At 35.2% G+C, this 57,671-nt stretch carries 51 protein-coding genes, 1 tRNA gene and 1 pseudogene (2 of these 53 cut by a window edge); 32 read left to right on the forward strand and 21 right to left on the reverse strand.

The genetic code is table 11. The features are described from left to right. The 3 genes in view from GS03_RS11550 to GS03_RS11560 are tightly spaced (at most 22 nt apart) and all read right to left on the reverse strand, a layout consistent with a single transcriptional unit that may run on beyond the window. Positions 1-818, reverse strand: partial view of a protein-disulfide reductase DsbD family protein gene (locus GS03_RS11550; protein WP_136152699.1) — the 5' portion only. Its footprint begins 1,183 nt before the window's first position; the window shows 818 of its 2,001 coding nt (coding positions 1-818); it begins with the start codon at positions 816-818; its stop codon lies beyond the left edge, outside the window. Continuing rightward, on the reverse strand, positions 818-2,125 hold the full coding sequence (gene tilS / locus GS03_RS11555; protein WP_136152700.1) for a tRNA lysidine(34) synthetase TilS: 1,308 nt from the start codon (positions 2,123-2,125) through the stop codon (positions 818-820). The genes GS03_RS11550 and tilS overlap by 1 nt, the downstream gene beginning before the upstream one ends. A 22-nt stretch (positions 2,126-2,147) precedes the next feature. Next, positions 2,148-3,431 (reverse strand): anthranilate synthase component I family protein, encoded by a 1,284-nt coding sequence (locus tag GS03_RS11560; RefSeq protein WP_394346375.1) that lies wholly within the window; start codon positions 3,429-3,431, stop codon positions 2,148-2,150. A gap of 202 nt (positions 3,432-3,633) precedes the next feature. Between GS03_RS11560 and GS03_RS11565 the strand changes: the two genes are divergently transcribed. Together GS03_RS11565 and GS03_RS11570 are read left to right on the forward strand one after the other, a co-directional pair. Continuing rightward, the gene (locus GS03_RS11565) at positions 3,634-4,527 is read left to right on the forward strand and encodes a DUF4349 domain-containing protein (protein ID WP_136152701.1); all 894 of its coding nucleotides are present in this window, start codon (positions 3,634-3,636) and stop codon (positions 4,525-4,527) included. A 95-nt stretch (positions 4,528-4,622) separates the two neighbouring features. Beyond that, positions 4,623-4,997: a DoxX family protein gene (locus GS03_RS11570; RefSeq protein WP_136152702.1), complete on the forward strand. Its 375-nt coding sequence runs from the start codon at positions 4,623-4,625 to the stop codon at positions 4,995-4,997. Positions 4,998-5,050: 53 nt separating this feature from the next. Here the strand turns inward: GS03_RS11570 and katG are convergent, their stop codons facing one another. Further along, positions 5,051-7,240: a catalase/peroxidase HPI gene (katG, locus tag GS03_RS11575; protein ID WP_136152703.1), complete on the reverse strand. Its 2,190-nt coding sequence runs from the start codon at positions 7,238-7,240 to the stop codon at positions 5,051-5,053. A gap of 179 nt (positions 7,241-7,419) precedes the next feature. Here katG and GS03_RS11580 point away from each other — a divergent pair, with 179 nt between their 5' ends. Next, a complete protein-coding gene (locus tag GS03_RS11580) occupies positions 7,420-9,093 on the forward strand; it encodes an amino acid permease (RefSeq protein ID WP_136152704.1) in 1,674 nt (557 codons plus the stop codon). Positions 9,094-9,154: 61 nt separating this feature from the next. On the opposite strand, the gene GS03_RS11585 is transcribed toward GS03_RS11580, so the two are convergent. Next, complete coding sequence (locus tag GS03_RS11585; protein ID WP_136152705.1) at positions 9,155-9,676, reverse strand: hypothetical protein; 522 nt, start codon at positions 9,674-9,676, stop codon at positions 9,155-9,157. An 833-nt stretch (positions 9,677-10,509) separates the two neighbouring features. Here GS03_RS11585 and lpdA point away from each other — a divergent pair. Next, entirely contained in the window at positions 10,510-11,913 is a 1,404-nt protein-coding gene (gene lpdA / locus GS03_RS11590) for a dihydrolipoyl dehydrogenase (RefSeq protein WP_136152706.1), read from the forward strand. 48 nt (positions 11,914-11,961) lie between these two features. Here lpdA and GS03_RS11595 read toward each other — a convergent pair whose 3' ends face one another. The 5 genes from GS03_RS11595 to GS03_RS11615 all read right to left on the reverse strand — a co-directional run bounded on the left by GS03_RS11595 (position 11,962) and on the right by GS03_RS11615 (position 15,765). Then, positions 11,962-13,683: a tetratricopeptide repeat protein gene (locus GS03_RS11595; RefSeq protein WP_136152707.1), complete on the reverse strand. Its 1,722-nt coding sequence runs from the start codon at positions 13,681-13,683 to the stop codon at positions 11,962-11,964. 95 nt (positions 13,684-13,778) lie between these two features. Next, complete coding sequence (locus GS03_RS11600; protein ID WP_136152708.1) at positions 13,779-14,201, reverse strand: arsenate reductase ArsC; 423 nt, start codon at positions 14,199-14,201, stop codon at positions 13,779-13,781. Next, complete coding sequence (locus tag GS03_RS11605; RefSeq protein ID WP_136152709.1) at positions 14,198-14,818, reverse strand: class I SAM-dependent methyltransferase; 621 nt, start codon at positions 14,816-14,818, stop codon at positions 14,198-14,200. The genes GS03_RS11600 and GS03_RS11605 overlap by 4 nt, the downstream gene beginning before the upstream one ends. 131 nt (positions 14,819-14,949) lie before the next feature. After that, entirely contained in the window at positions 14,950-15,423 is a 474-nt protein-coding gene (locus GS03_RS11610) for a DUF6428 family protein (RefSeq protein ID WP_136152710.1), read from the reverse strand. 18 nt (positions 15,424-15,441) lie between these two features. Then, complete coding sequence (locus GS03_RS11615; protein ID WP_136152711.1) at positions 15,442-15,765, reverse strand: ArsR/SmtB family transcription factor; 324 nt, start codon at positions 15,763-15,765, stop codon at positions 15,442-15,444. A 146-nt stretch (positions 15,766-15,911) separates the two neighbouring features. On the opposite strand from GS03_RS11615, the gene tpx reads away from it, so the two are divergent. Genes tpx through GS03_RS11635 form a run of 4 tightly spaced genes read left to right on the forward strand, consistent with a single transcriptional unit; the run spans position 15,912 to position 19,934 of the window. Further along, positions 15,912-16,409 carry a thiol peroxidase gene (gene tpx, locus GS03_RS11620; protein ID WP_136152712.1) on the forward strand — a complete coding sequence of 166 codons (498 nt, stop codon included), beginning with the start codon at positions 15,912-15,914 and terminating at the stop codon, positions 16,407-16,409. Positions 16,410-16,419: 10 nt separating this feature from the next. Continuing rightward, entirely contained in the window at positions 16,420-16,794 is a 375-nt protein-coding gene (locus GS03_RS11625) for a diacylglycerol kinase family protein (protein ID WP_136152713.1), read from the forward strand. Between the two features lie 43 nt (positions 16,795-16,837). After that, the gene (locus tag GS03_RS11630) at positions 16,838-19,291 is read left to right on the forward strand and encodes a DNA translocase FtsK (RefSeq protein WP_136152714.1); all 2,454 of its coding nucleotides are present in this window, start codon (positions 16,838-16,840) and stop codon (positions 19,289-19,291) included. 1 nt (position 19,292) lies between these two features. Beyond that, positions 19,293-19,934 carry a LolA family protein gene (locus GS03_RS11635; RefSeq protein WP_136152715.1) on the forward strand — a complete coding sequence of 214 codons (642 nt, stop codon included), beginning with the start codon at positions 19,293-19,295 and terminating at the stop codon, positions 19,932-19,934. Here GS03_RS11635 and GS03_RS13410 read toward each other — a convergent pair. Then, entirely contained in the window at positions 19,931-20,080 is a 150-nt protein-coding gene (locus GS03_RS13410) for a hypothetical protein (RefSeq protein WP_246034213.1), read from the reverse strand. The two genes, GS03_RS11635 and GS03_RS13410, sit on opposite strands and share 4 nt — an antisense overlap. Between GS03_RS13410 and GS03_RS11640 the strand changes: the two are divergent. The 10 genes and pseudogenes from GS03_RS11640 to argH all read left to right on the forward strand — a co-directional run. Beyond that, positions 20,016-21,365: pseudogene (locus GS03_RS11640) on the forward strand (LptF/LptG family permease); the annotation flags it as partial. The gene GS03_RS13410 and the pseudogene GS03_RS11640 sit on opposite strands and share 65 nt — an antisense overlap. A 563-nt stretch (positions 21,366-21,928) precedes the next feature. Beyond that, positions 21,929-23,062: a 3,4-dihydroxy-2-butanone-4-phosphate synthase gene (gene ribB, locus GS03_RS11645; RefSeq protein WP_136152717.1), complete on the forward strand. Its 1,134-nt coding sequence runs from the start codon at positions 21,929-21,931 to the stop codon at positions 23,060-23,062. Between the two features lie 217 nt (positions 23,063-23,279). After that, the gene (locus GS03_RS11650; protein ID WP_136152718.1) at positions 23,280-23,858 is read left to right on the forward strand and encodes a GNAT family N-acetyltransferase; all 579 of its coding nucleotides are present in this window, start codon (positions 23,280-23,282) and stop codon (positions 23,856-23,858) included. After that, complete coding sequence (locus tag GS03_RS11655; protein ID WP_136152719.1) at positions 23,833-25,032, forward strand: argininosuccinate synthase; 1,200 nt, start codon at positions 23,833-23,835, stop codon at positions 25,030-25,032. The genes GS03_RS11650 and GS03_RS11655 overlap by 26 nt, the downstream gene beginning before the upstream one ends. 2 nt (positions 25,033-25,034) lie before the next feature. Beyond that, positions 25,035-26,009: an N-acetyl-gamma-glutamyl-phosphate reductase gene (gene argC, locus GS03_RS11660; RefSeq protein ID WP_136152720.1), complete on the forward strand. Its 975-nt coding sequence runs from the start codon at positions 25,035-25,037 to the stop codon at positions 26,007-26,009. A 10-nt stretch (positions 26,010-26,019) separates the two neighbouring features. After that, positions 26,020-27,165 carry an aspartate aminotransferase family protein gene (locus GS03_RS11665; protein WP_136152721.1) on the forward strand — a complete coding sequence of 382 codons (1,146 nt, stop codon included), beginning with the start codon at positions 26,020-26,022 and terminating at the stop codon, positions 27,163-27,165. After that, positions 27,162-28,121, forward strand: a complete 960-nt coding sequence (locus GS03_RS11670) for an N-acetylornithine carbamoyltransferase (protein ID WP_136152722.1) — start codon at positions 27,162-27,164, stop codon at positions 28,119-28,121. Before GS03_RS11665 ends, GS03_RS11670 begins: the two co-directional genes overlap by 4 nt. After that, positions 28,108-28,899 carry an acetylglutamate kinase gene (gene argB / locus GS03_RS11675; RefSeq protein WP_136152723.1) on the forward strand — a complete coding sequence of 264 codons (792 nt, stop codon included), beginning with the start codon at positions 28,108-28,110 and terminating at the stop codon, positions 28,897-28,899. The genes GS03_RS11670 and argB overlap by 14 nt, the downstream gene beginning before the upstream one ends. Beyond that, entirely contained in the window at positions 28,877-29,959 is a 1,083-nt protein-coding gene (locus tag GS03_RS11680) for a M20 family metallo-hydrolase (RefSeq protein WP_136152724.1), read from the forward strand. Before argB ends, GS03_RS11680 begins: the two co-directional genes overlap by 23 nt. Before the next feature lie 2 nt (positions 29,960-29,961). Then, a complete protein-coding gene (gene argH, locus GS03_RS11685) occupies positions 29,962-31,284 on the forward strand; it encodes an argininosuccinate lyase (protein ID WP_136152725.1) in 1,323 nt (440 codons plus the stop codon). On the opposite strand, the gene GS03_RS11690 is transcribed toward argH, so the two are convergent. The 9 genes from GS03_RS11690 to hsdR all read right to left on the reverse strand — a co-directional run bounded on the left by GS03_RS11690 (position 31,277) and on the right by hsdR (position 41,970). Next, complete coding sequence (locus GS03_RS11690; protein ID WP_136152726.1) at positions 31,277-31,750, reverse strand: Lrp/AsnC family transcriptional regulator; 474 nt, start codon at positions 31,748-31,750, stop codon at positions 31,277-31,279. The two genes, argH and GS03_RS11690, sit on opposite strands and share 8 nt — an antisense overlap. Before the next feature lie 244 nt (positions 31,751-31,994). After that, positions 31,995-33,080: an AbiH family protein gene (locus GS03_RS11695; protein WP_136152727.1), complete on the reverse strand. Its 1,086-nt coding sequence runs from the start codon at positions 33,078-33,080 to the stop codon at positions 31,995-31,997. 3 nt (positions 33,081-33,083) lie between these two features. After that, positions 33,084-33,512 (reverse strand): cytidine/deoxycytidylate deaminase family protein, encoded by a 429-nt coding sequence (locus GS03_RS11700; RefSeq protein WP_136152728.1) that lies wholly within the window; start codon positions 33,510-33,512, stop codon positions 33,084-33,086. 98 nt (positions 33,513-33,610) lie between these two features. Continuing rightward, positions 33,611-34,951: a cytidine/deoxycytidylate deaminase family protein gene (locus GS03_RS11705; RefSeq protein ID WP_136152729.1), complete on the reverse strand. Its 1,341-nt coding sequence runs from the start codon at positions 34,949-34,951 to the stop codon at positions 33,611-33,613. 105 nt (positions 34,952-35,056) lie between these two features. Then, complete coding sequence (locus GS03_RS11710; RefSeq protein WP_210726614.1) at positions 35,057-35,551, reverse strand: hypothetical protein; 495 nt, start codon at positions 35,549-35,551, stop codon at positions 35,057-35,059. 1 nt (position 35,552) lies between these two features. Beyond that, positions 35,553-37,502, reverse strand: a complete 1,950-nt coding sequence (locus tag GS03_RS11715) for a restriction endonuclease subunit S (protein ID WP_136152730.1) — start codon at positions 37,500-37,502, stop codon at positions 35,553-35,555. Further along, positions 37,502-38,938, reverse strand: coding sequence for a class I SAM-dependent DNA methyltransferase (locus GS03_RS11720; protein WP_136152731.1), 1,437 nt, complete (start codon positions 38,936-38,938; stop codon positions 37,502-37,504). The genes GS03_RS11715 and GS03_RS11720 overlap by 1 nt, the downstream gene beginning before the upstream one ends. Further along, entirely contained in the window at positions 38,931-39,584 is a 654-nt protein-coding gene (locus GS03_RS11725) for a hypothetical protein (protein ID WP_136152732.1), read from the reverse strand. The genes GS03_RS11720 and GS03_RS11725 overlap by 8 nt, the downstream gene beginning before the upstream one ends. Position 39,585: 1 nt before the next feature. After that, positions 39,586-41,970, reverse strand: a complete 2,385-nt coding sequence (hsdR, locus tag GS03_RS11730) for an EcoAI/FtnUII family type I restriction enzme subunit R (protein WP_210726632.1) — start codon at positions 41,968-41,970, stop codon at positions 39,586-39,588. Between the two features lie 185 nt (positions 41,971-42,155). On the opposite strand from hsdR, the gene GS03_RS11735 reads away from it, so the two are divergent. From GS03_RS11735 to GS03_RS11795, 14 genes are all read left to right on the forward strand, one after another. Further along, positions 42,156-42,791, forward strand: a complete 636-nt coding sequence (locus tag GS03_RS11735; protein ID WP_136152734.1) for a hypothetical protein — start codon at positions 42,156-42,158, stop codon at positions 42,789-42,791. A gap of 117 nt (positions 42,792-42,908) precedes the next feature. Beyond that, positions 42,909-43,325: a hypothetical protein gene (locus GS03_RS11740; protein ID WP_136152735.1), complete on the forward strand. Its 417-nt coding sequence runs from the start codon at positions 42,909-42,911 to the stop codon at positions 43,323-43,325. A 511-nt stretch (positions 43,326-43,836) separates the two neighbouring features. Then, positions 43,837-44,127, forward strand: a complete 291-nt coding sequence (locus GS03_RS11745; RefSeq protein ID WP_136152736.1) for a GIY-YIG nuclease family protein — start codon at positions 43,837-43,839, stop codon at positions 44,125-44,127. A gap of 557 nt (positions 44,128-44,684) precedes the next feature. After that, a tRNA-Ser gene (locus GS03_RS11750) sits at positions 44,685-44,769 on the forward strand. A gap of 259 nt (positions 44,770-45,028) precedes the next feature. After that, complete coding sequence (locus GS03_RS11755; protein WP_136152737.1) at positions 45,029-46,246, forward strand: site-specific integrase; 1,218 nt, start codon at positions 45,029-45,031, stop codon at positions 46,244-46,246. A 122-nt stretch (positions 46,247-46,368) separates the two neighbouring features. After that, the gene (locus GS03_RS11760; RefSeq protein ID WP_136152738.1) at positions 46,369-47,295 is read left to right on the forward strand and encodes a hypothetical protein; all 927 of its coding nucleotides are present in this window, start codon (positions 46,369-46,371) and stop codon (positions 47,293-47,295) included. Positions 47,296-47,403: 108 nt separating this feature from the next. Continuing rightward, positions 47,404-47,703 carry a helix-turn-helix domain-containing protein gene (locus tag GS03_RS11765; RefSeq protein ID WP_136152739.1) on the forward strand — a complete coding sequence of 100 codons (300 nt, stop codon included), beginning with the start codon at positions 47,404-47,406 and terminating at the stop codon, positions 47,701-47,703. Next, entirely contained in the window at positions 47,700-48,068 is a 369-nt protein-coding gene (locus GS03_RS11770; protein WP_136152740.1) for a hypothetical protein, read from the forward strand. The genes GS03_RS11765 and GS03_RS11770 overlap by 4 nt, the downstream gene beginning before the upstream one ends. Next, on the forward strand, positions 48,055-48,228 hold the full coding sequence (locus GS03_RS13365; protein WP_168710302.1) for a hypothetical protein: 174 nt from the start codon (positions 48,055-48,057) through the stop codon (positions 48,226-48,228). The genes GS03_RS11770 and GS03_RS13365 overlap by 14 nt, the downstream gene beginning before the upstream one ends. A gap of 460 nt (positions 48,229-48,688) precedes the next feature. Further along, the gene (locus tag GS03_RS11775) at positions 48,689-49,267 is read left to right on the forward strand and encodes a calcium-binding EGF-like domain-containing protein (RefSeq protein WP_136152741.1); all 579 of its coding nucleotides are present in this window, start codon (positions 48,689-48,691) and stop codon (positions 49,265-49,267) included. A gap of 43 nt (positions 49,268-49,310) precedes the next feature. Then, positions 49,311-49,724 (forward strand): hypothetical protein, encoded by a 414-nt coding sequence (locus tag GS03_RS11780; RefSeq protein ID WP_136152742.1) that lies wholly within the window; start codon positions 49,311-49,313, stop codon positions 49,722-49,724. Between the two features lie 111 nt (positions 49,725-49,835). Next, entirely contained in the window at positions 49,836-53,192 is a 3,357-nt protein-coding gene (locus tag GS03_RS11785; RefSeq protein WP_136152743.1) for a TM0106 family RecB-like putative nuclease, read from the forward strand. A gap of 726 nt (positions 53,193-53,918) precedes the next feature. Next, positions 53,919-54,140: a helix-turn-helix domain-containing protein gene (locus tag GS03_RS13460; protein ID WP_136152744.1), complete on the forward strand. Its 222-nt coding sequence runs from the start codon at positions 53,919-53,921 to the stop codon at positions 54,138-54,140. A gap of 31 nt (positions 54,141-54,171) precedes the next feature. Continuing rightward, positions 54,172-55,404: a phospholipase D-like domain-containing protein gene (locus GS03_RS11795; protein WP_136152745.1), complete on the forward strand. Its 1,233-nt coding sequence runs from the start codon at positions 54,172-54,174 to the stop codon at positions 55,402-55,404. On the opposite strand, the gene GS03_RS11800 is transcribed toward GS03_RS11795, so the two are convergent. Beyond that, positions 55,351-57,671, reverse strand: partial view of an Eco57I restriction-modification methylase domain-containing protein gene (locus GS03_RS11800; protein ID WP_136152746.1) — the 3' portion only. 154 nt of this gene lie beyond the right edge of the window; only the last 2,321 of its 2,475 coding nucleotides appear in the window; the start codon falls outside the window, past its right edge — the gene reads right to left on this strand; it ends in the stop codon at positions 55,351-55,353. The two genes, GS03_RS11795 and GS03_RS11800, sit on opposite strands and share 54 nt — an antisense overlap.

The raw sequence follows: 57,671 nt of genomic DNA on the forward strand, positions 1-57,671 counted from the left end.
AAGGCATTAAGAGCATCAGCACCAAAAATTCCAGTGATTGCTAATCCTAAAACCACGTAAATTGCAATGATTGAAATTCCGTAAAGAATAGCATTTCGTTTTCCCTGCCCGGGATTTTTACTTTGTTTGGTAAAAAAGCTTACCGTCATTGGAATCATTGGAAAAACACAAGGTGTAAGCAAGGCCGCAAAACCTCCAAGAAAAGCCAGGAAGAAGATTGTCCACAAACCTCTTTGTGCTTCTTTTTTCGGAGCTTCAACAACTGTTTTTGCTTCTGGTTTTGTAGGTTCACTAACCGTAAATTGTGATGAACTCGCTGTATCTGTTTCTGAAATGTTAGTTGCTATTTCTTCGGGAAGTTGGTCTGTTGTATTTGGCAACTGAAACGTAAAACTCATATTATCATTGATACAAGCAGTTTTGCAAACCTGGTAATCAATTTTGGCTTTTATAGAAGTCAGCTTCGCGTTAATGATTTTTACTTTTTGCGTAAAGGTTACATTCTTTTCAAAGTAATATTCGTCTACACCAAAAACATCATTAAACTGTTTTTTATATGGGCTTTCTTTAACTTTTCCAACCAATTCATAGTTTCCTTTTGCCTCTTTAAAATCAAATTCGGCTGGCAATGGTCCATCGGCTGGCGTGAATTGAGAATATACATGCCAATCGTTGTCAATCTTTCCTTCCATCACCAAATTGAATTCGGAATCAGAAATTTTTTCAACTTTGGAAGTCCATTTTACCGGCTTTACAATTTGCGCATTTAAGTTGGCTAAAGCCAAAAAACTAAAAAGAAAAAATAGTACTTTCTTCATTAGGCTGTATAATTTATTTTTAAAATTTTTATTGTCGTTTCAACAACTTTAAATCGCTCGTCCTGTCTTTTTCCAATAACCCAAACAATTTGATTTTCAGAACATAAAAGCCAGGTACTTGATTTGTCCAGTAAAGAAAATTTCTCGTCTTTAAAAAACTTACTGAGCTTCTTTTTCCCATTCATTCCGTGAGGATAAAACCAATCGCCTTCCTGCCATTTTCTGATCTCCAACGGAAATTGGAGTTTATCTTCGTCGACAAAGATAGTATTAGTTGCCTGAACCGAAATGTCCTCTACGCTACAAAACGCCATTTTTAAGGGAAATTTAACTTCTTTCTGCTCTTTTTTTATCCAAAAATGAATCGGTTCACTATCATTTTGTTTCGGAAATAAAATCAAATGATTTCTGTCTTTCAATAGAATATGCGTTTCCGAAAACACTTGTTTCCCTGATTGTGCCTCAATTAAATCATAAACGGCATCCCAATCGGTAAAACCATATTCGGATAACCATTGGTATAAATAGGCTTTGTGATTCTGGAATTTCAATAATTTAGAAATATCAATTTTGATGGTGTCTTCTTCCGAAACTACTTGTTTGTAAACCATTTGGGAAGCATCACTGACAAGTGATTTTGCCTGTTGCAAACTGGAAACCGTATTTTCAAAAGAATCTAACAAACTTGGATTGAGTTCTTTCAAAATCGGAATGACATCGTGACGCAGTTTGTTTCGCAAATATTTATCCGAGGCATTGCTGCTGTCTTCGCGCCATTCAACATTGTTTTCTTTGGCGAAAGTCTCAATTTCATTTCTGGAAAAAGGCAATAACGGACGAACAATATTTCCGTTTTGCTGCGGAATTCCGGTCAAACCGTCCAATCCGGAACCACGGGTAAAATTGATTAAAAACGTTTCTAAGCTGTCATCCAAATGATGCGCTGTCAGTATATAATCGTAATCATTATTTATCAAAAGTGAGTTAAACCATTCGTAACGAAGGTTTCGGGCAACAACCTGAATCGATAACTTCTGCTTTTCTGCAAATTTTTTGGTATCAAAACGATTTACAAACAATAAAACATCTATCATTTCACATTGGTATTTTACAAATTTTTCATCTTCATCACTTTCATCACCGCGCAGCTGAAAATTGCAATGAGCAACCCTAACATCTAACTTTAACTGATGACACAAATGCAACAAAACCATGCTATCAATGCCTCCGCTTATTGCCAAAAGGAGTTTCTTTCCTTTTAGGAAAGGAAGATTCTGGTTGATATGATTTTGGAATTTTGTGAGCATATTCAAAAGTAGTTATTTTAATTTAACTCAAAACTTCAAACATGGCTTTGGCTTTCAGCAGGCATTCTTCATATTCCTGTTCGGGATTGGATTGCGAAGTGATTGCGCTTCCAACCGAAAACGAAACGTAATTTGCTGCGGCATTATATAAGATACTTCGAATAACTACATTAAAATCGAAATCATTGTGCGGCGTAAAATAACCCACAGCACCGCTATACAAGCCGCGTTTTGATTCTTCCAGTTCTTCGATAATTTTCATTGCCGAAATCTTTGGCGCGCCTGTCATGCTTCCCATTGGGAAAGTCGTTTTTAGAATTTCTACCGGCGAAGTTGTGTTTTCCACGTTCGAAACAACAGTCGAAATCATTTGATGAACCTGCTCAAACGTGTAAATGCCGCACAGTTCTTCTACGGCAACAGTTCCTTTTATTGCTGTATGCGATAAATCATTGCGAACCAAATCAACAATCATGATGTTTTCGGAACGTTCTTTTGGGTTTTGCTCTAAAGCGCTTTTTGAATTATTGTCCAACGTTTCATCCGAAAAGCGTTTGGCTGTTCCCTTTATGGGTTGCGAAATGATTTTGTTTGCTTCTTTTCTCAAATAACGTTCCGGCGAAGCACAAAGTAAATACTGCTGATTGTTCTTGAAGAATATGGCAAATGGCGGTTTGGAAATGGCATTTAGTTTTTGATAAATTTCAACAGGTTCAAGAGTGGCATTTTCAGCATAAAATTCCATGCAGAAATTAGCTTCATAAATATCGCCACGATGAATGTGTTCAAGCATCTTATTGACTTTTGAAAAATACTCATCTTTTGAAATTCTTTGCTTAATATCAATTTCCGAGTGCTCAACATTGAATACTGAACACTGATTTATCTCATCAAAATCAGATTCTATTTCATCATCGCATAATCGCAAATACTGAACTTCTAATTGATTTCCTTTTAACAGAAACAATTTCTTTGGCTGAAAGAAAAATAAATCGGGAAAATGCAAGCCGTCAAAGTTGTTGGAATGCAATTCTTCTACGTCATTTTTTACATCATAAGACAAATAGCCAAACAGCCAATCTTTGGTTTGCTGTTGGTATTGTTTTAAATCTTCAAAACAGTTATGATAATCCGTTTTTATCGAAGTAAAAGCATCCACAGCCAGAACACAATCAAAGCTGGATTGTTTTTGATGATAATTGTTTGAATCTAAAAAAACCACTTCCGCAAACTGCTGTGACCAATGCAATAATTGGTTTTTGAATCCTTCAGGATTGTCAATTTTTTTCGAAAATATAGTTCTCAATGACATGGTTTTTATGGCACTCAAAATTACAATAAAATAATTGGCTGTTGGAAAGGAAGCAAATGAAAATTTTGGCACACTTTTTAGTAGGAACAAAATAACATTTAACAAGAAATTCATTTTAAAATTATTGATAGAAAACTACACTCGCTTTTTGAAATTGAAATTGTAACTATTAATAACTATTTAAAATGAATGTAAAATGAAAAACAGAACAAAACTTGGTTTGGCATTGCTCTTATTTGGACTTGCCTTTGCGTGTAAACAAGCGGATTCGCTTGACAATGCTACTGAAGCTGCAGCTGACACTACAGCTGTAGCATCAACAATATCTTCCAATGCAGCGGTGGAGAAAAAAGAAAGTCATCGGAAATTTGTACGAACCGCCGATTTAAAATTCAAAGTAAAAAATGTTGCCAAATCAACCTACGCTATTGAAAATATAGTCTCAAAAAACGGTGGCTTTGTAACCTTCACCGATTTGAAAAGCAACATCAACGAAAAATCAGAAACTAAAATCAGCCAGGACAGTACACTCGAAACTACCCGATATACCGTTGACAATACCATCACCCTTCGTGTCCCAAACACCCAATTAGATACCGTTTTAAAATCAATGGTAAAGGAAGTTGCCTTTCTCGACAGCCGTTTGATAAAAGCCGATGATGTAGCCTTGCAATTATTATCTAATAAAATGGCACAAAAAAGATTGGCATCTCACCAAAAAAGATTGGAAAAAGGCATTGATACCAAAGGCAAAAAACTAACTCAAATCACTAATGCCGAAGATAAATTGCTAGGCAGACAAACTGAAAGCGATGAAACGGTACTGCAGAATCTTAGCTTAGAAGATCAGGTAAATTACAGCACCGTGACTTTGTATTTGTACCAAAGAGAAAGTGTTCTACAGGAAATTGTGGCCAATGAAAAAAGCATTAATGCGTATCGACCACATATCGGACTGCAAATTTGGGATAGTTTGAAAACGGGTTGGTTTATGTTTGAAGCGATTATTGCATTTGTTGTACAACTTTGGGCACTGCTCTTACTGGCAGTTTTAGGTGTTTTTGCGTATAGAAAATTTGCAAAGAAATAAAGTTAGTAACTTGACTGTAAAATAGATACCATTGGCGCAAACCTTTGGTATTTTTTATTTAACTTTGATAGACAAACCAACAAAACTTCAACTTTATGAAAATCACCACTATCGTTATTCGAGTATTGATAGGACTTTTTCTCCTATTTGCATCGGTTAGTTATTTTTTGCACTTAACACCTGAACCTGTTACTACAGGAGATTTTAAAGCTTTTCAATTGGGCTTAGTGGCTTCAACTTATTTAATGCCTTTGGCTAAAGGAGTAGAACTGCTAGCTGGTTTATCTTACGTCACCGGTAAATATGTAACTTTAGCTAACATTGTTATCCTTCCTGTTACCTTAAATATTTTATTGATTAATTATTTCCTGGCACCGGAAACATTGCCTATTGCTATTGCCTTATTTTTAGCAAACTTGTTTTTAATTTATCGCTATTGGGATAATTATAAATCTGTATTTACTCCATAAAAAAATGCCTCTCGAAAATGAGAGGCATTTTTATTTTATTTAATCTGTATGAATTAAGCTAAGTCAAATCGATCAAGATTCATTACTTTGTTCCAGGCTGTTACAAAGTCTTTTACAAACTTATCTTTAGAGTCTTCACATCCGTAAACCTCAGCCAAAGCACGAAGTTCTGAATTCGAACCAAAAATAAGATCTGCGCGTGTACCAACCCATTTTACTGAACCCGATTTGCGATCCCGACCTTCGAATACATCTTGTGTCTCAGAAGTTGCTTTCCATGTAGTACTTAGATTTAGCAGATTCACAAAGAAATCATTAGTAAGTGTTTCAGGACGACTTGTAAAAACGCCGTGTCTTGAATTATCATAATTAGTATTTAATACACGCATACCGCCAACAAGAACCGTCAATTCGGGTGCTGTTAGTGTTAGCAATTGGGCCTTATCTAAAAGAAGCTCTTCTGCTTTAGCTGTTTGTTTACTACTTACATAATTTCTAAAACCATCCGCTTTTGGCTCAAGTGCGGCAAATGAAGCAACATCGGTTTGTTCCTGAGATGCATCGGTACGACCTGGTGTAAAAGGAACTTTTACATTATGACCGGCATTTTTTGCGGCCTGTTCAATAGCTGCGCAGCCACCTAATACAATTAAATCTGCAATAGAAACTGGTTTGCCAAATTCTTTTTGAATTGCTTCAAGTGTATCTAAAACTTTCGACAATTGAGTCGGATTGTTTACTTCCCAATCTTTTTGTGGTGCCAAGCGAATACGTCCGCCATTAGCGCCACCGCGTTTGTCTGAACCACGGAATGTTGAGGCCGACGCCCATGCTGTAGAAACCAATTGAGAAACGGTTAATCCTGAAGCAAGTATTTTAGTTTTAAGTGCAGCAATATCATTTTCATCAATTAGTTTGTGTGAAACAGCAGGAACCGGATCCTGCCAAATCAATACTTCTGACGGAACTTCTGAACCAAGATATAGATTGCGTGGTCCCATATCACGATGTGTCAATTTGAACCATGCACGTGCAAAAGCATCTGCAAACTCATCCTGATTTTCATGAAAATGTTTAGAAATTGGAGCGTATATCGGGTCCATCTTTAACGCCATATCAGCCGTAGTCATCATAAGCGCCTGTGTCTTAGAGGCGTCTCCCGCTGCTGGTGCTTTTTGAGCATTTGAAGCCGCAGTTGGTGTCCATTGATTGGCTCCGGCCGGGCTTTTTGTCAATTCCCAATCATAACCCAATAACACGTTAAAATAATCGTTATCCCATTTGGTTGGATTTGGTGTCCATGCGCCTTCTATTCCACTTGTAATTGTATCATCTCCGTGACCGCTTCCAAAAGTGTTTCTCCAACCCTGACTTTGCTCTTCAATACTTGCACCCGCTGGTTCTCTTCCAACATATTTCCCCGGATCGGCAGCACCGTGAGCTTTCCCAAAAGTGTGTCCTCCGGCAACCAATGCTACTGTTTCATAATCATTCATTGCCATACGTCCAAAAGTCTCGCGTATGTCTATTGCCGATTTAAGTGGATCCGGATTTCCGTTTGGTCCTTCCGGGTTTACATAAATCAATCCCATTTGTACTGCTCCAAGTGGATTTTCCAATTCACGATCTCCGGTATAACGTTTGTCACCTAGCCATTCTGTTTCTGAACCCCAATAAATATCTTGTTCCGGTTCCCAAACATCTTCACGTCCGCCTCCAAAACCAAAGGTCTTAAAGCCCATCGATTCCAAAGCACAATTTCCGGCTAGTATCATCAAATCAGCCCAGGAAAGTTGTTTTCCGTATTTTTGCTTGATAGGCCAAAGCAGCAAGCGTGCCTTATCTAAGTTGCCATTATCCGGCCAACTGTTAAGCGGTGCAAAGCGTTGTGTTCCTGAACCTGCTCCACCACGACCATCCTGAATTCGATAGGTTCCTGCACTATGCCATGCCATTCTTATAAAGAATGGTCCGTAATGACCATAGTCAGCCGGCCACCAATCCTGCGAATCAGTCATAAGGTCGTACAAATCTTTCTTAACTTGCTTTAGGTCTAATTTTTTAAACTCTTCAGCATAGTTAAAATCTTCACCCATAGGATTGGACTTTGCCGAATTTTGATGCAAGATGTTTAAGTTCAACATATTTGGCCACCAATCTCTATTTGCTGTTCCTCTTCCAGCACTTTGTTTTAGGGTTCCGCTTGTAAACGGACACTTTCCCTGAGAATCATTGTTTCCCATATTGTATGATTTATATTGGTATAAAATTACATTTTTTAAAAACCAAATCTAATGATAACTGTCATCTTTTGTAATAGTTTTTAATTATATATTACTATTTATAAATTGCCAAAACTTATATTTAAAGATAATATCATTTGCTTTTATATATTTGTTTCTTTGTAACCAAAATAATAAACATGTTATTATCCAAACTATTCCGAAAAAAATCAACCTCAATTATAGTAAAGCAAGGCGGTGATGGTGAACACTCCGGCTTAAATAAAGTTCTAAACGTTAGAGATTTAACCTTCTTTGGTATAGCGGCTATCATTGGTGGTGGTACATTTAGTGCTATTGGAAATGCGTGTTTTTCGGGTGGACCGGGCGTTGTGTTTCTATATGTGATTTGTGCAATTGCTTGTGGTTTTACTGCTTTATGTTATGCCGAATTTGCTTCGCGGGTTCCCGTTTCCGGTAGTGCTTATACCTATGCGTATGTTTCTTTTGGCGAATTGTTTGCGTGGATTATCGGATGGGCATTGATTATGGAATATTCGATTGGAAATATTTATATCGCTTTTTCGTGGAGTGGCTATTTTACCAATCTGCTCGAAAGCTTTCATCTGCACTTGCCCGAGTGGTTGACCATCAATTATAAATCGGCACAAGACGCTTTGTTAGCTAATAAAGCCGGTGAAGGATTAACTGCCTGGCAAACGGCTCCAACTCTTGGCGGTCTACGTATTATTTTTGACTTGCCTGCCGTCGTAATTAATTTACTTATCACTTATTTGGTTTATCGTGGCACTAAAGAGTCCAAGAATTTTAGTAACGTAATGGTTTATATAAAATTAGCCATCATTGCTTTGGTTATTGTTGTGGGTGCATTTTATATTGATATTGACAATTGGACACCGTTTATGCCAAATGGTTTTGGCGGAGTTATGGGTGGTGTTTCAGCGGTTTTCTTTGCTTATATTGGCTTTGATGCTGTGTCAACTTTGGCAGAAGAAAGCAAAAATCCGCAGCGCGATTTACCTCGTGGAATGATTTATTCTTTGGTAATTTGCACTGTAGTCTATATCATTTTGGCGTTGGTTATCACCGGAATGGTATCATACACACTTCTTGGTGTTAGCGATCCTTTGGCAGAAATATTTGCGTTGAAAGGTGTCAAATGGATGCTGTTTATTGTTTCTATCGCTGCAGTTGTAGCCATGACAAGTGTGTTGTTAGTTTTCCAAATGGGACAACCTCGTATCTGGATGACGATGAGTCGTGATGGATTGATGCCAAAGAAATTTTCTGAAATACATCCGAAATACAAAACACCAAGTTTTGCAACGATAGTTACCGGTTTGGTTGTTGGTATTCCGATATTCTTTACCGATGAAAACTTTGTATTAGACTTTACCAGCATCGGAACCTTATTTGCTTTTGTGCTAGTTTGTGGTGGTGTTTTATTGTTATCTCCACAAAGCGAAGCAGAACTAGCCGAACGAGCTACCAAAGGAAAATTCAGAATTCCGTATGTGAATTCAAAATTCATATTCCCATTGATTTGCATAGGAACTATTGCTGTTGTTCAGTACTATCTACCAAATTATTTTGCTGAAACCTTTAATTGTACAGGAGATAAAGTAGCTACCAACTTACCTTTGATTGTGTTCTTTATTCTTTGTATCGTAATGGCTGTAATTGCCTTTATGAAGAACTTATCATTGATACCATTATTAGGATTAATTTCCTGCTGCTACCTGCTAACGGGAATGGCGGTTTCCAATTGGAAATGGTTTGGTGTTTGGCTGGTTATTGGACTGGTCGTTTACTTCATGTATGGTTATAAAAACAGTAAACTCAATAAAAAATAAACACAAAAAAATCCCGATTCAAATTCAGAAATCGGGATTTTTTTTAATTAGTCTATTGTCCTTATTTATATTGAGCAGCTTTCCCAAATTCAGAACCACCACTTGGACCATAATTGTTACTGCCATAAGTAATGTCAATAGTGCCTTCGGTTACATTTAATATTTCTCCACCGTCATGCAGCTGTCCTTCAAATCGGCCTCTAAAACCGCGTGAATCATTTTGGTAAAAAATACAGTCCGTTAAATCTTCCTGACGTGCATTCCAGCTGTATTCCTGTAAAGCGCCTTCATTGATAATCCGGGCAGCAATCAATATCTGATGGTTGTAAGTACCACCTCGATAAGGTCTAAATACAAATGCTTCTCTGTGCTCAAAGGTATTATCGTCATCCTCAGCGCGGATATAAAGTACCTGTGCAGGATTTCCAAGCAGATCGGAAGTGTTTTCATAACCAACAGAAATTTTGGTGTATTCATATAATACACCATCAATCTTCATTGAAATAGTTCCATGCCCACTGGAGTCATCGCTTGAACATCCTGATAAAAAAGGGAGTATAAAAAGTAATAGTAGTTTTTTCATGGGCTAAATATAAAAAAAATCCGTTAAGGATAAATTGTGATTTTTTTGTTTCTGAAAACAAAAAATCCGTTAAAGATAAATTGTGATTTTTTTGTTTTCTGAAAACAAAAAATCCGTTAAGGATAAATTGTGATTTTTTTGTTTCTAAAAACAAAAAATCCGTTAAAGATAAATTGTGATTTTTTTGTTTTCTGAAAACAAAAAATCCGTTAAAGAATGTTCTCTAACGGATTTCCTACACAATCCAGATAAGTTTACCAATAACCCACTTTTGCTTTTCGACAGGCAGTTACTGTCTATATTATTTTAATTTGTTGGTTTTATTACCAACTGCAAAAGGACAAAAAATTCATTCTTAACGGCTACTGTATAATATGCTTAGATTAGTATAATAAGGATGGCTTTTTACTGCTAAAGCTTCTCCTTTTTGAACACTTTTATTCATTATTCCGTTAACAATATATTGGAATAATTACTTCTAATATTCTATATCAAACTTACAAAAATGAAATTGTATTTTGACTGATTTTCAAAATTTTAACATTTAAAAATACATTTTTAAAACTTCTTGTATGCTTATCCTTATTAATAAAAAATAAAGCTAAAAATTCTCTTATAAAGTGATTGTATTTTTGGAATTAGAAGCGGACGAGAGTTGTTTTTATCACTTTCCTTCCCGCTTTCCGCTTCTGGTCCCAAAAGACGAGACTTGCTCCACACGAGCGAAGCGACTGCCGAAGGAATCGAGGCTAAAAATCACGTCTAAATCTTTTACAAAAAATCAAATAAAAACTGTAATTTTGTGACGCAAAAAAAATAAACACTAACTAATTATGAGTTCATTTGACGTAGTCATTATAGGTTCTGGTCCCGGCGGATATGTTTCAGCTATTCGTTGTGCCCAATTAGGTTTCAAAACCGCCATCATCGAAAAATATTCAACATTAGGAGGAACTTGCCTTAACGTAGGTTGCATTCCATCAAAAGCATTATTGGCTTCCTCACACCATTACGAAGAATTACAACACTTTGCTGATCACGGAATTGAGGTTTCCGGAAAAGTAAAAGTGGATTTAGGGAAAATGATTGCCCGCAAACAAGCAGTTGTTGACCAAACTTCAGGTGGCGTGAAATTCCTAATGGATAAAAATAAAATTACCGTTTTTGAAGGATTAGGTTCTTTTGAAAGCGCTACCAAAATTAAAATCACAAAAGCCGATGGTAAATCAGAAACCATTGAAGCTAAAAATACAATCATTGCTACAGGATCAAAACCATCTTCGCTTCCTTTTATCAAATTGGATAAAGAAAGAATCATAACATCAACAGAAGCTTTGAAATTGCCGGAAGTTCCTAAACACTTAATCATCATTGGTGGTGGTGTTATCGGAATTGAGTTAGGACAAGTTTATTTAAGACTTGGCGCACAAGTATCTGTTGTTGAATTTTTGGACCGAATCATTCCTGGAATGGATGCCGGTTTGTCTAAAGAATTAACCAAAGTATTGAAAAAACAAGGCATGAAATTCTATACTTCTCATAAAGTAAAAGAAGTAACCCGAAAAGGTGCAACTGTAACCGTTCAGGCGGATGATGCCAAAGGAAATACCGTAACTTTTGAAGGCGATTATTGCCTGGTAGCTGTTGGTCGTCGTCCATACACTGACGGACTTGCTGCTGATAAAGCAGGCGTAAAAGTTACTGACCGCGGAATGATTGAAGTAAACGACCATTTGCAAACGAATGTTCCAAATATTTATGCGATTGGTGATGTGGTTCGTGGCGCGATGTTAGCTCACAAAGCCGAAGAAGAAGGAACTTTAGTTGCCGAAATCTTAGCAGGACAAAAACCACATATCGATTATAATTTAATTCCGGGTGTTGTTTACACCTGGCCTGAAGTTGCTGCTGTTGGTAAAACAGAAGAGCAATTAAAGGAAGCCGGAGTTGCTTACAAAGCGGGAAGCTTTCCTTTCAAAGCTTTAGGAAGAGCCAGAGCAAGTGCTGATAATGATGGATTCGTTAAAATACTAGCCGATGCTAAAACCGATGAAGTATTAGGTGTTCACATGATTGGTGCACGTTGTGCCGATTTGATTGCCGAAGCGGTAACCGCAATGGAATTCAGAGCTTCTGCTGAAGATATTTCAAGAATGTCACACGCGCATCCAACCTTTGCGGAAGCCGTTAAGGAAGCTGCATTAGCAGCTACAGATGATAGAGCTTTACACGTTTAAAACAAACTAAGCTTCAAATAAAAAGCCGACTCAATGAGTCGGCTTTTGTTATTTAATTCGGGAAGTTGTGATTTTGACATCGGCAGTTGCCCAACTTTTAGCAAGCAAAGCATCCATTTCTTTTACTTTGGCTGGATTATTCAGCTTTTGATAAGCCAATTTCAATCCGTGTTGCGCCCAGCCATTATTACGAAATCGCTTCAAATCTTCCTGATAGGTTTTTACAGCATCATAATATTTTCCGGCTTCAATTTGCATCGCACCAAGATGATGCCGCACCGAGAAAAACCAATCCGGTGGCTCATTATAATTTAATCCGTCTTCAATTGTAACCGCTTTTTCAAGCAGCGGAATGCTTTGTTTATAGTTTCCTTCCGAAGCTAAAATTTCACCTTTCAATACTTTACCTGCAATTTGCAAAACATCATACATCGTATTGATATCCCAAATCGTCATTTTTTTCATGGCATCATCATTGGCTAAAACTTCCAATTTTGCTAACTCGGCTTTTGCTTTCGCAATATCTTTTTTTCCTAAATAAGCCATTCCTTTAGCATAATGAGAAATAGCTACAGGATATTTTAGCGTATCGGAAACCAATTTCATTTTTAAAATAGCATCCCATTTTCCAAATTTCACTGACACAAAATATGGGATAACATAGAAATGCTGCAAGGTTGACCAACCAGGTTCTATCATTGTCTTTGGATGCACAAGATTTGATGTTTTGTCTGCTCCTATTTTTGCCCAATTGTAATTTCCTTCCAAAGTAGCACAAGCTGCCATAAAATGATAATTATGCGGATAATACGCCAACGGATAAGCGCCTTGAGCATGGCACATGGTAACATAGATGCTGTCTAATTTTACCGAATTAATATTGGCCACAGTTCCCTTGTGATATTCACCGGTTCTGATATAAATATGTGAAGGCATGTGCACCAAATGGCCTGAAGCTGGAGCTAATCCTTCATCAAAACGTTTTGCCGAAGCATTGGCTCTTTCTGCTGTATTAGAAGCTTCAACTGCATGAATATAGAAATGATTGGCACCAATGTGTTTTGGATCTTTCTTTAATATTTCTTCCAGCAACCTAATGATTTCAGGTGTCCATGACTTGGCAACACCATTTTTATCAAACAAATCCCAAGGATGCATATCCATAATGGACTCGACATATAAAGCCGCAATAGTAGTATCATCGGGAAATTCTTTAGCTACATTCTTCATGGCTTCCGAATAAGCACTATCTAATGCACTTCTGTCTTCAACTGATTTGGCAACATATCTTTTTGATAACGCCTTTATTAATGCCTTTTCCTTTTCAGACGCATTGACTGAAAGTTTTAGCGCTTGTTGAATGGCGCTATAGGCTCTTTCATAATTATCGGGTTCCATTCCAGCGTTGTAATTTGGACCCAATACATAGGCATAACCCCAAAAACACATAGCCGATTTAGAATCTAATTTAGTCCCATAATAAAAAGAACGTGCAGCTTCTGCATGATTAAAACCGAAGGCAAAAGCCAATCCCTGATTAAAGTACTTTTGAGCTTCCTCATTCTTAGTGCTAATTGAAAAATCAATAACATCCATGCCTTTAAAAAGTGGTGCCTTTTTATCGGTTTCAAACCATTTTGCATCAGTAGTTTCGGGAGCACAGCCATAATTACTTTTCCCAACTACAGCTTTTACTTCCTGCTTGTTTTCATTTTTACAAGCGTAAAACAATAAAGAAACAAGTACAAGTAATTTTAGAATTCTATTCATAAGTCTCGCTTTTTAGTACTATAAAGATAATAGAACTATACTTAAAATCAAATAGTTATTGACTGTTTGACGGACATTAAAATAAAAAAACCAACTCAATCGAGTTGGTTTTCTGTTATGAAGTCTTTACAATATTCTTTAATCATTGCTCTTACCCTTCGAAACTCTTCTATCACTTCCGTTGTAGAACCTTTTACTTTGGAGGGATCGGGGAAATTATGATGCAGCTTTATCGCTTGGGTTGGAAAAAACGGGCAACGCTCTTTGGCATTATCACAAACGGTGATTACATAATCAAAAGGAATATCAAAATACTCCTCAACATTATTCGAAGTATGTTTCGAAATATCAACACCGTCTTCTTTCATTATGGCAATTGCCAACGGATTTACACCATGCGTTTCAACACCGGCGGAATACACCGTAACTTTATCTGTATTGGCAAAATATGATAAATAACCATGTGCCATCTGACTTCGGCAACTATTTCCTGTGCACAATACTAATATATTTTTCATACAATATTCTTTCGTTTAAATCCACAAAAAAGGAAATTCTGCGTGGTGCCAAAAGGTGTTTTATGGTTTTCGGAAAAGCAGCCTTTTAGTTGAAAATCTTTTTCAAAAACCAAACTCAGGCTTTCCTCATTGCAATGATTGATGTCTAAACCACTGCATCGTTTTGGACCTTCCTCTGAGAAAGTACCAATGAACATTCGACCCTTTTTGGTTATAGCTTTATCCGCCAATTCGGCATATTGTTCAATATCCTCTTTTCTTGTTAAAAAATGGAAACAGGCTCTATCATGCCATAAGTCATACTGTTCGACAGGAACAAATTCCAAAATATCGGATTCAATAAAAGTAACTTGACTGGCCTTATCACCCAATCTTTTTTTAACACGTTCAATCGCATTAGCAGAAATATCCAACAGAGTTACATTGGTATAACCCAAGTCCAACAAAGCGTCAATCAAATAACTATCACCGCCACCAATATCAATGATCTTGGCATCTGAAGATAATTCCAGCGCAGTGATAAAATCAACAGAGGTTTGCGGATACTGTTGATACCAACTCACTTCTTTTTCAGTTTTGGTAGAAAATACGTTTTCCCAATGTTGTTTTCTTTTCATAATTATACTAAAAGCCAAAGCAAATTAATAATTGTAAATCGGATATCCAATCCAAACATCAAATTGAGAATTATAATTCCGCTGGTAATTACAATTGGTTTTTTATATTTAATTACTTTATCTCTCATAACTTAACAGCAAACTGCATCTGAACCACAACAAGAAGCTTTTTCTTTCCACTCACCTATTTTTGCTTTGATTTTCTCGGCAGGAATTCCGCAGTTATCTTTGGCTAAACAAGTGGTTTCTTTTGAAGTTAAAAGAAAATTAGTACCATCAAAACCAAGGCTAAATTTACCGATGGTATCCTTCATTTGATATTCTACTTCGATTTCCAAATCGGGCATATTTAAAACTCTTTCTGAAAGTTCAATAATGTGAACTAATTTTTCAGGATGCAAACGATGGTCATAATCATTAGCTTCCCACAGTTGAAAATTAGCGATTTCTTCATTCCGAATAGTTCCGCCACAATCGATAAAATGCTTTGTCACTTTACCTACTTCTGTTACGTGAAAATGATTGGGTACTAATTCGCCGTTTGGCAGTTGAAAAGCAATTGTAGTCAAGCTATTCAATTCTTTTTTAATTTCTGATAATTTCATGATTTCGAATTTTAAAATTTAACAACATTTATTTTTTAATTGGCTGTTGATGATTGAAAAGTAACTTTCAATTTTCTTCAACGTAGTTTCGTTTATACAATAGCAAATCGCAGTACCTTCAATGTTTCCTTTGATAATTCCTGCGTTTTTCAGTTCTTTCAAATGTTGTGAAACTGTAGGTTGTGCCAAAGGCAGCTCATTCACAATATCACCACAAATACAAGTGTCCACGGTCAACAAATATTCAATAATAGCAACTCTTGCCGGATGTGACAAGGCTTTAAACAACGAGGCAAGTTCGTTTTGTTTGTCGGTAAAAAAATCAGATTTAGAGGCTCCCATAATTCTTTATATTATTATATTGCAATATTACGATATAATAATATTATAAACCAAATTATTTTACATGTTTTTTTTTAGCAACAGCTATATGTTTACCCTAAATCCTAAATATTTTCATTACTTTTGACGCTCAAAAAACTACATTTATGGCTTCAGTACTATTCGGTGGAAATCCTGTAAATACTAATGGCGAATTGCCAAAAGTGGGAACAAAAGCACCTGATTTTAAATTATCGGCAACCGATTTATCTATTGTAAGCCTGAATAATTTTACCGGAACAAAATTAGTCCTGAATATTTTCCCAAGCATTGATACGGCGACCTGTGCCACTTCGGTTCGAAAATTCAATGCTGACGCCAGTAAACTTGAAAACACTAAGGTTTTGTGCATTTCACGTGATTTGCCTTTTGCCCAAAGACGTTTTTGTGGTGCTGAAGGATTGGAAAACGTAATAAATCTTTCTGATTTTAATACCGGGAATTTCGGAAAAGATTACGGACTTGAATTTGTTGAAGGGGCATTTACCGGTTTACAATCGAGAGCAGTCATTGTTATTGATGAAAACGGAATTATCAGACATACGGAGCAGGTTGCTAATACTTCAAACGAACCCAATTATGAAGCTGCTTTTGCAGCACTTTAAATACTGAAATATGGAATTCCAAAAAGACAATTCTTTTTTCACCGGACGATTAAAAAGCGTAGGTTTTGCACTTAAAGGTGCTTATAAACTTATCACGACGGAGCACAGCGTGATGGTACAATTTTCATTAGCTGTTTTGCTGGTAATTGCCGGATTTTATTTCGAAATTTCAAGAGAAGAATGGATGATGCAGACTTTGGCTTTTGGATTGGTTTTGGGAATCGAAAGTCTGAATACAGCCGTCGAAAAAATTGCTGATTTCATTCACCCTGAATTCCATGACAGAATTGGTTTTATCAAAGACATTGCCGCAGGTGCCGTGATGTTTGCTGCAACCGCTGCCATAGTAGTAGGATTATTAATTTATGTTCCGAAATTTCTATAAACATTCGATTAAATTTCTATTTTTATAGCGATATAACTAACCAATGGCAAAAACAGTAAAAAAAGAAGTAAAAGAAAAAGATCCCCAATCGGATATTAAAATTTTAAAGACCAAAAAGCAATACCGAATGCTGTTTGGTTTTCTTTTGGTTTTATTGTCAATTGCTTTTTTGGTTTCCTTTATTTCCTTCTTTGTATCCGGAAATGGTGTTGGTTACGGTCAAGCCGATCAGAGTGCGGTTGATGCGATTACCGATAGAAATGTTCCTGTAGAAAACTGGCTGGGTAAATTTGGTGCTTACATTTCCGACTTATTTATCTATCGTGGTTTTGGAGTAGCATCCTTCCTATTTGTCAAGTTGTGCTTTTTGAGTGGTGCCTTTTTGCTGTTAGACTTACCTATCCGAAAACTCAAAAACACTTGGTTTTGGGATTTGTTTGCTATCATCGTGTTGTCGATAACGTTTGGATTTTTTGCTACTACTATTCCCGAATTAGGCGGAACTATAGGTTACGAACTCAATCTATTTATACAGGATTATATTGGTAAAATCGGAACATTACTCGGAATTGTCTTTGCGATAGTTATCTATTTAATTTTCAAAATAAAAATTTCTCCGGACGCTGTGAAAACGTTCTTCGAAAAGAAACACGCCGACATCAAAGATGATTTGAATGGATTGACTTCAACTGAAAGCGGAACCGATTATAATCTGGAAGAATTTGCCGTTAAAGAAGAGGAAGAACTTGAAGAGCCTACTTTAAAGCCTTCTCAATTCGAAATCAATAAAGAAGCCTTAAAGCCAACTATTGAACACGCTTCCGAAATCAATTTGGAACCAATCATAAAAACGGTTGCACCAACTCCTACTCCACAACCACAAGTTATAGAAACACATGACGAAGCTTTTGTCATTGAACAAGCCGCTGATGAAGATGTTATAGAAGAAAATCTGGCTGCTAAATTAGTAGCTGACTTTGGTGAATTTGACCCAACATTGGAATTATCCAACTACAAATTCCCGACAATTGATTTGCTAAAAGAATACACTTCGGTTGGTATTACCATCAATCAGGAAGAGCTGGAAGAAAACAAGAACCGAATTGTAGAAACCTTAAAAAACTACAAAATCGATATTGCCCAAATAAAAGCTACAGTCGGTCCATCGGTAACACTATATGAAATTGTACCGGAAGCCGGAATTCGTATTTCCAAAATCAAAAGCCTTGAAGACGATATCGCTTTGTCATTGGCAGCATTAGGTATTCGTATCATTGCACCTATTCCGGGAAAAGGAACGATTGGTATCGAGGTTCCAAACAAAAATCCGACGATGGTTCCAATGAAGACTGTGATTTCTTCAGCTAAGTTTCAGGAAGCCGAAATGGAATTGCCTATTGCTTTAGGGAAAACTATTTCGAATGAAACCTTTGTGGTGGATTTGGCAAAAATGCCACACCTTTTGATGGCTGGTGCAACCGGACAAGGAAAATCGGTTGGATTGAATGCGGTATTAACTTCGTTGTTGTACAAAAAACATCCGGCGGAAGTTAAGTTTGTTTTGGTTGATCCAAAGAAAGTCGAGCTAACGCTTTTCAATAAAATTGAACGTCATTATTTGGCAAAACTTCCAGATACAGAAGATGCAATCATTACCGACAACAACAAAGTAATCAATACATTAAATTCGCTTTGTGTTGAAATGGACAATCGTTATTCGTTATTAAAAGACGCGATGGTTCGTAACATCAAAGAATATAACGAGAAGTTTAAAGCACGTAAATTAAATCCGGAAAACGGGCATCGTTTCCTGCCTTATATTGTATTGGTAGTTGACGAGTTTGCCGATTTGATTATGACTGCCGGTAAGGAAGTGGAGACACCTATTGCCCGTTTGGCGCAGTTAGCACGTGCTATCGGAATTCATTTAATCATTGCTACCCAACGACCATCGGTAAATGTAATTACAGGTATCATCAAAGCCAATTTCCCGGCGCGTATCGCTTTTAGAGTTACCTCTAAAATAGATTCGAGAACGATATTAGATACACAAGGCGCTGACCAATTAATAGGTCGTGGAGATTTATTGTATTCCAACGGAAATGATTTGGTGCGTGTGCAATGTGCTTTTGTAGACACGCCAGAAGTAGAAAGAATTGTAGATTACATCGGTTCACAAAAAGCATATGCCAGTGCCTATTTATTACCCGAATATGTTGGTGAAGAAGGCAGTAGCGTAAATTTGGAATTTGATATATCCGAAAGAGACAGTTTGTTTAGAGAAGCGGCAGAAATAATTGTAACTGCTCAACAGGGTTCGGCATCATTATTGCAAAGGAAGCTGAAATTGGGTTACAACCGTGCGGGTCGATTGATTGATCAGTTAGAAGCCGCCGGAATCGTAGGTCCATTTGAAGGAAGCAAAGCAAGAAGTGTTAACATTACAGACTTGGCTTCATTAGACCAATTCTTTAATAATGAACAAAATAATGATTAAAATGAACAAGCTAGTATCTTTTGTTATTTTACTTTTAGTAACTTTTACTACTAATGCTCAGGATAAAAAAGCAAAAGAGTTGTTAGACCAGGTAACAGCTAAGATTAAATCCTACAACAACATCACCATTGATTTTAAATACACTCTCAATAATTACAAGGAGAATATCAACAAAGAGAGTAAAGGAAATGTAATTATTCAGGACAATAAATATGTGTTGAATTTTATGGGTGTTACCAAAATGTATGATGGTAAAAAAAGCTACACTATAGTTCCTGAAGACGAAGAAGTTACCATATCAAGTTTAAATGAAAAGGATGACAATTCGATTACACCATCTAAGATGCTTACCTTTTTTAACAGTGGTTATAAATACAGTTGGGACATTCTTCAGGACGTAAAAGGACGAAAAATACAGTACATTAAATTAGTACCAAACAATGCTAAAGACCAACGAAAAGAAGTCTTATTGGGTATTGATTCCCAAACCAAAAACATCTACAATGTGATTGAAATGGGTAAAAATGGAACTAAAACCACGCTTACTGTTAATTCTTTTAAAACCAATCAGCCATTATCAAAAAATCAGTTTACCTTTGTAGCTAGTAAATATCCAAATTACTACATCAATAAACTAGATTAATTTCGGGTGAAAATACTTGACAAGTACTTATTAAAATCATTCCTCATTACATTTACTACGGTATTTGTAATTCTCTTCTTCATATTCGTTTTGCAGGTTGTTTGGCTGTTCATTTCTGAACTGGCCGGTAAGGACTTAGATTTCATAATGATTTTGAAGTTCCTTTTGTTCAAAATGCCAAGCATCATTCCGTTGGTTTTACCTTTATCTGTTTTATTGGCTTCCATTATGACTTTTGGAAGTTTAGCCGAAAATTATGAGTTTGCCGCAATGAAGTCTTCCGGAATATCATTGCAGCGTTCGATGAGAACCTTGATTTACTTCATTTGTATACTCAGCGTTGTCGCCTTTATCTTTGCCAATAATGTTATTCCGTATGCCGAATATAAGTTCATCAACTTTCGTAGAAATATAGCCCAGGTAAAACCCGCAATGGCTATAGCCGAAGGGCAGTTCAGTCAGGTTGGAAGTTATAATATTAAAGTTGAGAAAAAATCAGGGGATAATGGAAGATACCTTAGTGGCGTTACCATTCATAAATTATCCAACACAGGTGCAGGAAGCAACACTGTTATAAAAGCTAAAAAAGGAGAATTAGTAAGTAGTGAAAACTCAAACACCCTGAAATTAGTTTTAAGAGACGGAAATTATTACGAAGACATTATTCCTAAAAAATTTGAAGATCGCAACAAAGTTCCCTTTGCCAAAAGCGAATTCAAAACCTATGTTATCAATATTGACCTTTCAAAGTTGAACAATACTAATCTGGACGAAGAGCAAATCACCAATACCAATACGATGCTTACCGTTGGTGAACTTCGATTTACGCTTGATTCTTTGCAGAAAAACTATAACAAAGACATGGTTTCAATTGCTGAGAACATAAACCAACGTTCGTCGATGAACAGTACAAATTTTACAACCGGCACCAATATACCCCAAATTAATACTGCCAATATATTAAACAATTTTTCTTTTTCAGATAAAACGCAAATACTAAGGGTAGCAAGCAGTAACGTTGATGCAACCAACTTTACTTTAGAAAGCTCACGCTTTGAATTGGGTGACAAACAAAAAAACATCAACCTGCATTGGATTGCACTTTACGATAAATTTGTAATTGCTTTTGCCTGTTTACTAATGTTCTTTATCGGTGCGCCTTTGGGAGCCATTATCCGAAAAGGAGGATTGGGATTGCCTATAGTATTTGCCATACTTATTTTTATCATTTTTCACTTCATCAATACGTTTGGAAAAAAAGTGGCGCAGCAAGATGAAATAGCACCTTTCTTAGGTTGCTGGATGTCTTCTTTTGTACTTGGTCCTTTAGCAATTTTGTTGACCAAAAGAGCTACTGAAGACCGCGGTGTTAGCATAAATTTGGATTGGATAACTGATATCTACAAACGATTTATACCAACCAAAACCGAAGAAGAATTAACGGAACAGCCCGTCATAAACATGGAGCAGGTCACAGTTGAAAAAGATACCGATTGGGAAAAACTCAACGGCTATGACAATGATGTGTTGATTAAAATTGTAAAAGATGCTAAACAATTTGGCTATAAAGATGATTACCGCAACAAAGCACTGAAAGTTCTGGAGTCAAGAAACATTACACAGGAAGAATTATTGCTTACCAACAACCTTTATAATGTCGATTATAACAAAGTCGAAGAACTTAACAAGCAATATAAAATCTATAGCAAAATAACTTTTGTAACGTATTTGATATTGTTTGGGATTTCTTCTCTGGGAAAACCTGAAACTATTATCTCCATTATACTAGCGTTTGTCGTTGCCGGCGTTTTCTATACCGCATTGTTCAAGTCGCAACAACTATTGGATGAAATAGGAACCATTATGGACAAAAAAGTAGATTTAAATATATACTTGGTTGTAGCAGCCGGGTTTCCGTTCTTTATCCTGTTTTATTTCTACAACAGAAGTTATTTAAAAGAAGTCATATCCGAATATTCTAAAAGCACGAACTAATGAGCGAAAGTAAAATACACCTCAACACTATAGAAGAAGCCATCGAAGACATTCGACAAGGTAAAATTATTATTGTAGTTGATGACGAAGATCGTGAAAACGAAGGTGATTTTTTGGCTGCAGCCGAAAAAGTAACGCCCGAAATGATAAACTTCATGGCGACTCACGGAAAAGGTTTAATCTGTGCGCCATTGACGGAGAAACGTTGTGATGAATTAGAATTACATTCGATGGTAAAAAATAACACCGACCATATGGAAACCGCTTTCACCGTTTCTGTAGATTTAAAAGGTCATGGTGTAACCACAGGAATATCAGCTTCTGACAGAGCTAAAACGGTTTTGGCTTTAATAAAGGAAGACACCAAACCCTACGATTTAGCGCGCCCTGGGCATATTTTCCCACTTATTGCAAAACAAGGTGGTGTATTGCGTCGAACTGGTCATACCGAAGCCGCTATCGATTTTGCCCGCTTAGCCGGATTTAAATCGGCAGGCGTAATTTGTGAAATCATGAACGAAGATGGTTCTATGGCTCGCTTGCCGGAACTGGTAAAAGTGGCTAAGAAATTCAATCTTAAACTCGTTTCTATTGAAAACTTAGTGGCCTATAGAATGCAACACGATAGTTTGATTGTCAAAAAAGATGATTTTGAGATCGAAACCCGTTTTGGTAAATTCCGTTTACGTGCCTACCAACAAACCACTAACAAACAAGTACATTTGGCATTGACCAAAGGAAGCTGGAATTTGGGCGATCCAATACTTACCCGAATTAATTCTACCCAAGCGAATAATGACATACTGAATACGTTAGCCACCGCAATGGATAAAAAGCTGGACGATGTTTTTAACCGAATTATTGAAGAAGAAAAAGGAGCCATTCTATTCATCAACCAGGAAGTTGACTCTTCGGATTTATTGCATCGATTAACCGAGTTGAAACATTTACAAGCCGAAGGCATTTTCAAAGTACCACAAATCAAGATGGACGTCAAGGATTTTGGTATCGGTGCGCAAATACTCCATGATATTGACATCTCCAAAATACGCCTTATCTCAAACACGACGCAAACCAAGCGTGTCGGAATGATTGGATATGGATTAGAAATAACGGAATATGTGGTTTATTAAATAACTATAGTAATCCCAAATAAAAAACCTTCAAGTTTGCTTCGCCAGTTCGCTGCGCTCGTGTTCTTGAAGGTTTTTTTGTGGAGCGATGAAAAGGAGTGATAAATAACATTTAAAAGATTTAAAATCTTTTAAATGCTATACAATTAAGATATTTTATCTTTATTTATTTGTTTGGTAATAATTAATATCTATTTTTGTCAAAAAAAATAGAAGGATGACTATCACCATTGTACAAAGCAATGCGCAACATTTAATCTTTTGCGAAGCCATAATAGCCGAAATGGAACACTCGGCACAAATACGCGGTACCGGAATTGCCAAGCGTTCGGCTGCTTATTTGAGTAAAAAAATCGTAGACGGAAACAGCATCATAGCCTTAACGGAAGAAAACGAATGGGCTGGCTTTTGTTATATCGAAACCTGGAGCCATGAAAAATTTGTCGCTAATTCAGGATTAATTGTCGCTCCAAAATACCGAAAATTGGGCTTGGCCCGAAAAATCAAGAAAGCAATCTTCAATCTGTCCAGAGAGAAATATCCGAATGCCAAAATATTTGGTTTGACTACTGGTTTGGCCGTGATGAAAATCAATAGCGAATTGGGTTACGAACCGGTAACCTATTCCGAATTGACCCAAGACGAGAACTTCTGGAAAGGCTGTAAAAGCTGCGTTAACTATGAAATATTACTATCGAAAGACAAAAAAAACTGTTTGTGTACCGCCATGTTATTCGATCAGCCTGAAATTAAAAAACAAAATGAATCCAATGAAAAAAGTAGTTTTAGCATATAGCGGAGGTTTGGATACTTCTTTTTGTGCGGTGTATTTATCAAAAGATAAAGGCTATGAAGTACATGCCGTAACCGTCAATACCGGTGGTTTTTCTGCGGAAGATATTGTGGCTATCGAAAAACGCGCTTATGAATTGGGTGTTCATTCCTATACTTGCGTCGATGCGGTGCAAACCTATTATGATACTTGCGTAAAATATCTAATTTATGGTAATGTTTTAAAAAATAACACATATCCACTTTCAGTAAGTGCCGAAAGAACGATTCAGGCGAAATCTATTGCGGGGTACGCCAAAAGTATCAATGCTGATGCGATTGCGCACGGAAGCACAGGAGCCGGAAATGACCAAGTACGTTTTGATGTTATCTTCTCGGTTATGTGTCCGACTATCGAAATCATCACGCCAATCAGAGATTTGAAATTGTCGAGAGAAGCGGAGATTGATTTTCTAAAAGCAAACAAGGTCGAAATGAACTTCGATAAAGCGTTGTACTCTATCAACAAAGGGCTTTGGGGAACATCTGTCGGCGGAAAAGAAACCTTGACATCTAATCTTTCTTTACCGGAAGCTTCATTTCCATCGCAATTAGAAAAGACAGAAGCCGATAAAACCGAAATAACGTTAGAATTCAAACAAGGCGAATTAGTCGCAGTAGACAACACAAGCTTTTCGCATCCAAGCGAAGCGATTTTATATTTAGAACAATTGGCGACACCGTTTGCCATCGGAAGAGATATTCACGTAGGCGATACGATTGTAGGCATCAAAGGAAGAGTCGGTTTTGAAGCGGCTTCAGCATTAATCATTCTGAAAGCGCATCATTTGTTGGAGAAACATACGCTGTCCAAATTCCAATTAAACCTAAAAAGCCAGTTGGCCGATTGGTACGGAACATGGTTGCACGAAGGCTTGTTTTTAGATCCTGTGATGCGTGATATTGAAACTTTCTTTGCTAACACACAAAGCACAGTTAATGGAAAGGTAACCGTAACGCTCTTACCCTACAGATTTGTGCTTAACGGTATCGAATCCAATAATGACTTGATGGCTTCGAAATTCGGAAGTTATGGCGAAATGAACTTGACTTGGTCAGGCGAAGATGTAAAAGGCTATTCTAAAATCATCAGCAATTCGTTAGCGATTTACAATCAAGTAAACCCTGATAAATTATAATCATGGAAAACAAATATAACATCGGAATCGTTGGCGCTGCAGGTTATACCGGTGGTGAACTCCTCCGATTGTTGTTGAACCATCCAAAGATTGCCATTGCTTTTGCTTTGAGTAGAAGTCAGGCAGGCAATGCGGTTTCGAGCGTACACACTGATTTGTTTGGCGAAACGGATTTGGTTTTCACCAATGAATATATCGATACTATTGATGTCTTGTTTTTGTGTCTGCCTCACAAGGAAAGCAAAAATTGGATTGAAAGTCATTCGATTAGTAATAACGTAAAAATCATCGATTTGGGAAATGATTTCAGATTGGAAGGAGCATTTAACAAAGGTGAATTTGTTTATGGTTTACCCGAAATGAATTCAGAAGCCATAAAATCAGCCAATTACATAGCCAATCCGGGTTGTTTTGCTACCGCGATTCAATTAGCCTTATTGCCTTTGGCGAAAGCCGAATTATTGCAAACCGTTTACACGACAGGCATAACAGGTTCTACAGGCGCGGGACAGTCATTACAACAAACGACACATTTTACGTGGAGAGCGAATAATATATCGGCTTATAAAACGTTGACTCACCAACACGTAGCAGAAATTTGTAATACGTTAGAAAAGTTAACCAATCATAAAGTCAATTTGGAATTTGTGCCCTGGCGTGGCGATTTCACCCGAGGGATTTTTACCAGTTCCACCTTGCAAACCAATTTGGATATAGCAGCTTTAACCGCACTTTACGAAGACTTTTACAAAAGCAATCCATTTGTATTTGTGTCAAAAGAAACTATCGATTTGAAACAAGTAGTGAATACGAACAAATGTCTGTTACATATCGAAAAAGAGGGCGATCACATCGTCATCCATTCGGTAATTGACAATTTGATAAAAGGCGCTTCCGGTCAGGCGGTGCATAATATGAATTTGATGTTGGGTTTCGAACCAACACTCGGACTAAAACTAAAAGCATCCGCATTTTAAAAGAAAGATTATGAAATTATTTGATGTATATCCATTATTCGATCTGAACTTCGTGAAAGCGGAAGGCAGTTACGTTTGGACCGACAAAAACGAAAAATACTTAGATTTATACGGTGGTCATGCCGTAATTTCTATTGGCCACAGTCATCCTTTTTATGTCAACAAAGTGACTGAGCAATTGCAAAATATTGGCTTTTATTCCAATTCGGTTAAAATTCCAATTCAGGAAGAAGTTGCAGCATTATTAGGGAAAATCAGCGGTTACAACGATTACAACTTTTTTATGTGTAATTCGGGTGCCGAAGCCAACGAAAACGCAATAAAACTTGCCTCATTCCACACCGGAAGAAAAAAGAACATCTGCTTCACCAAAGCTTTTCATGGCCGAACTGCCGCTGCAGTAGCAGCAACCGACAACAAGAGTATCATCGCGCCGGTCAACGAAACCGACAATTTTATTTTTGTTCCTTTCAACAACACAACACTATTGGAGGAAGCTTTTGCAAACAACGAAATTTCCTCCGTAATCATCGAAGGTATTCAGGGTGTTGCAGGTGTTCAGATTCCGGAAGTTTCTTTTTTACAAAAAATCAGAAGCCTATGTGATAAAAATGAGGCTGTTTTTATTTGCGACGAAATCCAATCCGGTTACGGAAGAACAGGAAAGTTTTTTGCACACCAACACGCGAATATCAAAGCTGATATTATCACGGTTGCCAAAGGGATGGGTAACGGATTTCCGGTTGGCGGCGTATTGATTTCACCTGAGATTAAAGCCAAACACGGTTTGCTCGGGACAACTTTTGGTGGAAATTATTTGGCTTGTGCTGCTTCGAAAGCGGTTTTGGAAGTCCTTGCATCGGAAAATTTAATGCAGAACGCCATCGAAGCCGGCGATTATTTATTCGAGCAATTAAAAGATGACGAAAACATTGCGGAAATCAGATACCAGGGCTTGATGTTTGGCATCGAATTAAAAACGCCTTGCGCTCCATTCAGAAACCAATTGTTGCAGGACTTTAAAATCCTAACCGGAAATGCTTCCTGTCCGAATACGTTGCGAATTCTTCCGGCTTTAACTATTACCAAAGCCGAATTGGATTTATTTATCAAAGCCTTCAAAACCATTTCGCAATCTAAATTAGTAACGATATGAAAAGATTTTTCTCCGCTGATGATGTTACGGATTTAGATGCTTTAGTACAAGATGCTATTGACATTAAAAAATCTCCTTTGCTAAAAAGTGATATAGGAAAAGGCAAAACGCTTGGTTTGGTATTTTTAAATTCCAGTCTGAGAACGAGACTGAGTACGCAAAAAGCCGCTCAAAACTTAGGTTTAAATACCATCGTTTTAAATGCAGCTCAGGAAGCCTGGACCTGGGAATTTGAAGAGGGCGCCATCATGAATGGCTCGACGGTTGAACATATCAAAGATGCCGCAAACGTACTGAGTCAGTATTGTGACATCATCGGTTTGAGATGTTTTGCAGGTTTGACCAATAAAGAAGAAGATGTTTCAGAAAAGATATTTTCATTATTCGAAAAATATGCAAGCGTTCCTGTAATTTCTTTGGAATCGGCGACTTTGCATCCATTGCAGAGTTTGGCCGATTGTATTACGATAGCAGAACATTTGCCTTATGATAAAAAACCAAAAGTCGTCCTTACCTGGGCGCCACACATCAAATCTATTCCACAGGCAGTGGGAAATTCTTTTGCGCAATGGATGAACAAAACGGATTTTGAGTTTGTCATTACGCATCCAAAAGGGTATGAATTAGACACCCAATTTTCCCAAAAAGCTACCATCGAGCACAACCAACAAAAGGCTTTGCAAGATGCTGATTTTGTGTATGTAAAAAACTGGTCTTCTTTTGAAGATTACGGACAAGTAGTACCTGTGAATGAAGATTGGTTATTGACCAATGAAAAATTAGAAGTAACCAATAACGCCAAAATAATGCATTGTCTTCCGGTAAGAAGAAATGTGGAAGTAAGCGATGAAGTTTTAGACAGTGAGAACTCCTTAATCTACGAGCAAGCCAACAACAGAACGTTTGCGGCGCAAGTCATTTTGGAAAAAATAGTAAAAGGAAATGAAAAAGCTTAACATCATTAAAATTGGCGGGAACATTATAGATGACGAACTTCAATTAGAGGAGTTTTTGTATGCTTTGGCTACACTTAATGAACCTTTTATTTTAGTACACGGCGGCGGAAAATTGGCAACCGATTTGGCAACCGATTTAAACATTCCGCAAGAAATGATTGACGGCAGAAGAGTAACCAATGCACAAACTTTAAAGATTGCAACGATGGTTTATGCCGGTTATATCAATAAAAACATAGTAGCGTTATTACAAAAACACAAGCGAAACAGCATCGGATTATCGGGTGCGGATGCCAATTTAATTCAAACGACTAAACGAAATCCGGAGCCAATCGACTTTGGGTTCGTAGGCGATGTAAAACCAGATGGAATCAACATTGCTTTTTTAAAACAGTTATTGCAACTCGGAATTACTCCGGTGATTAGCGCCATCACGCACGACGGCAACGGGCAATTATTGAACACTAATGCCGATTCAATTGCCAATACCATTGCGGTGAGTTTGTCTCGAACTTTTGACACCCAACTGATTTATTGTTTCGAAAAAAACGGTGTTTTGTATCATCCTGAAGACGAGAATTCGGTCATTCCGGTATTGGATTGGAATATGTTTCAGACGTTAAAAAGCGAAGGCGTTATCAGCAAAGGCATGTTGCCGAAATTAGAAAACTGTTTTCAGGCATTGGAACAAAAAGTTGGCAAAATAGGCATCATCAATGCCAAAAATATATCAGGATTTATCAACAACAAAACCCATGAAGGAACAAGTATTCAATAACACTACAACTGATTTATTTCAATCGGCTTTCAGTCTTTTAAAGGAGTTGATTGCGATTCCATCTTTGAGCAAAAGCGAAGATAAAACCGCGGATTGTATCCAACAGTTTTTGGAAGATTTTGGTGTGCCAACACACAGAGTCATGAATAATGTTTGGGCGTATAATCAATTTTATGATGCATCGAAACCTACTATTTTACTCAATTCACATCACGATACTGTTAAACCAAATTCCGGTTATACGTTGAATCCATTTGAACCCATTGAAAAAGATGGCAAGTTATATGGTTTAGGAAGCAATGATGCAGGCGGTGCTTTGGTAAGTTTGATAGCGACATTTTTATATTTTTGGGACAAGCCCAATATGAAATACAACATTATTTTGACCGCTACAGCCGAAGAAGAAATCTCAGGAATCAATGGTGTGGAATCGATTTATAGCCAATTGGGGAATATCGATTTTGCTATCGTCGGCGAACCAACAGAAATGAATTTAGCGATAGCCGAAAAAGGATTGTTGGTTTTAGATTGTGTAGCCAAAGGAACATCATCGCACGCTGCACATCCGAATCCTGACAATGCAATTTTGAATGCGATAAAAGACATCAATTGGTTCAATAATTACCATTTCGAAAAAGTATCGGATTTGTTAGGCGAAGTTAAAATGACGGTAACTATTATTAATAGCGGTTCGCAACACAATGTCGTGCCCGATTCTTGTCAGTTTACGGTAGATGTGAGAACGACAGAACAATATTCTAATACTGAAGTTTTCAACATCATCAAAGAAAATATCAGCAGTGAAGTAACAGCACGTTCTTTGCGATTGAATTCGTCATCGATACCGTTAACGCATCCGTTTGTACAAGCCGGATTGCAATTGGGCAGAACGTACTATGGTTCGCCAACGTCTTCCGATCAAGCGGTAATTCCTTGTCCGTCATTAAAAATGGGTCCGGGTTTATCAACCCGTTCGCACAGCAGTGACGAATTTATTTATGTGGCCGAAATCAAAGAAGCCCTCGAGATTTATAAAACTATTTTAATGCAAATTCTATAACCATGGCAACTAAAATATGGCAAAAAACAGCAAGCAATCCTGAAGGTTCGGGAGCAGCACATTCGGCAATTGTCGAGAAGTTTACTGTGGGCAATGATGTCGCCTTTGATTATGTCCTGGCGGAGTTTGATGTGTTGGGTTCGTTAGCGCATTGCGAAATGTTGCATTCCATTGGTTTATTAACTAATGAAGAATGGAAAACCATAGAAATCGAACTCAAAAATATTTTAATCGAAATAGCTCAAGGAAATTTTAGCATTGAAGAAGGCATTGAAGACATTCATTCTCAGGTGGAGCATTTACTGATTCAAAGAATTGGTGAGGCCGGCAAGAAAATCCACAGTGGTCGTTCGAGAAATGACCAAGTGTTGACTGATTTGAAATTGTATTTAAAGTCGGAAATTAAAAACATCCTTGGACAGACAGAAACCGTATTTAATACATTGATTCAATTAAGTAACCAACACAAAGAAACTTTGCTTCCGGGTTATACGCATTTGCAAATTGCGATGCCATCGTCTTTTGGACTTTGGTTTGGTGCTTATGCCGAGAGTTTGGTTGATGATATGGAATTGTTATTGGCAGCTTATAATGTGACCAATAAAAGTCCGTTAGGTTCCGGTGCGGGTTATGGAAGTTCGTTTCCTTTGGACAGACAATTGACCGCTGATTTGTTGGGATTTAAAACGCTGAATGTCAATTCGGTTTATGCTCAAATGACCAGAGGAAAATCGGAGAAAGTATTGGCTATGGCGATGTCTGGCATTGCAGCTACGCTTAACAAGTTTGCCTATGATATGTGCTTGTATCTCAATCAAAACTTTGGGTTCATTGCTTTTCCGGATACGTTGACTACCGGCAGCAGCATTATGCCACACAAAAAGAATCCCGATGTTTTTGAAATCATCAGAGCGCGAACTAACAGAATTCAGGCGTTGCCAAATGAGTTAATTTTGCTGACGAACAATTTGCCATCGGGTTACCACAGAGACTTTCAGTTGACTAAGGAAGGTTTGTTTCCGGCGATTCAGTCGTTGAAAGATTGTTTGATTATGTTCGATTTTATGTTACAACACATCGAAATCAAAACCGATATCGTCAAAGATCCGAAATACGATTATATGTTTAGTGTGGAAAATGTGAACCAACAAGTAGTAGACGGTATTCCATTTAGAGAAGCGTATAAAAACATTGGCTTAACTATTGAAAGTGATTTGTTTGAACCAAATTATAATTTGCAACACAGCCATGTTGGAAGCATTGGTAATTTAGGAAACGAACAGATTATAGCTTCTTTTAACGAAATTAAAGCCCAATTTATTTAATAGGAAAAGTATAAGCCGTTTCTTTTTTTGCTTCGTTCAAAACTATACTGCTGTGGTATTGACCGATATTTTTGATATTCGAAATCACATCTACCACAAAAGTATTATAAGAAGTGATGTCTTCGGCGATAATCTTGAGCATATAATCATAATTACCAGAAAGACTGATGACTTCCTGCACTTGCGGAATTGCGATAATGGTTTTTTCGAAATCACTCAGCGCTTGTTTGGATTGTTCTTTGAGTGTGATATTGCAATACACGACGATTTGCATTCCAATTTTAAACCGATCGACCAAGGCGACATACTTCAATACCACCTTGTCTTTTTCAAGGTTCTTTATTCTTTCATAAGTAGGCGTAAACGAAAGCCCTACGCGTTCTCCAATTTCTTTTACCGAAATGGTCGAATCTTGTTGCAGTATTTCTAATATGGCCAGGTCTTTGGCGTCTAATTGGTGTCTCATAGTGAATAGCGATGCTATTTGTATAACACAAATATAACTTTTTATTGTTATTTTAGGATGCTTTTATTATGCTCAATTGGTAGTTTTAATTCTTTATCTTATTACTAAATATATTTTGCCGGAAATAGCCATCAGTAAGTGCTTTATTTGTGTTTAATGATGATTATTTCCGGCAAAATACGAAAGAATTTGCTATGCACAGTTCCGCGATTGGGTTCGGGTCGTGCGGGAACAAGGAAAGATATTATAACTTTGGCTGCGGCATAGCTCTTGAATAATCAAATGGCACTACTTTCTTCCGCATCATTCCTTTGTCTTTAAAATGGCGTGATATTTCATAGGTCTTTTCAGTATAGTCATTAGTACCATCTTCCCGTTGATGATAAAATATTTTTATAGACTTACAATTGTCATGTTCAAATATTTGATTTAGCATGGTTCTGTCTGATAGTCCGCAAGAGTGTCCATAAATCTGAACCTGATAATCATCTGATTCTAGAAATCGTATCAACCGATAGTAGTTTTTGTTTTTTAAATACTCAAAGGATTTGATGTGCTTAAATAATTCATTGTTTCTTTCATCTTCAAACTCTAAATAGTTTTTATCTAATTCATCTCCAAAACCAAATATGGGTTGACCATGAGTACCACCTAAATCACCGTGAATATAATCTAAATCCGAAGGGATTTTTTTTCTACAGGCATCGTAGTAAACTTCAAAGGTATCAGTGTAATTAAAGTTCAAGAAAAAAAGATTTTTTGGCAATTGATCTTCTTCTAACTCAGTAGTGACAACTTCATAAGTATGTATTCTTTCAGTAAAACAATCAACTAAAGGCTTTTTTTTATAATTATTAAAAAATGTGAGTTGCTGTTCTTTTAAATAATCAATTAGTTTTTCTTTTAAATAATCCAATTGCTTATTTACTTTTTGAATTTCTGCTAATTGATTGTTGTTTTTAAAAGCATGTCTAGTGGCTAATAAGGTGCTAAAATATTCAATTTCTAAATCAACCCAGTTCATTTTTTCAATCTGATTAAAAGAGTTTTTTAATAATCCAGACTTGAATTGCATAGAAAATATAGGGTTACTTGTTAAAATTTTATTTATAAAATCTAATGAATTCTTCGAGGTAATTTTATTCAAAGGGTCAGGGTAGTAATATTGATTTTGTTTGACATTAATTTGTATCAGTTCATCTTCATAGGGTCTTGAAAGATAGATACTATTTATAGCGTCACTAAAATAATCAGCAATAAAATCTTTATAACTCGTCTTTATCCCATGAGCTAAATCAAAACCGTTGCCTATGATGATTAATCTGTTCATATGCTATTTCAAAGTCAAAGACATTTCATCTTTATAGGACAAGAATGTTTCATAAAGTCTATTATATACTGAACCAACAGCACCAGAAAATATATAAACGATTGGTTTGGTCTCTTCAATACCGCTTTTTAATATCTGATCTTCAGCTATACCTGGATAGGGATCTATATAAAAAATTTTACTTATACCTAATTGATATGCTTTTTTTGAGCAAAGTTCACATGGACTAGCTGTTGTAAAGAGTATGCCTTTATTTACACCAATACCTCCGCTTTTAGTAATTTGCAGCATTGCATTCTCTTCAGCATGCAAAGATCTTGTGTGAACTTGATTCTTTTCATTCTCATATTTATTATGTACTGTTTTGAAGCAAAAAGAACAATTTTTACCTTTCAATTTAGCTTTATCATAATCTTTATAATAATCTAACATTGCATTTTTAAAGGTAAAAGGGTCTTTATCTTTATATTTATAATCAATACCTTCAGATAAATCTTCACTACGCTCAAAATTACTGTAATGTTGATTTTTTAGGTCTTCTGTTTTTGGGAAAAATTTTCTACATTTCTTAAATTACAAGGTGTTTGACCCTTTGCCACATCGTTCCAACCAATTGACCTTACAACATAATTTGAATCTGTAATAACCGCACCAACTTTTCTTGAAATGCACCCAGAGTTTAATTTAGCTGTATTAGCTATTTGCATACATCGCTCAACAGCACTTGGAGTAATTATACCAGGCTGCATTATTAATGATAACAATTTCATTAATTGCTCCTCTCTTGTAAAGAAAGTATTTTTCTGAAATCGTGGGTTATTTAAATCTGTTAATTTTAAATTTATTATATGATAATCGCTTTTTTGAATACAATTTTCAACATCAGGGGATGAAAATTCACCAACATTAAAATCATTCGTTTTATATTCAACCTCATCTAATCTGAATAAGAACTTTGTTATGTTTCCAATTTCAGTTTCACTATATTTTTTAACCCTTAGTCGATCTTCAACTCTAGCTCTTGAATTGCCTAGTACATCTTTGGTCGCAATCAAATAGAACCCAGAATACCTTTCTTTAAAAAACATTATTTCTAATGAATTTCTTAATGAGTCAATGACAACTTTAGTTTTTGTATTCTTTTGTTCTGTATTATATAATCTTCGAGCTTTAATTAATCTATTTATTATTTCTACAATCGTATAAATATGTTTAATATCATAGTTCTTACCTTCTTTAAGTTGTCCATGACCTCTCAAATTACATGCTATGTGGTGAAGAAATTTTGTTCGCCTTGAATATCCAAATTTCTCCAATGCATCAAAAAACTCTAAACTAATACTTCTGAATTCATCACTAAAAAAAATATCATTTAAGTTTAATAAACTTGTTTTTGATTTTAAAGTACTAATCTTTGTGTTATGGATTACTATGAACTTATTTACTATAGATGAGTTTTTTGAACTGTTTAATATCTTGTTCAACTCTTGTAGTAAATCTTCAACAATTTTAGTGTTGTTTTCACCTTTGATTTCTTTATAATGTTTTGATAAAGAAGGTTTAAGTAAATCAGCTGTTTTTCCGATTTTTTTAAGTATTATAAACAACAAAACATCTTTATAATTAATACAATCAAACTTTGACCAATTATCTGGATGAGAAAGATAGTTATAACTTATTTGATATTTTCTTTGAAACACTGGATCATCAAAATCTATGCTGCTTAAAGGGTCTCTTAAACCTCCTTTTTTTAAAACTTCAAAATCATTTGTTAGCATATTAGAAATCATACTACAACCTGAACCCGTTCTGCCGGTTAGTCCAATGATTGTAAAATCTGTTCTTAAAGAATATACTTGCGATAAATCCATCTCTTCTATTTTTTTTAATTAAACTTTTTTGTTGCAACTATCTTAAAAAACTTATTACAACAAAATCAAATCATTTTTATTATGTATTATTAATTACAACTAACTCTACCACTCCTCATGGTCTTTAAAATATTCAATGCCATTAAATGCCGCTGTTTTTGATTCATCTAAGGTGTCGAATTCCTTTCTTCCAAAAGTGCTGTCAATACACACTTTGTATTTATTAGTTTTTTTATCTCTGAAAATTGTAATTATGTGACCATCAATTTTGAGATAGCGATTTCCTTTTATGCTGAATTTCCATTCTTTCTTTTTCCATGTAGTTCTTCTGGCAGCTCTATTCCGTAATTTTTGTTCTAATTTTCTTGGATTGAGATAATCACTAGTCATGTTCTCAGCACAAACACAACCTACCCTGAGTATATCTCCAAATTGTGAATGTTCAACAATATGAACATAACGAATACGTTCATTACCGCACATCATACAAGATTCATATTCTGTTTCATCCTCCGGTTGATTATCTTCACGAACATCTATAACATCTATCAATGCCCAGCCTTTGTGAGGAATGTCTTTTTGTTTCCAGAGGTTTGTCATGCTATGCCATTTTTTTGTCCGGTTTATCCACATACTTACCCCAACCATCAGGGATAATATTTTCTTCTTTCATCCAAAATAATTTTTTGTGGAAGATACTTTTGTATTTAATCTTTTGAGCATCCCAAGCCATAAAATCATTATATAATATGCTATCCTCAATAGGTTCACCTTTAATAAGTCGATTATTCCATACAGCATATATGGTGGCTAGTACTTCACATTCTTCCCAACTTAATGGTCTTAACTTCATCAATAAGTTATTTATTTTCACTGATTCCTCATTGAAATTTTCTAAAAATATAGTATTGATTTGACTTGCTGCAGGTAATGCCGTATAATGGACTCTTTTTGTATCTGTCCTATCTTGAATTACATTGAAAAATCTCATACGATTAAAATCGGCTTCAATTTTTTTTATCAAATTCTCGTCATAAGGACCAGCAGCTTTTTTTACATAATGAGAATCAAAATCTATTTTGCAGAAATACTCCGTTAAGTATAATAGTTTTTGAAATTTAACCCTACCAAAATCTGTAGTGTTACATTGGTTAATGATATGACCTCCTAGTATTGTTTTTAAGGGTTGCTCTATTTTTCTGCTTTTTAAGACAATAACTTTTGATTCGTCTTTTGGTTGTTGCAATGCCTCTCTCAAAACCTGCTGTAACAACATTTCATTATACCCTTGACTCTCCTTGATACTTTGCTCTAGCCCAACACAAAACGTCATTAACTCTTCTAGTTTGGTTACAATTTGCTCTTGTTCGTGGAGTGGCGGAAATGGAATTTTTAGATCATTAAGTATACCTAAGTTTATATTTTTTTGAGCAGTTGCTGGTGCAAATCTTTCTAATTCATCTTTTGCAGTTTTCAGATAATAATAAACATATTTCTCTATTATTTTATCAATAGCTAAGTAGCAAACAATACTATCTGGTAGGCACGCATCAAAATCTAAGAAACCACATTCAGCAATATTTGCTGCAATTGTTATGCATAATGTTCCTTTATTTTGTAGTTCACTTTGTTTTAAACCAAAATCATTGTAATAACCATTAATGGTTGTTATTAAGTCATTATTATATTTAGCTTTAGATACATCACCAGTTTGTATAAACGGTATTGTTCCTCCTATAAATAATTCTTCATCGTTTCTTGGACGATGTTTTGACTTACCTCTTTTTAAATTACCAGTATCTCCCAATCTACACCAAGCCCAATTTTTAGGAATTTCAAAAGGAATTTCATCCGTAGTAATTGTTTGTAACTCTTTTTCTTTTTTGAGTTTTTTGTCGGTAATCAGGTTCGCTTTTTCGGCTTTTATTTTTTCAAGGAGATGTTGGCCTGTTTCATTGGCTTTGACAGAGTCAGCCTGACAAAGTTTTCCTTGCATCGCTTCACGTAAAAACGCTTGACGCAGTTGTTTGATAAGGTCGAGTTGGTGAGTGAGTTCGGATGAGATTATATTACTTTCAATTTCTGTTTTTTCGATTGATGAAATTAATTTTTCTTGTTCTTCATAAGTTGGTATTGATATTTCAATTTTGCACAAGTCTTCAAAACGGAGAGCTTGTCTTACCGTTCCTCTACCATGAAATCGTATTTGTCTTAATCCTTCAGAAGATTTTAAAAATTTAAAAAGAAGATTATCTTTGATAGAATTTGGTTTAGTTTTAAAAACAACATAGGCAGGACTTATTAATCCTTTAATATCTTCATTATGGTAAGCGATAGAACCAATATTGATACGATAGGGATTATAGGCAAAACAACCTTTTTCAATTATTTTATATTCTTCTCCTTTATGTTCAGCAGCTGATTTAGATTTAACTATTCCATCATCATTACTAACACCAAGAAATTCTAATCCTTCAGAGCCTCCGTATTCTCGGGCTCTAACAGAAAAATTATCAATTAAATCTTTTAACTTGTATTTTTTAAAATTCATTATTTCACCGCTTCTTTAAGTTGGTTTAACAACGTATTACTTTTATCAAAAGAAGTATGCAACATCTCCATTAATTCGGTGCTGTTGTATTCATACGTTTCCTCTTGCTTTGTTGGGTTTTTTATGTCCAAATCGTAATTTCGGTCAATGATAGTTTGTATTGGCACCTTCCAGGCAATATCACTTTCTTTTCTATCAGTCCACCAATATTTTATGGGGTCAAACTCTTTGACTTGTATCGGTTTGGTTTTGTTGTAGGCTTTTGCTCCTTCGGGTAATTTATGTTGATAATACCAAATTTCTTTAGTTGGAGTGCCCTTGGTAAAAAATAACAAATTGGTAGCTACAGTGGCATAAGGTTGAAACACAGAATTAGGCAAACGTATGATGGTGTGTAAATTACATTCTTCCAATAACTTTTTACGCACGCGTTGTTTTACGCCATCACCGGTCAACGAACCATCGGGCAATACAATACCTGCACGACCTCCTTGTTTTAATAAGTGTATCATTAAAATCAGGAATAAGTCAGCACTTTCTTTGGTTCTAAAGTTTTGCGGGAAGTTGTTTTCGTTGTTGTTGGCGACAATACCTCCAAAGGGAGGGTTGGCTAAAATAGCATTCACACGATGCTTTTCGGTAAAGTTAGAAAGCGGTTGGTCTAAGGCATCGCCAAAACGAATGTTTGGTACTTCTATATCATGTAAAATTAAGTTGGTGGTAGCTAACAAATAAGGCAGCGGTTTGTATTCCCAACCCATGATGTTTTCTTCAATACTTTTGTTATCCTCAACATTATTGGCCTGCTTTCTTAAATGCTCAATAGCACAAGTCAAGTAACCACCCGTTCCACAGGCTGGGTCTAATATTTTTTCACCCAATTGTGGGTTTATCATTTCGGTAATAAATGAAGTAATAGCACGAGGTGTATAAAACTCTCCACTTTTACCGGCACTTTGCAATCCTTTTAAAATGCTTTCATACAATTCGCCAAAAGCGTGGCGGTCTTTGGCGATGTTAAAGTCCATTTCATTTAGCTTATTCAACACCTTGCGAATGTTGATACCGCTTTTCATGTAGTTGTTGTTACCTTCAAACACCTCTCGTACAATTAGAGCACGACGGTTACCGGTACTCACATCAATATTGCGCAACGCAGGAAACAATTGGCGGTCGACAAATTCTAATAATTCGTCTCCGGTCATCCCTTCATCATCGCCTGCCCAATTGCTTTTTTCCTTTACCCAATGAAACAAATCTGGAATAGGTGATTTGTAGTTCTCATCGAGCAACTCAAGCTCTTTGTCTTTGTCAGAGAATATTTTTAAAAACAACATCCAACCAAGTTGTTCAATGCGTTGGGCATCACCGTTTAGTCCGGTGTCTTGCCACATGATAGTTTGGATGGATTTTAGTATGGAGGAGATGTTACTCATTTAATATCTGTTGTAAAGTTGTGTTTGTAATATTGTCGGAATATGCATTTTGTAACGTAATAACATTACAATCATTTAGTCTTTCTTCTGTAAACATTTCAGTTAATAAAACTTGATTATTTCTAATAAACCCATTAACAATTTCTGTATCAATATTTACTGCTAAAAAAATTGCTTTTCGGTAATTGAAATTTCTTAAAAATTTAGAAAGTTTTTCTAAATCATCTAATATTTCAACCTCTTCTAATTCTGGTTGTGCTTTTATTTCAACAACAAAAGCATTAGCATCTTGAGAAGGCATATGAAAAAGTAAATCTGGGATTAGATTACCGCCGATACTATCATATCCATATATATTACGTACTTCAGGCAAATCCATTTTTTTTATTTCTCCTTGCAAAAAAAAACCTGAAAAGAAATCTTCTTTTTCTCTGTGATCGTCAATTAGTTTTCTTAATTGGAAATATAATTCATAGGCAAATCCTCTTTCACTATGTCTTATAAATAGTTGACCTCTAAAACGACCATATGTTTTTAGTCTTTCTCTTAAAGCATAGAATTGATTATATTGTGTTTCAAAATATTCTTGTTCTACATTATTTAATGCATTTAAAAATAAATTGATAAATTGATCATATTCATTCATGTTAAATTTTTCTATACAATTCGTTTTCTAATTCTCTTACCGCTTCTAAATACTTTTGTTTACTTCCAAACTCATTGATAATTTCAATAGGCGAACCGTACTCATCAAAAGGTTTTACCCGCAATACTTCTATACTTTCTATATTTTCAACTCCTTCGTCAGCATATTTATCCAATAGAGTTTCCAATACCTTGCGGGCTTGCTCTCCATACTTAGTAAAGTAGTTGCGCTTTTTAACATTGTTAGCGCGCTCTTTTCTAGTTAATGGAGGTTTGTCGTATGCCACATGGCAAATCAAATCGAACAAATCTACTTTTTTATCAACCGCATCATATAAGGCTTCCACCATCACGCCTTCCTCTTGTAGTTCTTTGATAATGGCTTCTTTTTTATCGGCTTTATTCCATTTTATTAAGAAATCATCCAATGAAGCGAACTGTTCTTGTATGATTTTTTTAGTATAGTCTTTTAAACTTGTTGTAATAGGTTTGCCATTATGGTCAAAGTATAATTCTCTACTTACTAAAACCGAAACATCAACACCATTCACATATTGCTTAGGTCTAACTTTATATACATCTGCACCAATATCAGATGCCGTTCTGACCATTGGTGGAACAATTATAATTTCGGCACCTGTTAATTCATCAATTATTGGCTTATCCTCTTGCTCTTCTTCCTCAACAACTGTAGTCAAATCTATGTCTTGAGTAATCGGTTTTATGCGTAATGGGTCACCATCAAAGTCAGGGTCTGCAAAATTATCGGTTGCATTTCTGAAATCGATGATAGTAAAGTATAATTTGTTGAATTCCTCGTTAATTCTTGTCCCTCGCCCTACTATCTGTTTGAACTTGGTCATCGAGTTAATGTTGGCATCCAACACTATGACTTTACAGGTTTGTGCATCTACACCGGTTGTCATTAATTCAGAGGTTGTGGCAATTACAGGATACTTTTCTTCAGGGTTGATGAAATTGTCCAATTCGCGTTTACCTTCGTCATTGTCGCCTGTAATTTGCATTACATATTTGTAGTTTTCAGCTACCAAGTCAGCATTATGTCTGGCTATAGCATTACGCATACGTTCAGCATGGTCAATATCCACACAGAAAATAATAGTTTTGGCAAAGCGGTCAAAGCCTTTTAAATATTCGGTTAGCTTTTTTGCAACAACATCTGTTCTTTCATCTATTACCAAACTACGGTCAAAGTCTTTTCGGTTGTATATTCTATCTTCAATTTCGTTGCCATCTTTGTCGGTTTTACCTTGTTCAGGTCGGTAGCCTTCCGCATCCACATTCAAAGCTACTCGGATTACTTTGTATGGCGCTAAGAACCCATCATCAATTCCTTGTTTTAAGGAATAAGTATAAACTGGTTCCCCAAAATATTCGGTGTTACTCGTTTCTTTCGTTTCTTTTGGTGTAGCGGTTAAACCAACATGAGTAGCTTTATTGAAATAAGTTAATATCTCACGCCATGAACTATCGTCTTTAGCACTTCCTCTGTGGCACTCATCAATTATAATCAAATCAAAAAACTCTGGAGAGAATTGTTTGTAGGCATTGGCTTCTTCATCAGCTCCTGCCAATCCCTGATAAAGTGCTAAATAAATCTCATAACTCTTATCAATCATGCGATTTTTAACTACAGTCATTTTATCTTTAAAATGTTTGAAATCGCCACGCTTAGTTTGGTCAATCAAGGCATTTCTGTCAGCAAGAAATAAGATCCTTTTCTTAGTACCACTTTTCCATAAACGATGAATGATTTGGAAAGCGGTATAGGTTTTACCTGTTCCTGTTGCCATGACAAGAAGAATTCTATTTTGCCCGTTGGCAATAGCTTCAACAGTTCTATTGACAGCTATTTGTTGGTAATATCTTGGTTTTCTTCCTGAGCCATCAGAAAAGTATTTCTGCAAAGCTATCTTTTCACCTTCTGGAGTAACAATCCCTTTGTAATGTTTGTACTTCATCCATAAAACTTCGGGAGATGGAAAAGCATCCAAACTAATCTCGGTTTCTATAGTTTCATCGGTTACAGTTCTGTCATGAAATACGAATCCATCTCCATTGCTACTAAATACACTTGGAATATCTAATATCCTGGCATAATTCAGACCTTGTTGAATACCGGCTCTAACAGAATGTTTATTGTCTTTAGCTTCAACAATGGCAATAGGATTGTCCTGATAGTAAAGAATAAAATCAGCTCTTTTTCTTTCACCTCTGGCTGTTAACTTTCCACGAACATATATTTTACCATCAGTAAATGAAACCTGCTCAAGAACTTGGGTATGCAAATCCCAACCCGACTTGAGTATAGCAGGTAACACATACTTGGAGCAGATGTCTTGTTCTGAAAGGTTCTTTTTATCTATCATTAATAAAATAATAAAGTAATTCCTCCAAACATACCAAAAATCCTCCACATCACCATCCCCACCAGTGGGGAATTTTAACACTTTACTAAAATAAAAAATTCATTAAAGTTAAAGGTCATGATTTCAGAATTAAAAAGAAAGTTGTCACAAAATTTTCAATAAAAAAATATTTGTGACAAAAAATGTGGCATAATTTTTTCTTACAAAAATTTTGTGACAAGTTAAATTTTAAATATGTAGAAAAACTAACCCTTAGTGTCGTGAAAAAATCGCAATCTTTAAGCAGCCTGTTAGGGCTTACTCAGGACGAGCTGGCTCTAATCCTGAAGGTTGACCGAAGTCGATTCGCCAAGTATGAAGCGGGTTCCCGTGACATACCGCTGACTGCAAAGCAGCTGCTTGCCGAGATGATTCAGTACAGCTGCGGTCCGACGACTGAAGAAAAATCTACAGTTCATATGGCGGCTCAACAGGCTCAAAAAGAAAAGGCGGTGCAAAAGATGCTAAAAGAGAATGAATACCAACAAATGGCAACCGAACGCAAAATTACTAGCGTTGAAACCAAGTATACCAGCAAACTAAAAGCATTGCAGCTGGTGGAATTCCTCTCACTTCGGGAGGATAAAAAAGAAACTACAGACGGAGCCATTTTGCGCTCTATAGCCTATAAAGCCTCGCAAATCCTAAAGACACAAGGTTTGGATTTGCTTTTCAAACTAAAATTAAAACTCGAAATGCTGCAACTGGAAAAAATGCTATTGGATGCCGAAATCCGAAAAATACGGTTAGCTACTGAAAACACTAGCGGTAAGGCATAAACTACAAATGAAAATACTACACTTAAAGTGTTAAAATTTTGCTAAATGTATAATTTTGTAAGATTTCGGCATGCGGTTTGGCTTTCTGCGAATAGAATTAATTTAAAAAAATGTATTATGAACTATTCAGTACACAATTTGACACAGGTAAGCGATTGTAATGCGCTATTAACCTGGGCAGCGAGAGAGAAATCAGATTTGAATTTCAAAAAACTCTCCGATGAGCGTTTAACTGTTAGATTTGCAGAGACTTCTCAGGAGTTGGATGCCATCTTACAGGGGGTATTGGCCGAGCTGGCCGCAACAGAAACCATTATTGCCGTATTGCCTGAAGGGCCGTCAAAAGACGAGGCCATCAACAAGAAAACAAGATTGGAATACAAAAAGTTCTTATTAGAAAACCGTAAAGAGAGTTACGGCACCGTAGCCTTGCTGGAAAAAGAAATGGATCTGGCAAGAGTAGAACAGGAAATTGAAGAAGTGGATGCTTTTATAGCCGCTATTGAGGAGAAGAAAGCTGCGTTGACCGCTTAGTTGTAAGTTGTATTTGTTGAAGAAGGTTGTCCGAGAGGGTGACCTTTTTTTGTGGGGTATTGCGAGGGTTCTTCTATACGCCGTCACTTCGAGTGATTTTTACGCAATGCAATGAAGTAAAAATTGTATCTAGAAGTATTAGTATAAAAAACGGTTCTCGATACATTTTTGGTAAGGACGATTTGCTTTCATTACCATACTACGCAACCAAAAACACTCGAACTGACGAACCCTTTTACGCCGTCACTTCGAGTGATTTTATAAACTATGAACGACAGTTCTTAGTTTATAAAATAGTATCGAGAAGCATTAGTATAAACAGGGTTCTCGATACATTTTTGGTAAGGGCGATTTCCTTTCATTACCATACTACGCAACCAAAAACACTCGAACTGACGATCCCTCATACGCCGTCACTTCGAGTGATTTTACAAAATAAAAACGCTAGTTTTTGGTTTGTAAAATTGTATCGAGAAGCTTTAATAAATAAATTATTTCTTACTTTTACTTAATGAAGCAATCCTATGTCTATATTCTAAAATGTTCAGATAACACCTATTATACAGGTGTGACGAGTAAGCTAACACAACGCATGTTTCAACATAACTCTGGCTACTTCCCAGATTGCTATACATTTAAAAGAAGACCACTCCAATTGGTCTTTTATTGCGAGTTTACCGATATTAATCTGGCATTTGAAAAAGAAAAACAAATTAAAAAGTGGTCTAAAGCAAAGAAAGAGGCATTGATAAATGGAGAATTTGATGTTTTAGTTAATTTAGCGAAGAAGGATTTTAGTTGAAACGAGGGTTCTCGATAAATTTTTGGTAAGGGCGATTTCCTTTCATTACCATACTACGGAACCAAAAACACTCGAACTGACGAACCCTCATACGCCGTCACTTCGAGTGATTTTATAAACTATGAACGACAGTTCTTAGTTTATAAAATAGTATCGAGAAGCATTAGTATAAACAACGGTTCTCGATATATTTTTGGTAAGGGCGATTTCCTTTCATTACCATACTACGGAACCAAAAACACTCGAACTGACGAACCCTCATACGCCGTCACTTCGAGTGATTTTTACGCAATGCAGTGGAGTAAAAATTGACCCGAGGCGTCAGCCGAACTGAGCGAAGCTAATCGAGAAGCTTTGCACTAACTAAGCGAAGCGAACGGACGAAGTAATCCGGGGCAAAGGAAATCTAAAGACTATTGCATGGCCTAATTAACAGAGCAATAGCAAAATAGCAGTTGAAAGAAAAAATAAGTTTATTTTTTAGCCAAATTCTTTTTGCAATCAGCAAAAGGTTATTATATTTGCAACCGCATTGAGAAATTGGTGCCCGACTTATTGGAGAAATGGCAGAGTGGTCGATTGCGGCAGTCTTGAAAACTGTTGACTGTAACAGGTCCGGGGGTTCGAATCCCTCTTTCTCCGCTTAGAGTATGTTTCAAAAGAAACATAAAAGCTCAAAACCCTTTAGACATCAGTGTTTAAAGGGTTTTTCAATTTTGGTCAATGTGTCAAAACACACATTAAATATCATAGCACGGTTACCCTATAGGTACCCCTATGATTTTTGAAAAAAATAGGGTAACTAAATCGGCGGAAAGGAGCGAATTCGCTCCGAATTCGCTCCGAAATCACTTTGAATTAAGCATTTTTTAATCTATTTGTTTAATTTAAATTATGTGTTATGCTAAAAGTTTTCTTTTACATCAAAACCGACAAGGTTAAAGCAAACGGAGAAGCTCCGATTTATGCCAAAGTTACCCTGGGTAACCAAAAAACAACTTTAAGTACGGGAAAGGATATTTCACCGGAAAGATGGATGTTCACCAACAAACTACGAAACGTTCTGAAACTGGAACAAGAAAAAGTGCTTAAAAAGAGCCTTGAATTATTTTCCTTAAATCTTAACAAAAAATTCAATGAGATTTATGAAATTGACCCCAATGTTGATTTGTCGCTGTTAAAGGATGAAATATCTGGTAAGATCAAAAGCCGGAAATCAATATTGATATTGGACATTTTTGAAAAGCACAACACTGATTTTGCAAGAAAGGTAAACAATGACGAGCGAGCTGCTGCGTCTTTACAAAAGTACAAACGATCATCAGACCTGATGAAAAATTTCATCAAGAAAACTTATGGTAAAGAAAACTTTGAATTTGATGAAGTTAATGGTGCCTTTATTCATAACCTAGAGTCTTATCTCAAATATGAAAGCGAGTTTAAAGGTATAATTGGAATCAAAAATAATTCTGTTGTTAAATACTTTACAAACTTCAAGACCATGATCAACTTTGGAATAAAGATTAATTTAATTGATAAAAATCCATTCGTTAAATATGAAGGGAAACTAAAAGTAAGAGATGCCACTTTTTTAACCACTGACGAACTGAATCTAATTGAATCCAAAACATTCAGTTCAATTCGTTTAGAAAATGTAAAGAACATATTTTTATTTAGCTGCTACACTGGCTATGCACCAATCGACGCTTGTAGTTTAAAGTTATCCAATCTAATACAAGATAACAACGGAATGTTTTGGATAAAGACGGATAGAGTAAAAACTGGTGTAAGAGCAAATGTGCCAGTTTTACCTCCAGCTCAAAAAATTATTGATAAATATAAAGACTCAGAAGTTGGCTTAATTCCTAAACTTTCGAACCAAAAAATGAATGCCTATTTAAAGGAAATTGCAGATTTGTGTGGCATAGAAAAGAACCTGACATGGTATGTTGCTAGACATACTTTTGCCACCACGGTTACTTTAGGAAACGGAATTAAAATTGAAAATGTTTCTGCAATGATGGGACATACTAACATCAAACAAACGCAGCATTATGCAAAGGTTTTAGACTCAAGCGTTATGCAAGACATGCATAAATTGATGGAAAAATTTAAATGACAATTTATTAAAATACAATGATTGTATTTTATTACAATCATTGTATTTTAATAAATTCAGTTACAGTATACTTCTAGTGTTATTATTCATTATTTTTAACCTAATTAAAAACAATTGATTTTATGGTAAATTACTTGAGAGAATTTCAAGAAGGCTTAGAAGACTTTCTTGACCTTACTGTTTACTTTAATGAAAACGAAATACGATATAAATTCCAAGGGCTTTGGACTTCATCAAATTTTGAGAAAGACATTCAAATAAAAGCTAATAAGTTAGAGAATTTATTATACAGGCAATTGAAAAATGGTCTGGATAATAAAGTTCTACTTTCGGAAGTTCGTTTAAAGATGAGGGTGTCCCTCAACTTTTTATCAGATGTTTATTATGATGACTTTGATAATCTCTCTAAATCGAATTTGAAAGTAAGATATAGCTCTTCAGTCCCCGAAAATACTTCAGATTTATTTACTTATGAGTTTTTTCAAAATTTGAAATCTGATGAAAAAGCTCATAAAGAGTTTCAAAAAAGAAACGATGATTTAACAATGCTGTTTGACTCTATATTAAAATTGTTTGAAAGATTTCAAAAGGAAGGCAAAACTCCTAGTAGGTTACAATTTGAAAATCTCAAGCTGTTAAATTGCATTTATTGTTATCAGGAGATACTATTCAACTTACTTGACAAGGTAGAGCATTACTTTTATAATTTTGAAAAAATTGATTTTACCATTCTTGATACAAATGAATCCCTGCCAATGATGGAAACAGTAAAATGTAATATTAATTTAAGTAAAGTTGAAGCCGCAAAGTTTTTTAGTTTTTTGATCTATGATAAAATCATTTTTATAGATTCTTCTGATGAAAAAATGGATAAAATTCGCATTCAAAAATTTATTGAAAATAACTTCACATATAAATCCTTAAACTTAAAACAGAAACCTATTACCAATATAAATAAAGAGATATCGGAGTTTAAACTATACAACGACAATGAATTTAATCAGACGATTGACGATTTTATCAAAATATTACAATCAAAAAAAAGATAATAGAACGCAAAAAAAGTGAACCAAAGAATTCGCTCTCAATTCGCTTCAAAAAATTTGCTATCCAAATCTTTTAAATAATCTTCGCAGTTCATTTCTAAATAATAAGATATGAATGCAGAAAGAGACGAATTTATAATTCCCACTATTGGGAGTATTAAAAAGCTAATTGAGCCTATTTATACCAGGCTTGACAATATTGATATTGCAGTTAGTAAGCAAGCAATAAAACCAACTCAAGGAAAATATTATCGAAACCAAGATCTGAAAAAGATTTTTGGGCTCTCCAGTAATACCATTATTAAATATCGTGAAACTGGCGTATTACCATATACAAAACTTGGTGATATCTTTTTATATGAGATTAAAACCATAGAAAAAATTCTAATTGCTAATATGGTTGAGTTATGAAAAAAGATACCCGAAAAGATCCGCTAACAGGAGAAGAATTTATTCCAAAAAAGATTTCACAGCGTTTCGCTACTCCACAGAATAGAATAATATGGAACAACCAAAAAGCCGCTCAAACAAGGCTTAAGAGAGCTTTTGTTGATAAACCATTGCATAAGAATCAGGCTATATTGCTTGAGTTAATTAATAATAAGAAAGAAATCACAGTTCATGAAGAGTTTCTTCGCGGAAGAGGATACGATTTCAATATGACTTCACACTTTGAAATGTGGGAAGGAAAAAAACATCCCTGTATTTATGAATTCATAATTGTTAGCACAATAGATAATCCACAAATTAAAATAATACGAAATGATAGATATTAGAACCATAGAAATAGTTACACCTGACATTCAAAGACAGGCATTGATAGAGAGCAACAATAAACTTAAAAATTTAAGTTTTGTACTTGTTTTATTTATTGGAATTGGAGCTGTAGCGTTTTGCTTAAATTACTTGAACCAACAACGAAGCAAAGAAAAATAAGCTTTTGTTTTCAATAAGAAGCCAAATTTATACGGATAAATTTGCGTTAATGAGTTTGACATACGTTTGTTATTTGATTATAAATATTTGAAATTTAATTGCCAGACAATTGTATTTTGAACGAATCAATTGATAGCATAGTTTTTGCATTGAAAAAGTAATATATTTGAATTGAAATTTTAATATAAAAGATGAAATAAAAAGAATATAATCATATCAATAGCGTAAGCTAATAATCTTTCTCCGCGAAACCGGCAAAACTTCAGAAGAAATATAGATTATTAAGCAGATGCTCTCGCACGGCGTGGGCTTCTCTTATCTATATTTCAGGTGCTTGCCGGTACCAGCGGAGTTGGATAATGAGTTTGTTCCACGCTTTTGGTTTAACAATCTTCTAAAAACTCTTGGGACGGGGTGATAAACCAATCTTATGAAAACATTTATTTTAAAATCAGTTGTAATGCTGATTATGATTGCTGCAGTTTTAAGTTGTTCTTCTGACTCTAGTTCTTCCTGTGTACCAATTACTTGTTTAAATGGTGGAATTTCAAACACTAATTGTGGATGTGATTGTCTTCCTGGTTATTCTGGAAATGATTGTTCTACTCGAATAACGCCAACTAAAATTAAAGTCAGTAAAATAAGGATATCAATGTTTCCTAATACAGACAGCGGAGGAAGTGCATGGGATGTATCAAGTGGCTCACCAGATATTTCATTGATAGTTTCTCGAGATAATTCAGGAACTCCAATAGCAATTTGGAATGCACCAACGTATTATCCAGATGTTCTTAGTAATGGAACAAATTTCTTTGACTTTACTCTGACAATCCCAATTGAAATAACACAAGTTACAACACCACATTATATCGAATTATTAGATTATGATGGCGCTGATACAATTCCATCGGCGAATGATACAATGGGAGTTATTGCTTTTTATCCATATGTTCAAGCAAATGGATTTCCAACTACTATATATTTAGCTAATGATTTATTACCTTTAAGATTTGAATTAACTTTGAGTTACGAATGGTAATTTATAACAATCATTGTAATTTAATATAATCAATACGTTTATTATGCTGACTTTTACCGCTTACGCTGCTAGAGGGTGCGGATTTTGTTTTGATCCTTTAGTTAAAAACGACACCTATTCTTTTTTGCATTTCATTCCTGCAAAAGAAAGCCCTGAAAAGGTTAAGATGATTGTTTCTTTATATGAGAAAGACAATACATTTATTGAAGAACATAATTTTGTTTTAGAGCTAGATGATAATAGAAAGAACTATAATAATAATCATATAGGTTTAGTATATGATGGTTTAAAGCAGAAAATGATTTTTAGTGCTTTAAATCCTGAAAACAATATTCCTTTAGAAAAAATATGTATTTGTGTAGCAGTTACCAAAATAAAAGATGGGAATGATGATGAAGATGGAGGGAATTATTTGAGACCTAGAGGACCTAAAGTTACTAGTTTTATTGAACATTAAAATTAAAAGAAAGTACACTTTATCGAATATAAATGCCGTTAACCGATTGTCTCTTATGGTTTATCGGAATTATTGACTTTTCTCATATCTTGTTTAGTAAATATAAATAATATGAGAAAGTCTAACAGTCAAATCGTTTTTTCAGCATCAGATTTATCAAATCATATCCATTGTAAGCATTTAACTAATCTTAATTATGATGTTTTACAAGGTTTAAAAGAGAAGCCTATTAACAATAATAGGGTTTTGGATGTTTTGAGAGAAAGAGGTATTGAATTTGAAAATTCATTTTTAAAAACTTTAGAATCGCAGGGATTTTCTATAATTAAAATATTGCAAGACGATCCTGACGCGAAACAAAAAACAATCGATGCGATGATTCAAGGTGTAGATTATATCTATCAAGCAAGATTGAATAACGATAAGTGGCAAGGATGGGCAGATTTTCTAGTGAAAGTAAAACATCCTAGTAATTTAGGAAATTGGTCGTATGAAGTAATTGATACCAAATTATCTAGTCATACGAGAGCTGGTACCATATTACAAATAGCTCTTTATTCGGAAATCATAGAAGAAATCCAAGGTGTTTTACCTGAAAATATGTATGTGAGAACTCCTGAAGGTGAGATAATTTATCGTGTAAATGATTATATTTCCTATTTGAGATTAATAAAAAAGAGATTAGATGCTGCAATTGTAACACCTATTTCTACATATCCTGAACCATGTTCGCATTGTGATATTTGTAATTGGTGGGAGCATTGTAATAGTATTAGACGACAAGATGACCATTTGAGTTTTATTGCTGGTATGGGAACTTCACAAATAAAAGAAGTTAAGCAACATGGAATAACTACATTAGATGCTATGTCGAAAATACCTTTGCCTATTCCATTTAAACCTACAAAAGGTTCAAAAGAAACATTTACCAAACTAAGAGAACAAGCAAGGGTGCAAAATGAAACTAGAACCATACAAAAGCCAACATATGAAATATTAGAACTCAAAGAAAACACTGGATTTTATAATTTGCCTGAACAAAATGCTGGCGATATCTATTTAGATTTTGAAGGTGATCCATTAGTAGAACCGTCAGGATTAGAGTATTTATTTGGATGGGTATTTCAAGAGAAATATTATTGCATTTGGGTAATGAGTATGGAGGAAGAAAAGAATGCTTTGGAGCAGTTTATTGATTTTGTATTTGAAAAAAGAAAAGAATTCCCTTTGTTACATATTTATCATTTTGCTCCTTATGAAACGATTGCATTAAAAAGAATGATGGGTAAATATGCTATAAAGGAAAATGAAATAGATGTTTTACTCCGAACTAAAAGTTTTGTGGACTTACATAGGGTATTAAAACAATCTATAAGAGCTGGTGTTGAACGCTATTCGCTAAAGGATTTAGAAAAATACCATGGTTTTATTAGAGAAATGGATTTACGCTCACTTTCCAAATTTAAAGCAGATTTTGAATTTCTACTTGAGAGTAAAAAGTTTGAACTAATAACTGATGAAATGAAAGCTGCTATTCAACTTTACAACCAAGATGATTGTTATTCTACTTTAAACTTGCATTTGTGGCTTGAAAAAGAAAGAGAATTATTAGTTACTAGTGGTAATGTAATAGAAAGACCAATTGAAAATACAGTTGAAGTACCAGATAGTGTTAATGCTCATTTAGAACGAATTACACCCATGTATGATGCATTAATGCAACACATTCCACTTGATGTTAATGAACGAAACAAAGAACAACAAGCAAGATATATCCTTGCCAATATGCTTGATTGGTATAGAAGAGAGGAAAAATCGTTTTGGTGGGAGTTTTTTAGAATTATGGAATTGGAGCCGGATGAATTATTAGATGAAAAAACAGCTCTAACCTATTTGAGTTATACTGGTAATCGCGAAGATTATAAAAGAAGTATTATAGATACCTATTTTTTTCCTAATCAAGAATGTGAATTAAAAATAGGAACAGATATCAGAGACGAAAATGGAAATAGTGTAGGTGAAATATTCGAATTAGACGAAAAAAATAATACTGTACGAATAAAAAAAGGGCCAAAAGTCAAAGATAATCATCCATTCTCGTTAATAAAACATGAAAAATTTATAACAAAGGATAAAGTCGAAAACTTGATTCGATTTGCAGAGTGGATAGTAGTTAATGGTTTTGAAAGTGATTCTAATTCATACAAAGCAACACGAGATTTATTATTAAATAATTTACCTCGAACTACAGAACCTTTGAATAAAAATGCTGATTTATTAGATAAAAGTATTGAGTGGTCAACAAAATTAGATTTTAGTTATCTACCCATACAAGGGCCTCCTGGAACTGGTAAAAGTTATACTGCTAGTCATATGATTTATGAACTCATAAAAAGTGGAAAAAAAATTGGTGTAACTGCATTAAGTCATAAAGTAATAATTAATCTATTAAGTAAAGTCAAAGATGTTGCAGATAAAAATGGATTTGCTATAAAAATATTATATAAGGATTCTGCAACAAACAATGAAGAGTTTTCATGGGATATTGCCAAAAATACTGCTGATGTCATTTTAAGTATGAAAGATTACAACCTCATTGCTGGTACTAGTTTTATGTTTTGTAATGAAAGTTTTCAAGAATCGCTAGATTATCTTTTTATAGATGAAGCTGGGCAATATGCTTTAATAGAAACTGTCGTTGTATCACATGCCGCAAAAAATATTGTTTTACTAGGAGATCATCAACAATTGAAACAACCTATAAAAGGAGTTCATCCTGAAGGTACAGATGTTTCTGCATTGGAACATTTACTTGAAGGCAAAAAAACAATTTCAGAAGAAAAAGGTGTCTTTTTAGAAAAAACATGGAGAATGCATCCGTCTGTTTGCTCTTTTGATTCTGAAATGTTTTATGAGTCAAGATTACATGCTATTGAAGGGTTAGAAAATCAAAGAATTGAAGGAAACACACAATTTCAAGGTTCTGGATTATTTTATAAATCTGTTATTCATGAAGGTAACACCAATTTGTCATTGGAAGAAATCGATGAGATTGCAAAAATAATTCATGAACTTACTAAAGGTGATGTTTATTGGTATGATGAAAAAAACAACAAACATATTTTACAAAATACGGATATTAAAATCATAACGCCTTACAATAGTAACGTATTTGAATTGCAAAAAAGAATACCAACTGTTGAAATTGGAACAGTTGATAAATTTCAAGGACAAGAAGCTCCAGTAATTATTTATAGTTTAGCAAGTTCAACACCCGAAGATGCACCACGGGGAATGGAGTTTCTCTATAGCCCAAATAGATTCAATGTAGCTGTATCAAGAGCAAGAGCAGTTTTTATAATGGTAGGAAGTCCTAGAATTTTTGAACCTGATTGCAAATCACCAGAACAAATAAAACTTGCTAATCCATTTTGTAGATTTATGGAAGTCTCAGAAATCATATCATAATATTTGATTCGCTAGCGACCATCTGCAATCTACATAATCATTCCAAAAAGCAAACAAAAATTCCCAATTTGCAGAGAACATAATTAAAGCATAACATATTTTGAACCTCAATAAATATCACTATATGAAATGGCATGAAATTTTAATCGGTACACCGATATTATCAATTGGTGTCTATCCGGGCATAAAAGTTCTGGAATTCAGAAAAATACTATATTATCACTTTTTGTCAAGAAACTTGGCTATTCATTTCAATTATAATTATGTTTTGTTCTGTATGATTCCAAATAATGTAAACATCAGGCATGGACGATTCTAAAAGATTAAGGTTCCATGCAATGGCTACCTGATGTTGTTTATTTTTGATGAACGGATTTACGACAAGCTGTTGTTTTGAAACCCAACAGCTAGAAGATATCTACAGGATGTTATTAAAGGTTATAATCCCTGATTAACTCCAAAATATGGTCTTACAAAGGTATTTGGAAATCTGGTTTTGGGTTTAATTTGGCTAATAAAGAATTCATTTTGAAAAGCGTTTCACCAATAGAAATAGTTGAAAAAGATTAAAATAATGACTTTTAAAGTACTCGAATGTCTAAAGCTCCTTATAAATGACCTCAATGGAGTTAGTATATCATAAACCTTCATAGAGTTAGATAACACATACTTGTAAGTTCGGATTGTAATCCGAAATATTTACTCTGTAGGGATTTACTTTGTTAGATGGATAGTTCAAATCGTAAAATTGTAGATTTTATTAAAAATGAATGGATTAGCACAGCTAGTTCACAGAGTTCCTTTGCAGTAGATCATAATCTTGACGAAAAAACTGTCCGTCGAATCAAAAATGATCCCGATTACAAAATTAGTCTTGATACTATTCAAAAAGTTTGCGAGGCTAAAAACTTAAAACTCTCAGAGTTCTTTAAGTTGGTAGGATTATAAATATTTTTCTGATTTTTTTAAATATTTACAAATGGCAGTACGTTTCATAGCGCAGGGCTTAGACCCAGGAAGTAATATTAACGCCGGGAACCTAATTATTGAATCATTACAATGCAACAACTACCAGTCAGTTGACATTTTCGTTGCTTTTGTAAGTACTAGTGGTCTTCGAAATATAATGGATGAATTGCAGGCTTTTCAGGCTGCTGGAGGAGCAATTAGGTTATATGTTGGTGTCAACTTAAACGCTACATCAAGGGAGGCACTGGAGGCCTTAATTGCAAGCGGTATTGAAACCTATGTAATTTACTCGCCAAATAGTATTATTTATCATCCTAAAATTTATGTTTTTAACGGCGCGCAGGTATGCAGGGCAATTGTAGGTTCTTCCAACCTTACGGCAAGTGGCCTTTTTCAGAATGTCGAAGCTTCAATTTGTTATGACTTTGATAATGGCAATGCAGAAGGCACAGCTTTTTTAAATGGAATTACGACCCAATTCGATTCAATTGTAAACAATACCAATAACAGTTGTAAACTTTTAACTCAGCCCGTTCTGGATGTACTTATTGAGAGTAAAGTGGTTTTGCCGGAGGCAGTAAATCGGGCAAAGGCCAATAGGATAAATAAGGAGTATGCCCCAAAAGATACAGCTGCCAATAAAAGATTGACTGATTTATTCGGAAAACTAAGTGTAAAAAGACCACCAAAAGGATTTAGAAAAGCTGCAGTTCAAAAAGAATTTATTACAGTAGCAGGAACTAATGAAGTGGTAATAGTGGATCAGGCTATCGAACTTACCACAGATTCCATGTGGATTCAATCTGGCTTAATGACAAGTCCCGCTAGAAACATCCTTGGTCTTTCAAAAAGAGGAATACTTGCAAATAAAACATATATAAATGGTAGTGTATCATTTTTCGGAATTAACCCGGCTACAGATGATCAACCACTACAAATCGAAGTTGAATATGCTGGAGAATTATATCTCGAAAATCAAGTGCATTACACGGCTGATAACGGTTCTTGGCGTTTAAACTTCTATGGGGAAACCGCTGCCGGTAAAAGATTCAATGATATAACAAGACCCGATGGAACGGTTCCTGGGGCCTTCCAAAATAAAATACTTCTATTTACCAGAATCAGTCCAACAAGATATAAATTAGAGGTTTTGGAAGATACTGAAGTTGATAAATTAAAAGACCTGTCCTCAGTTTGGGCAAGAAATGGAGCCAGCCCATACGCCTTCGGGTACATTGCGTAATGCATTTAATTGCTGCTGAAACCATACTAAATCATCTTCCACATATTGTTTGCTGAATTCAGAAAGAACCATTGCAACTTCTTGGTTATTCAACCTATAAAGTAGCATAAATAATAAATCAATGTTTCTAACGGTTTCAGTTCTATTTGAAAAAGGAAATGCTGCTGTTAACTCTAAATTTTCTGCCAAAGACGAAAGACGACTGTCATCTTGCAAAAGTGAAAACACCAATAACGAAATATGTTCTTTAATAGTAGCTTCATTCCCATTAAAAATTATTGTATTATTATTTTGCTCAATATCAGGTACGGGCATTTGATTAATTACGGACTGGGTTAAATCTATCCCACTTAGTTTTTTCTTCAGGATAAAGTCAAACACTACCGAATTAAAAAGTCCTGCCATATACAATAAATCATTCTGATCAGTGGTCAAAAATTGAACTGATTGTGACGCAGGGATAAAGGGTAATACAGTGGCAACACAGGTTCTGGTATTAGTGGCAGAAGTTAAACTCCTCCACGCCAGCATAAATTTTTCGTTATGGTTTTTAGAGAGCTGTGCCCACTTTGCTGCATTTATAAAAAATCTGGATTCAGGAATATAATCCGCATTATTTTTCTTTAAATCATCAAGCAACACCGAAGATGATTTACTTCCATATTTCAATACGTCATCCATACCATTAAAGCCGGAATACTTTCCGTCAAACTGGTTGAAAAATTTCCCTTCATATACCGGAATAGTATCTTCCCCACTCTTCTTTACAATAAATTCAGCATGGCTTGTTAAATGCACAATTCGACCAAATCTAACATTTTGATAAACATTTTTAAAAAACGGAAAATCACACGAAATCCTTAATAAAAAATTGGCCTCCATTTTGTTTGAAAAGTTCGGTAGCATCCCGGTAAAAGGATTCAGCAACTTCAAGCTTTCATAAGACATTGCTATTTCAGATGTTGGTTGCTCTATTTCTTCTATTGAAGTCAGGTTCATCGAGACTTGAAACAATTCACTATGGGTCAATCCTAAAAGCAGGAAACAAAACCTTTCCCTGCTGTCAATAGCAAAAATCTTTTTACGATTAATAAAATCATAAATAGCAACAGTTAACTTCTCTTTCGTTAGGAATTTAAAAAGAGTTTGGTTCACCTGACTGGTAACTATTGCACTTTTCAAGACCAAACCCACAACTCCTCTGTCAGTCTTCAATTTTAAGGCTGCATCAGTAAATAAGGCATAAGTATTCAGCTCACCTTTATTGGACAAATTGAAAAAAGAATTTTTCTTTAAAGTTGATTTTGCAGCTTCAATTTCTAATTTAAATTGCATTGCAAATGATGCTAAATCGGAATTACTTAATTCACTTTGAGTAATTTCTTCAGTCCGGCTCGATTTAAAGTGGTTGTCCGAAATTGACTTTTGATATAAGGCGTAAAACTTTTTTTCCTCAAACCGTATCTTTTCCCATGGCGGATTCCCTAAAATAACATCATACTTTTTAATCTTGTTTTTATTTAAACCCAGCTGTCTATGGTAAATAAACCCACTAGCAAAAATGTCAAGTTTTTCTTTTGCATTAAAATCAAAATCACTAGTAATCAAAAAATTAGCATGAATAAATTTTTCGTTTAATAATGGATATAATGAGGGCTCCTTAATCTTTAAAAGGAGGTTTAATTTAGCCACCTCTAAAGCAAGGCAATCTACATCAAAAGCCGAAAGATTTAAAGCAATTGTTTTTAGTAAATCCTTTTTTATAGTTTCATCTACCCTACATTTTAAAAATAAGGTCTCAAAATAATCAATTACTGAAATCAGAAAGTTACCCCCACCGCAGGAGAAATCAGAATAGGTAATAGAATACATTTCCTCAATTATTTCACTGCAGATTTTTTTTTCGGCAGACAATTTTTTAATACCAAAATTTAATTGAAAGAAAGTATCAATAGTTTTTTTAGTAATAGAATCTGCAAGTTTTGCCGGGGTATAATAACTGCCTAACTTATTTCGATAGTTTTTGGTGTTTGAAATAGCGGCACCACTACTTTCATTACTCGATTCAACTCCTAAAAGCGTTTCGTAAAAAGTGGGAATATCAATGGCTTCATCAGCTGCTAATTGGTGTAAATGATCATTAATAATCGTAATCAGTTCCTCATTGGCATCTGCAATTAATTGAGAAAATAAATTTTCTTCAGCAAATGTCTTCTTTAAATAAGCATTTGTCGCAAAAACAATGTTTAAGTCTTCGTTTTCTATCT

This window comes from Flavobacterium sangjuense (assembly GCF_004797125.1).
In the GTDB taxonomy this organism is placed as follows: Bacteria; Bacteroidota; Bacteroidia; order Flavobacteriales; family Flavobacteriaceae; genus Flavobacterium; species Flavobacterium sangjuense.

Excerpts from the sequence above, each read along its gene's own strand:
- GS03_RS11795 (WP_136152745.1), top strand. The coding sequence starts at position 54,172 with ATGGCAGTACGTTTCATAGCGCAGGGCTTAGACCCAGGAAGTAATATT.
- GS03_RS11635 (WP_136152715.1), top strand. The coding sequence starts at position 19,293 with ATGAACAAGCTAGTATCTTTTGTTATTTTACTTTTAGTAACTTTTACT.
- GS03_RS11690 (WP_136152726.1), bottom strand. The coding sequence starts at position 31,750 with ATGAGACACCAATTAGACGCCAAAGACCTGGCCATATTAGAAATACTG.
- GS03_RS11570 (WP_136152702.1), top strand. The coding sequence starts at position 4,623 with ATGAAAATCACCACTATCGTTATTCGAGTATTGATAGGACTTTTTCTC.
- GS03_RS11765 (WP_136152739.1), top strand. The coding sequence starts at position 47,404 with ATGAATGCAGAAAGAGACGAATTTATAATTCCCACTATTGGGAGTATT.
- GS03_RS13410 (WP_246034213.1), bottom strand. The coding sequence starts at position 20,080 with ATGAAATCTAAGTCCTTACCGGCCAGTTCAGAAATGAACAGCCAAACA.
- GS03_RS11740 (WP_136152735.1), top strand. The coding sequence starts at position 42,909 with ATGAACTATTCAGTACACAATTTGACACAGGTAAGCGATTGTAATGCG.
- tpx (WP_136152712.1), top strand. The coding sequence starts at position 15,912 with ATGGCTTCAGTACTATTCGGTGGAAATCCTGTAAATACTAATGGCGAA.
- GS03_RS13460 (WP_136152744.1), top strand. The coding sequence starts at position 53,919 with ATGGATAGTTCAAATCGTAAAATTGTAGATTTTATTAAAAATGAATGG.
- ribB (WP_136152717.1), top strand. The coding sequence starts at position 21,929 with ATGAGCGAAAGTAAAATACACCTCAACACTATAGAAGAAGCCATCGAA.
- GS03_RS11720 (WP_136152731.1), bottom strand. The coding sequence starts at position 38,938 with ATGAGTAACATCTCCTCCATACTAAAATCCATCCAAACTATCATGTGG.
- argH (WP_136152725.1), top strand. The coding sequence starts at position 29,962 with ATGGCAACTAAAATATGGCAAAAAACAGCAAGCAATCCTGAAGGTTCG.
- GS03_RS11655 (WP_136152719.1), top strand. The coding sequence starts at position 23,833 with ATGAAAAAAGTAGTTTTAGCATATAGCGGAGGTTTGGATACTTCTTTT.
- GS03_RS11580 (WP_136152704.1), top strand. The coding sequence starts at position 7,420 with ATGTTATTATCCAAACTATTCCGAAAAAAATCAACCTCAATTATAGTA.
- GS03_RS11630 (WP_136152714.1), top strand. The coding sequence starts at position 16,838 with ATGGCAAAAACAGTAAAAAAAGAAGTAAAAGAAAAAGATCCCCAATCG.
- GS03_RS11585 (WP_136152705.1), bottom strand. The coding sequence starts at position 9,676 with ATGAAAAAACTACTATTACTTTTTATACTCCCTTTTTTATCAGGATGT.
- GS03_RS11735 (WP_136152734.1), top strand. The coding sequence starts at position 42,156 with ATGTGGCATAATTTTTTCTTACAAAAATTTTGTGACAAGTTAAATTTT.
- argB (WP_136152723.1), top strand. The coding sequence starts at position 28,108 with ATGAAAAAGCTTAACATCATTAAAATTGGCGGGAACATTATAGATGAC.
- GS03_RS11710 (WP_210726614.1), bottom strand. The coding sequence starts at position 35,551 with ATGACAAACCTCTGGAAACAAAAAGACATTCCTCACAAAGGCTGGGCA.
- GS03_RS11775 (WP_136152741.1), top strand. The coding sequence starts at position 48,689 with ATGCTGATTATGATTGCTGCAGTTTTAAGTTGTTCTTCTGACTCTAGT.
- GS03_RS11695 (WP_136152727.1), bottom strand. The coding sequence starts at position 33,080 with ATGAACAGATTAATCATCATAGGCAACGGTTTTGATTTAGCTCATGGG.
- GS03_RS11595 (WP_136152707.1), bottom strand. The coding sequence starts at position 13,683 with ATGAATAGAATTCTAAAATTACTTGTACTTGTTTCTTTATTGTTTTAC.
- katG (WP_136152703.1), bottom strand. The coding sequence starts at position 7,240 with ATGGGAAACAATGATTCTCAGGGAAAGTGTCCGTTTACAAGCGGAACC.
- GS03_RS11760 (WP_136152738.1), top strand. The coding sequence starts at position 46,369 with ATGGTAAATTACTTGAGAGAATTTCAAGAAGGCTTAGAAGACTTTCTT.
- GS03_RS11600 (WP_136152708.1), bottom strand. The coding sequence starts at position 14,201 with ATGAAAAATATATTAGTATTGTGCACAGGAAATAGTTGCCGAAGTCAG.
- argC (WP_136152720.1), top strand. The coding sequence starts at position 25,035 with ATGGAAAACAAATATAACATCGGAATCGTTGGCGCTGCAGGTTATACC.
- GS03_RS11650 (WP_136152718.1), top strand. The coding sequence starts at position 23,280 with ATGACTATCACCATTGTACAAAGCAATGCGCAACATTTAATCTTTTGC.
- GS03_RS11770 (WP_136152740.1), top strand. The coding sequence starts at position 47,700 with ATGAAAAAAGATACCCGAAAAGATCCGCTAACAGGAGAAGAATTTATT.
- GS03_RS11700 (WP_136152728.1), bottom strand. The coding sequence starts at position 33,512 with ATGTTAGATTATTATAAAGATTATGATAAAGCTAAATTGAAAGGTAAA.
- GS03_RS11625 (WP_136152713.1), top strand. The coding sequence starts at position 16,420 with ATGGAATTCCAAAAAGACAATTCTTTTTTCACCGGACGATTAAAAAGC.
- GS03_RS11565 (WP_136152701.1), top strand. The coding sequence starts at position 3,634 with ATGAAAAACAGAACAAAACTTGGTTTGGCATTGCTCTTATTTGGACTT.
- GS03_RS11605 (WP_136152709.1), bottom strand. The coding sequence starts at position 14,818 with ATGAAAAGAAAACAACATTGGGAAAACGTATTTTCTACCAAAACTGAA.
- GS03_RS11615 (WP_136152711.1), bottom strand. The coding sequence starts at position 15,765 with ATGGGAGCCTCTAAATCTGATTTTTTTACCGACAAACAAAACGAACTT.
- GS03_RS11715 (WP_136152730.1), bottom strand. The coding sequence starts at position 37,502 with ATGAATTTTAAAAAATACAAGTTAAAAGATTTAATTGATAATTTTTCT.
- GS03_RS11610 (WP_136152710.1), bottom strand. The coding sequence starts at position 15,423 with ATGAAATTATCAGAAATTAAAAAAGAATTGAATAGCTTGACTACAATT.
- lpdA (WP_136152706.1), top strand. The coding sequence starts at position 10,510 with ATGAGTTCATTTGACGTAGTCATTATAGGTTCTGGTCCCGGCGGATAT.
- GS03_RS11785 (WP_136152743.1), top strand. The coding sequence starts at position 49,836 with ATGAGAAAGTCTAACAGTCAAATCGTTTTTTCAGCATCAGATTTATCA.
- GS03_RS11665 (WP_136152721.1), top strand. The coding sequence starts at position 26,020 with ATGAAATTATTTGATGTATATCCATTATTCGATCTGAACTTCGTGAAA.
- GS03_RS11670 (WP_136152722.1), top strand. The coding sequence starts at position 27,162 with ATGAAAAGATTTTTCTCCGCTGATGATGTTACGGATTTAGATGCTTTA.
- tilS (WP_136152700.1), bottom strand. The coding sequence starts at position 2,125 with ATGCTCACAAAATTCCAAAATCATATCAACCAGAATCTTCCTTTCCTA.
- GS03_RS11705 (WP_136152729.1), bottom strand. The coding sequence starts at position 34,951 with ATGGATTTATCGCAAGTATATTCTTTAAGAACAGATTTTACAATCATT.
- GS03_RS11745 (WP_136152736.1), top strand. The coding sequence starts at position 43,837 with ATGAAGCAATCCTATGTCTATATTCTAAAATGTTCAGATAACACCTAT.
- GS03_RS11755 (WP_136152737.1), top strand. The coding sequence starts at position 45,029 with ATGCTAAAAGTTTTCTTTTACATCAAAACCGACAAGGTTAAAGCAAAC.
- GS03_RS11680 (WP_136152724.1), top strand. The coding sequence starts at position 28,877 with ATGAAGGAACAAGTATTCAATAACACTACAACTGATTTATTTCAATCG.
- GS03_RS13365 (WP_168710302.1), top strand. The coding sequence starts at position 48,055 with ATGATAGATATTAGAACCATAGAAATAGTTACACCTGACATTCAAAGA.
- GS03_RS11780 (WP_136152742.1), top strand. The coding sequence starts at position 49,311 with ATGCTGACTTTTACCGCTTACGCTGCTAGAGGGTGCGGATTTTGTTTT.
- GS03_RS11725 (WP_136152732.1), bottom strand. The coding sequence starts at position 39,584 with ATGAATGAATATGATCAATTTATCAATTTATTTTTAAATGCATTAAAT.